Genomic DNA, 56,773 nt, shown 5'->3' on the forward strand with positions numbered 1-56,773 from the left:
ACGTCGACTTCGCCCGCCGCGCCAACGGCACGCTCAACTATGGGCTTGCCGGCACCCCGGGCTTCGCCTTCTCGGCGCCGCGCGCCTACGTGGCGACCAGCGGCAACGGCCTGGATTACTTCGGCACGGCCCGCGGCCGCCTCGGCTACGCCTTCGACCGCACCCTCGTGTACGGCACCGGCGGCTACGCCTACGGCTCCGGTCAGGACGACCAGAACTTCGCCGGCCGCAACTTCCGCAGCAGCTTCCGCAACGGCTACGCGGTCGGCGGCGGCGTCGAGTACGCCCTGCCCACCGACTCGTTCCTGAACTTCTTCCGCTCCTCGGCCGTCACCCTGAAGGTCGAAGGCCTGTACGTGAACCTCGATCGCCAGAAGAACACCGCCAGCGGCGTCTTCATCCCGAACCTGCTGCCGCCGCGCGGTGTCGCCTACCTCAACGGTGCGGCCGCCAACACCGAGTTCGCCGTCGTCCGCGCCGGCCTGAACTACAAGTTCGGCTCGTACTGAGCCGAACCCGCGCCTCGAGGGTCGCATCGGCCCGCGCGACGATCCGGCATGGGACTGGTCCTCTGCATGTCGGTCGCCGCGCGGCGGCGATGCCCTTCGTTCGATCCTTGCATCCCCAGCCCGATCAAACTGGCCGCGAGGTCGACAGAGCCCCGGGAGCTGACCGCTCCCGGGGCTTTCGCGTGGACGGGCCCTCCGCCTCCGGCCGACCCGGCCTCGGCACCATCGGCCGCGCAGCATCCATCCCCGTCCTCGTCCGGCCCTGCTCCTCCCGCTCCGCCTCCCGCCGTCGGTCCGCGCCGCGGCGCTGGTCGGGGGAGCCCTCTCGGGGCGCGGACCGAGCAGGACCCCGACGGAGCGTCGCGCCGGCGGACTTCGGTGGGACCGCCGCGCGGCACCCCGCGCGCGCGGCCGACGCCGCCGGAACCCCACCGCATCGACCTCCAGGAGCAACGATGTGTGGAGCCGTCTGAGCGGGATCGAGCAGCCCTTGTTCTCGACGCGGCTCACCGTGCACGGGTCGAGCGCGCTCGGTGCCCTGTTCCTCCGGCTGTATCGCGTGGGCGCCCGATGACAGGGCCGAGATGCCTATCGACTGGCGGGTCGACAGCGCCTGCGAGTTCGCCGCCTCCTGGCTCAGGTCGGCGCCGGTCAGGTTGCCCCGCTCGCGACCCGCGCGAGGGCAGCATCGCATCACCGAAGCGCTCAGCATCCCGCTGAACTTTCGCAGAGACCGCCGTCAACACGGTGGTTGAAGGCGACCATTTGCATGGCTTCGAGAACAGGGAAAGCGGAATTGATCAGGTTTACTGCGGGTATACAAATCGTGAGTCTCACTGACGCGTAAGTTGCGAAATCAGTTCTCGGGCGCGGCCGTAACAGGGCCGAAGAATCTGGCCGCCGAGAGTCAACTGAGCTCGCCGGGTCGGATCTCGCCCGTGAGAACCGTCGCAGGGGCCCGGTCTCGATCGATCATCGGCCGAGCCTCGTCGGTCCGGCCCACTTCAGCACGCGACGTCGTTTGCACGATCGTCCGCGTTGTCGGAACCGCCCACGAGGTCCGGATGGATGATCCGCAGACCAGGTGTGTTGCACGCGTGATGCGCGCGACGGAGCCCCTTTCTGGTTGAGAAATCGCTCAGTCATTGTCTCTGTAAGTAGAATATCGTCTGCGCCAGCATTTTTTCAAGTCAAATCAAGGCAAAGGATTGACAGGTGAAAATTGATATACAACTCTCATAGAGCGCGTTTAGAGGGGGAATTTAAGGTATGCTACCTGAGGTTGGTACTGACGGCAGGAAAGCATGCGACCCGGCGTTGCAGAATTCAATCAAGATCGTCTGCGCCTACGTGACCCGGAATTCGATCTCGCCAGTCCAACTCTGTGAGATGATAGCCAGGACGTACGAGATGCTGTGCCAGATCAGCGTGGGACCGGTGCGCGCAATCGCGACGCCCGAAACCGCGACGGCGCGGGAGGTCCGCACGTCCATCCAGGCCGAGGGCCTGATCAGCTTCATCGACGGCAGGTCGTACAAGACGCTCAAGCGTCATCTGACGGCCCACGGACTGACACCGCAGGATTACCGCACCAAGTACGGGTTACCGCGCGACTACCCCATGGTCGCCCCGGGTTACGCGGCCAAGCGCTCCGCGATCGCGCGATCGCTGCAACTGCGTCACAAGGCGGGGTAGGCATCCGCGGCCGCGCGCTCGGTCCGCCGGAGCACGTCCGACGCCTCTGCCGGCAGCTGCCGCGATCAGGCGGGGATCGGGGGCCCCGGATCGATCGCGGCCTCCGGCCAGGGATTGTGCCCGTTGCCCAACCAGCGCAGCGTGTCGGTCCAGAAACGGCCGCTCCTGCGCGCGTTGAACAGGCCAAAGTGGCCGGGCGCCTCCGCGCCGATCGCGGATGGGGTCAGCTGAACCTTCTTGCGCGGGCTCGACACGTAGTAGCCCTGGCCCCGGCGGATCGCCGCCGGCGTTCCGAACGGGTCGTCCGGCACGCCGACCGCCAGGATCGGGGCGCGCACGGCGGCGAAGCGGGCGAGGAGCGCCGGGCGGTCGGCGGCCGGGTAGCTCGCCTCCATGCGCCGCCCGCGGAATGCCCACTCGTAGACGACCCCGGCCGGGAGATCCTCGATCCACCCGAGCCGATGGCCGGGAAAGTAGCCCATGGCGGCGGTCACAGACGGCATCAGCAGGTGCCACTTGGCGATCATCTCCAGCCTGTCGATGGCCCGGTAATCGTGGCGACAGGCGAATTGCGTGCCGACAGTGAGGATGCGGTCCACCGCGCCGGCGGCCTCGGCGAAGTCCGGGAGGAAGCCCCCGAAGCTGTGGCCGACCACCATCAGCGGTCCCGCCTCGCGGTCGCGGATCCACCGGACAGCGGCGTCGAAGTCGAGCTCGCCCCAGTCCCGCCAGCGGATGCCGCATCCCCTCAGGCGCGCGGGCCGCGAATCGCCGATCCCGCGGTAATCGTAGGTGAGCACCGCGAAGCCCCGCTCGGCCAGGAACCGCGCGTAGGCGCGGTTGTAGCGCGCGCGGACACCGGTCGCCGGATTGACGACGACGGAGCCCCGCACCGGCGCGCGGCACGTGTCCGGGCGCCAGAGACGGCCGTTGAGCCGGTAGCCGTCGCGACAGGTGATCGCCATGGCGCGCGGGCCGGCCCCCTCGGTCGCGGCCGGCGCACCGGTGACGTGCGTCACCGGACCCCCTCGGCAGAGGACGCTGCGACCGGACGATCGTCGATCGGGGCGTGGAGGAGCGCCGCGCTCAGGCCCGCGACCGCGCTGATCGACTGCGCGACCGGGACGAGCAGCACTTGGCCGAGCGAGCCGCCGGCGCTCGCGAGGCCCAGGGCCGCGCTGCGCCGTTCCGGGGCGGCGCCGCGCCCGACCGCCGTCAGGACGACGCCGAAGCTGGTGCAGCTGATCCCGATGCCGACCAGCAGCCCGAGGCCCACCAGCAGCGTCGGTGCCGCCGGCACCAGCGCCGTCAGGACGAGACCGCCCGCGTAGACCAGCGCGCCGAGGGCGACGACCGGCGCGGCCCCGGAGCGGTCCGCCGCCGCGCCCCCAAGGCGCTGCGCGATCGCGGAGGGTCAGATCAGCCGCAGGGTCACCTGTCCGGTGGCGGTCTCGAGCACGATCAGGCGACCCCGCTCGTCGAAGACGGCCGCGGCGCCGCCCTCGTGAGCGAAGCGCGTGCGCAGGGTCCGGCTGCCCTGCCAAAGCACGGCCGGTCCGCGGACGCGGTTCGGGCCGGGCACTTCGGCCCAGAGCGTCCCCTCCTCGGCGGCGGTCGCGGCCCAGAGGCGGCCGTTCTCCGCCGCGACCACGCGCGGCGGATCGCCGGCCCTCACGCGGGCGGCCTCGATCGCCGCGCGTTCCTGGTCCCGCGTGGCCGTCGTCAGGGCGTGCGGGTGCGCCCGCAGGTGCGGATGCGCGCCGGACCCCTCCAGGGACCACGCCACGGCCTCGGTCAGGCCGAGCACGCCGACGCCGCGGTCGGGCGGTGTCCAGAACCGGCACGCCACCGCCAGGGAGCGTGCGGAGAGGCTCCACCACTCGATCAGGCCGTCATCCCGGGCATAGATCAGGGCGCTCGCGTCCGCGAAAGCGGCGAGCAGCAGCGGCCGCCCCGGCTCGGTCACGGGCAGGCGCCAATGGTGCGCCAGGGCGCCGTCGGGGCCGGGCTCGCGACCGAGGAGCGAGGCGGTGTCCAGCCGGACGAGCGCCTCCCCGTCGAAGACGAGCCAGCCGGTCTCGTCCGCCTGGCGATGCCAATGCGTGATCGGCAGGGTGCCGAGCGGCGCGAGCCGTCCGGTGGGGGCGTCGAAGAGCTGGGCGTCAGGGCCGTCGAGCGTCTCGCGCAGCACGATGGCCCGATCGCCGGCCCCGAGGCGGGCGAACCCGGTCAGGCCATCGACCTGCCCGCGCCAGCGCTCGCGGCCGCTCCGGCCGAGGAGGCGCACGAGACCGGAGCGATAGCCCAGAAGCAGCCGTCCGCCCGACAGGAGCGCGGCGTCGGCGATCTCTGCCAGGGCCGGACCGTCCGGGACGATGAGCGGACCGGTCACGCGCGGAACGGACGGCGCGGACCGTGTCCTGAGCTGCCGGAGATGCTGGCGCAGGGCGACCTGTCCGCCGGCTTCCGCGAGGCGCGCGGCGAGCCGGGCGCGCTCCGCATCGTGGCCGAGAACGCCGTCATCCGAGGCGAGGCGCCGCGCGAGGCCGCGGCACAGGAGGGCGAAGGCGGGGGTCGGCGGCCGTTGCGGGCCGCCCTCGAAGCGCGCGTCGAGCAGGAGCGCGGCCACCGCGGTCCGGCGCGTCGCCGCTTCCGGCCCGGTCGCGTCCAGCAGATCCGCGAAGGCGGCGCGCAGCCGGTCGCCGTCCCGGCCCTCCCAGGGCAGGGTTCGCAGGGCCCGGGCGAGGGATTCGGCCCGCACCGGCGCTTCGGCGTCGAGGGCCTGCCGGATCCAGCCGAGTCGCCGCTCGGCGAGGTCTGGCAGACCGAAGGTGACCGCGGCGGCGCGATCGAGGGCGCCGATCCCGACGAGGCGCGCGGCCCAGGCCTCGGCCAGGACCGGCCGGAACGGATCGTCGGCCGTCAGCTCCGTCCAGAGCTCCGCGTGGGCATCGTGGCGGGCGGCGAGGGCCAGGGCCCGCGCGACCTGTCCCGCGCGGAACCAGAGCGGGACGGTCTGGGCGGGCGGCAGGTGGCGCGCCTCGGCCAGACGGGCGGCGGTCTTCAGGCGTCCGGCATCCGCGAGGAGGCGCACCGCCTCGTGCGGGTTCCCGACCAGGCTGTCGAGCACGAAGGCCGCGCGTTCGGTGTCGCCGCGCCCGGCCATCGCCACCGCCTGCGCGCGGTAGAGCGCCTTGAGCCGGATCTCGTCCGCGGGCGCGAGGCTCAGCCCGCTCGAACGCTGCGGTCCGAGATCGAGGTCGAGGCTCCTGCGCAGCCCGGGACCGGTCAGGGGCAGATCGGCGAAGGCGCTCCCGCGCCGCGCCGCGCCGCCGAGGCCGATCGCCCGATACAGCGCCTCGTCGATGCGTCCCGCCGCGAACAGCCGGTCGACCTCGACGAGCCGTCGGGCATACAGGCGGCGAAGATGGCTCGCGTAGGGCGAACGCCACGCGAGCCAGGCCGCCGCGCGGCGCCAGATGGGCGTGCGCCCGGTGCCGGTCGCGGCGGACGCGTCGGATGAGGAGGCGGGCTGTCCAGGCACGGCCCGCGCTCCGCGGGGCCGGAACGCGAACCACACGAGGGCCAGCAGGACCAGCAGGGGCAGCACGAGGCTCCCCCAGTGGGCCTCGGCGACCCCGCGCTCCGCCGTCGTGTGGACGTTCTCGACGAAGCCGAGCACCATGGCGCCGACCATCGTGGATGCCAGCAGGACGACGTACGCGGTCCAGAGAAGCCCGAAGGCTCCGCCGATCAGGCGCCGGCTCCCGGCCACGAGATCGCCGAGGAAGTGCTCGGGACGGCGCCGCGGCCGTCTGGTCGCGGCGTCGCGGACCGGCGCGAGGGGATCGCCACCGGCGACGAGGGCTGGGGCGCTGGCGAGCCGGCGGGCCGGCGCGGCCGGTCGCAGGACGGGCAGGCGTTCGGCCGGAAGCACCGCGATCGCGTCGAGATCCCACCAATCGGCGACATCGACACTGGGGAAGGCCGTGAGCGGCTCGGCGGCGAGGCGCCCGCCCGCCATGTGGACGAGGTGATCGCGCAGGGCCGCGGCGACCGGCGGCTCCGGCTCGGCGAACGGGACGGCGGTGAGGATCCCGCAGCGCCGCACGACCGGCAGGACCGGTCCCAGGGCCGCGCAATCCCGCGTGACGGGCGCGGCGAACAGCACGAGCACGCGATCGCCGCGCGCGCGCACCTCCGTGGCGTCCGCGAGCCAGGGCACGAGCCGGGCGCGCCAGTCCGGCCCGGCGGAGCCGCGCGCCATCAGGATCCCGTCGAGGGCGATCGTGCCGGCATGCACCCAGCCGCGCAGGCGCAGGGCCGCGAGCGGCTCCCGCGCGTCGGGGACCGGTGGCGGCCTCAGGCGCCGAGGCACGGGACGGTTTCCGCGAACGCGCGGAGATCGGTCAGGTGGGACCATCCGCAGTCGAGCTGGCCGAAGACCAGCGCGTCGACGAAGCCCGCGGCGTCGCACCGCGCGGCGGCGATGCGCGGGACCGCATCGGCATCGACGCCGACGCGCACCGCGTCGAGCGTCGCGTCCGGCAGCGTGACGGGATTGCCCACCGCCGCGCCGTCCGGTGTCCGCAACGTCAGGCGCGCCGAGCCCGCATCGTCGCGGTCGAGGTGGAGCGCGAGGAGGCCTTCAATGACCTGGCCGCGTCCCGCGTCGTGCCGGGGCACGACGCCGACGATCCGGCCCTGCGGCCGGAGGCGCGCGACCGTCCCGTCGGCCGCGCACACCAAGTCCCAATGGCCGCCGTCCTGCTCGAGCGCCAGGACGGGGCGCCCGCGGACCGCGCAGAGATAGAGGCCGCCGCGCGGCCGCCGGGACCCGGCCCGGCGGGGAAACCGCGCGAGGACCTGTCCGTCGGACCGCCGCCGCGCCGTCACCCCGTCGGCGCGGTCGCGCATCAGCAGACCGGCGGGCGTGACCGCGAGGGGGATCTCGCCCCCGAGCGACGCGTAGTCGATCAGCTGCGTGTCCGAGACCAGGAGGGCCGTGCCGTCGGCCGCCAGGAGCCAGAACCGGTTGCGGCGCTTCAGTGCCCCGAGGGGCGGAAGGGCCGCCGTCGGCAGGCGCCGGCCCGCGAGGGGATGGTCCCGCGGGATCCGCCGGTCGAGCGTCGCTCCGGCTTCGGTGCGGTCGAAGGCCCAGCTGCGGAGCGTCAGGCGCGCGTCGTCCGCGTAGACGTTGAGGCAGGCGGCCCGGATCCGCGACCGGCCGACGGCGAGCCCCACGAGGCGCTCGTAGGGCGCGACCGGCAGGCGCAGCGTCGCGGTCGCGCCGGACACAGGGACGATGAGGATGCCGTCGGGTCGCGCCACCAGGAGGTGCTCGCCGTCGGGCGTGAAGGCCAGTCCGCGGGGTACCCAATCCGAAGGCGCCGCGCCCCTGTCGGGCTCGGACCGCCGAGGCTGCGGGCGGCCGGGTGCCGGACGGGGCCGGAACGGGTCGCGCAACAGCGCCACCGCCTCCCGCTCCGGCGGGAGGTCGAGGCGCGCGGCGGCGCCTCGGCCAGCGGCGTCCAGGACCGTGACCTCGGCGGCCACGGTGATGCCCTCCGGTCCGAGACTCGGCCGCTCCACGACCGTGATCCTCCGGCACGGTCGCGCCGGTTCGGGCAGGTCGCGCCCGCCGATCAGCCAGAGGCTGGCGCCGGGCCGTGCGGCCGCGCGGGCCGCGACCGGCTCGGCCAGGACCTGGTCGAGCTCGACGGCGTCGAGGGATGTGGCGGCGCTCTCGCGGAGCAGGGTCGCGGCGTCGGACCGCTTCATCGCTTCGTGCCACCGCCGGTCGCGCGTGGCGGTGGAGGCCCAGAGGAGGCGCGCCCCGCGCCGTCGGGCAAGGCCGGACAGGCACAGCAGCGCCGCGAACGCGACGAGGCGCGGAGCGCCGAGCAGGTCCGGCCCGGCATCGACCACCGCCAGCACGGCACCCGCATCCGCCGCCTGACGATAGACCGGCTCCAGGGTCAGCAGGTCGCGCTCGGCCGCGCGCTGCAGGAAGGCGTCCGGATCGAGGTCGCGCCAGAGCCATTCCGAGGCAACGAGGCGCTCGATCCCACCGCGCGGCCCGAGGCCGCCCAGCCCGTCGATCTCGCCCTCCGGCTGACCGCCCGCGCCCTCGGCCCGCTCGACGAGGGGCCGCAGCGCCTCGACCAGCGCGGCGAGGATCCGCAGATCCGGTTCCGCCATGTCGGAGAAGAGCGCGGTCCAGGGTGCGAGCGCCGGCGGCAGCGTCGGCTGCGGCCCGGTCGACGCGGCGCTCAAGCCATCGTTCCCAGGCGCCCGGCATCGATGTCCGGCAGGGCGCGCGCGCCGGCGAGGTCGAGCAGGCGCAGGGTTTCATCCGCGGGAAGCAGCAGGGCCGGTCCGTTCAGCCCGTGCCGGTCGAGCAGGCGGCGGGCGATCTCGGCGCGCCAGGGCGCCGGCACGGCGAGGCTGCTGCCGAGCGGCAGGAGCAGCGGCCCGTCGGCCGCCAGCCACCCGATCGGCGTCGCGCACCAGGGCAGCGCCGGCCGACCGGCGCCCGTTTCGGGGGCGAACAGGACGGCCTCGCCGCCCGCCAGCGCGAGGCGCAGGGCGGCGTAGTGGCCGATCCGCGGGGCGATCCGCGCCAGGAGGCCGGCCGCGTCGGCGCGGGTGAGGCGCAGGCCGGCCGGCGAGCCGCCGGGCGCTGGGATCAGCCGGAGGGGAAGACGCGCCGGATCCGGGATCACGCCTGGGCCACGCGCGCGTCCGGTGTCCGGCAGCGCGCCAGCAGCGCGTCCCGCGCCGCGGCGAGGGTCGGCGGGCGGTCCTCTGCCCCGAACGCCGCGTCGATCTGCACGAGGAAGGACTCGGCGCGGACCAGCCAGGCCTCGAAGGCGGGGGCGGCCCGGTCGTCCGGAGCGGCGGCGGCCAGAGCTTCTCCCTCCCTGGCGAGGTCCGCGGCCCGGGCGGCCGGACCGTAGCCCGCCGCCTTGGCGGCCGCGGGCAGGACGGGGCTCGCCGCGGCGCCGAGTTCGACGCGCAGCAGGTCGCGGGCTTCGTCCTGCGCGATCCGGTCCTGGACGAGGTGAATCACGGGCCACAGGTCGGCTTCCTCCGCCGCCGTGCGGCCCGCGATGAGCGCCGCCGCCGCGACGAGCGCCTGTCCCCGGACCACGCGCCGGTCGCTGAGGCGCACGCCGCGGGCGCGCAGCTTGCGCACGACCTGCGCGTAGGACGGCCGGATCCGGCCCAGGTCGATCCGCGCCGCGGCCCCGGCGAGGGCGTCGATCTCGGCGAGCGTCAGCGGCGCTTCCCCGGCGTCGGCTTCGACTGACGCGGTCGCGTCACCGGCGAGCAGGGCCTCCAGATCGGCATCGGCCAGGGGATCGACGAAGGCCGTGACGAGGAAGCGATCGGCGAAGGCCGCGAGGCCGGGATCCTCGGGCAGGGCGTTGCTGGCGCCGACGCAGCAGCGCAGCGGGACGGCGGTGTCGAAATGCCCACGCCGGTAGCGGCGCTCGTTCAGCACGCCGAGGAGCGCGTTCAGGATCGCGGTCGAGCCGAGGAAAACCTCGTCGAGGAAGGCGAACTCGGCCTCCGGCAGCATGCCGGAGACGTCCGGCCGCAGCTTGCCCGCGCGCAGGGCTTCGAGATCCAGCGGGCCGAACAGCTCGGCCGGTTCGGTGAAGCGCCCGATCAGGTACTCGAAGCAGCGCGCCCCGGTCCCGGCGGCGCAGGCCCGCACCACGGCCGACTTGCCGGTGCCGGGCGGTCCGATCAGCAGGAGATGCTCGCGGGCCACGAGGGCGAGGTGGACCAGTTCCACCACCTGGCGACGCCCGACGAGCCCGCTGGCGGCGCGGTCGATGGCGCGCTCCAGGCGTGCGATCGCGGTCTCGATACGGCCCTCCCGTCAGATTGAGCCCGCTCGCCGAGGCAGGCCGACGGGTCGCGGTGTCGGCGTCCCCGTGCGTCGCGCCCTCTGGTCAGCGGCAGGTCCCTCACAGGCCCCGTGTCGCGACGTGGACGGCGTCCGGTCCGGAGAATGACCCGTGCAACCTCCCGCGCGGCTCGGCGCATCGTCTGCCACCATCCGCGTGGGTGCCGAGGCGGCGCGCGTACGTGGCCCGCATGCGTCGCGCAGCCACGTCATCTGAACGATCGGTTGAAGCACTGCGCCGGCGGGACATCTCGGAATACTCTGATTCCACGAGGCTAGCCCGGGCATCGACTTGCGGTCAACATGCTGCGGTCTCACGGGGCCCCGCTGCCGCGTGCGGGACATCCGGCGTTTGTCCGGCGTCGCCGCGTCGGGCGCGCGGCGCAGCGATGCGATCAGTCCCGCGATGGCGGACCGGAGGCGGGCGCTTTCGGGACCGCGAGGCGTCCCTCCTCGGCCTTGTTGATGTACTGGCTGGCGATGAAGAGGCCCTTCAGCGGCCGGATGATCGGCACGCAGGCCAGGAGGAGCAGCGGCAGCGTCACCACCGCGTGGACCCAGAGCGGCGGATCGTAGGTCAGCTCGAGCCAGATGCCGAACGCGGTGACGGGGAATGCCATCGTCATCATGATGAAGAAAGCGGGCCCGTCCGCCGGATCGGCGAAGCCGTAGTCGAGGCCGCACGCCTCGCAGCGCGGCCTGAGGGTGAGGAAGCCGTCGAACAGGCGTCCTTCCCCGCAGCGCGGACAGCGGCAGCGCAGGCCGACGGACATGAGCGAGTGATCGGTGGTCCTCTGCATCATCCACGTTCCTGAACCGCAGGTCGGCGCGTGAGCGGCCGGGCTTGTGTTCGCCGATTGTATGGCCTAATAAGCCATACAATCGCGGCGCGGACTCGCCGGCCTGGGCGGCGTCGGCGCTGCCGCAGGTCCCGCGACACGCTGCGGCCACATCGCGAATGTATGCATACGCGAGCGGGACAACAGAGGTCAACGATGGAATCCTGGATCCCGACAATCGCCGGCGATGCGGGACCGAAATACATGGCCATCGTCAGGGCGCTGGCCGAGGATATCCGTGCCGGGCGGCTCGCGCCGGGCGCGCGCCTGCCGCCGCAGCGCGCCCTGGCGAAGCGGCTCAACGTCGATCTCACGACGGTCACGCGAGCCTTCAACGAGGCGCGCAGAACCGGATTGATCGACGCGACGGCGGGCCGGGGGAGCTTCGTCCGGGCAGCCCGCGCGCCGGCCGCGGAGATGCGGCGGCCGGATCCGTCCGCCAGCGTCGATTTCAGCATGAACATGCCGCCACAGCCGGCGGCGGCGCGGCTGGCGGAGCGCCTCGAGACAGGTCTGGCGCGGCTCGCCGGTTCGTCCGGCTTCCTCGCCCGGATGCAGTACCAGGACAGCGCCGGGAACCTGGCCGACCGGGCGGCGGCGGCCCACTGGCTCGGTCGACGGCTCGGGCCACTTCCGGTGCAGCGCGTCCTCGTCGCGGGCGGTGCCCAGGTCGTGCTCGCCGCCGTGCTCGCCGCCCTCCTGAAGCCGGGCGACGCTCTCTGCGTGCCGGCACTCACCTATCCCGGGCTGCGCATGGCCGCGGAGCGCCGCGGCGTCCGCCTCGTGCCAGTGGCCGCCGACGCGGAGGGGCTCGATCCGGACGCCTTCCGCGAGCGCTGCGAATCCGAGCGGCCGCGGGCCCTGTACCTCGTTCCGACGCTCGACAACCCCACGACGGCGACCCTGCCGGCGATCCGTCGCCGGCAGATCGCCGGGATCGCCCGCACGCACGGCGTCGCCATCATCGAGGACGACGCGTACGGGGTCTTGCCCCTCGACGCGCCGGCTCCCCTCGCGGCGGAGGCGAGCGACCTCACTTGGCACATCGCGACGCTGTCCAAATGCGCGAGTCCCGGCCTGCGCATCGCCTACGTCGCGGTACCGGGAACGAACGAGGCGGTGCGGCTGGCGGCCGAGCTGCGCGCCATCAACATGATGGCCTCGCCCCTCACGGCCGCGCTCGCCTCGCACTGGATCGCCGAGGGCGTGCTCGACGCTGTCGTCGCGGCGATCCGGCAGGAGAACGAGCTCAGGCAGGCGGTAGCGCGCGAGACGCTCCGCGATCTCGACGTCCGGGCGCATCCGTGCGGGCACCATCTGTGGCTCCGCCTCCCCGATCCGTGGCGCCGCGGTGAGTTCGGCGCCCACGCGCGACAGCTCGGCGTGTCCGTTGTCCCGAGCGACCCCTTCGCGGTCGGGACCGCCCCGGAGGCCATCCGCGTCTCCCTGGGGGCCGCGCCGGACGCCGAGACGCTGCGATACGGCCTCAGCCTGCTCGCGACGTTGCTGGCGCATCCGCCCGGCGCGATCTCGACCGTCGTCTGAATCGGCCGAGGCGGCGCGCGCCTTCGGCCTGCCGTACCGGTCTCCTCCCCGCGCGAAGGGAATGCGATGCTGTGCTGCCCCCTGCGGGCGCGACCGCGGATCCTGTCTCGTCCCGCGCACGTCGCGCCGCTCGCGCTGATACTGCTGGCGACGGCCTGCTCGGACGACGGGCAGGAGCGCCGCCGGTCCCTGGGCGAGACACCGACGTTCGCCGACGTCATGCGGGTGGCCGACGCGGAGCGCGGCGGGCGGCTGTTCGGTCAGTGCGCCGCCTGTCACACGATCAGCCCGGGGGCGGGCGATCGGAACGGTCCCGGACTCTACGACGTGCTCGGCAAGCCCGTTGCCAGCAACAGCAGGCGCTACGGCTATACCGGTGCGCTCCGGTCGCTGGGCGGAACCTGGACCCCGGAGAGAATGGACCTCTGGCTCTCCGCCCCGGCGAAGCTGGCGCCCGGTACGAGCATGAGCTTCCGCGGCCTCCCCGATCCCCTCGACCGGGCGGACCTCATCGCGTATCTCCGGACGCAGTCCTCAGGGGGCGCCGAGGCGCACCCGTCCCGCCCCTGAGCGGGACCGCGAGGCCGCCGCTCATCTGCCGGCACGCGGCCGCGCATTCAGCCGGTCGCCTGCCGCGCGGGGTTCCGGTTCGATCCGTCGGAGTGACGGGCCGTCGGGAGGCGGGGGAGTTCCGGGCGCCGCGCGTCAGATCAGCCCGACGGAGTCTTCCGGGAAGCGGATCGCGAAGACTGCCCCCAGCCCTGGTCCGGCGCTCTCGGCCGTGGCGCGGCCTCCGTGGAGCTCGGCGATCCGACGGACGATCGAGAGCCCGAGCCCCGTCGAGTTCTCGCCGCCGGTGGGCTTGGCCGACAGGCGCTGGAATCGCCCGAAGACGCGGGCCAGATCCTCCGGCGACAGGCCGGGTCCGTGGTCGGCGACGGCGCAGATCAGCTCCGCGCCGCGCGGCCCGGGCTCGCGGCTGACCCGCACCGTGATCGCCCCGCCCGCCGGGCTGTACTTGATGGCGTTGGAGACGAGGTTGTCGAGCGCCTCCCGCAGGCGCTCCGCGTCGCCGCACAGGAACAGCTCGTCCGGGCCCGCGCAGACCAGGGTCTGGCCCTTGGCGTCAGCCAGCGGCCGGTCGGCCTCGCACACCTCCCGGGCGAGGCCCGCGAGGTCGACCGGTTCCCGGCGCAGGCTGATGTCGAGGGCGTCGGTCATCGCGTCCGCCATGAGGCTGTCGATCATGGTCGTCAGCCCCTTGGCGCTGGTGCGCACGTGCTGCAGCTGCGCGCGCATCTGCTCCCGGTCGCCCTGCATGTCGATCAGGTCGGACAGCATCTCGGCGCGGCCGAGGATGACCGCGAGCGGGTTCTTCAGGTCGTGCGCGATGGTGCCGAGGATCTCGGTCTTGAGGCTGTTGGCGCGGCGCAGGTCCGAGCGCTGCAGGTCCAGCCGCCGGTTCGCCCGGATCAGCTCCGCAGTCCTCTCGACGACCCGCCGCTCCAGGTCGGCGTTGGTCTGCTGCAGCCGCTCGTACAGGATGACGTTGTCGAAAGCGATGGAGAGCCGGCTCGTGAACAGGGCGATGAGCGACCGGTCCGTCTCGGAGAGCTGGCGGTCGGCCTCGATCAGCGCGACGATCTCGCTGCCGCTCGCCGTGTGCAGATACAGGGTCGACCAGTGCTCGCCGAAACTGTGGCGGCGCTCGGCGAAGGCCCGTTCGACGAGGGGTTGCACCCGTTCCTCCAGCGGCCAGGCCGGCTCGCGCCCGGCATAGTGGCCGTAGCAGCCGGATCCGGCCAGGACGCAGAAGCGCTCCTGCGGGGCCGCGGTCTCGCGCAGGACCAGGATGCCGGCGCAGGCGACGTTCAGGAGCGAGGCGACCTGGGTGAGGACGCCCTCGGCCAGCCGCTGCATCGATTTGTGATCGAGGAGCATCGGCGCGGCGTCGATGATGATCTCGAGTCCCCGCCGGGTCTCGTCGAGGCGCTTGAGCTGCTGATAGGCGCGCAGGGCCGCGGTGAGGCTGGTGAACAGCTTGTCGGCGGTCAGCTCGGTCTTCGCCTTGTAGTCGTTGATGTCGTAATCGACGATGATCCGGCGTTCAGGAGCCTGCCCGGGCTGGCCGGTCCGCAGGATGATGCGCACGGTCTCCTGCCGAAGGTCGCGCCGGATGTAGTCCACCAGCTCCAGCCCGGCATTGTCGGTCTCCATCACGACGTCGAGCAGCACCACCGCCACGTCGCCGCGCTCGGCGAGCAGCACCCGCGCCTCCGCGGCCGAACGGGCGGTGAGGATCTCCAGGCCGCGCCCGTCGAGGGTGTAGCTCGCCAGCGCGTAGCGCGTGCCGTCATGGACCGCCGGGTCGTCGTCGATGACGGCGATCACCCAGGCCCCGGCGGTCGGCCGCGCCTCCTCGAGATCGTCGGGGATCAGCGTAAGGGTATCATCGTCCATCGCTATGGCCCGGAATGCTGCTCGCAACCGGACGACTACGCTAGAAATCGTGTTGAAAACTTGTCACGCTAGGGTGAGCCGATACGATTCCTGAATTCGTTCCAGGGTGAACCCGGAAAGTGCGCACCGCTGCGATGACCATTCCAGACAACCCAGCCCCCGGGACCGCCCGCGGCGGCGCGGCGATCCCGTCGATCGCCGTCGTCGACGACGAGCCGGCGACCCGCGAGATGGTCGGGGATTACCTGAAGCTTCACGGGTTCTCGGTGGTCCTGTGCGACGGCGGGCGCGCCCTGCGGGAGCACCTCGCCCGTCACAGCCCCGACCTGATCGTGCTGGACCTGAACATGCCCGAGGAGGACGGGCTCTCGATCGTGCGCGACCTCAAGGCCCGGACGGCGATTCCGATCATCATGCTCACCGCGACGGCGAGCGCGATCGACCGCGTGGTCGGGCTGGAACTCGGGGCCGACGATTACTTGCCCAAGCCGTGCGAGTTGCGGGAACTGGTCGCCCGGGTGCGGTCGGTCCTGCGCCGGGTGCAGATACCGGGCGCCGCGCCGGCCCCGGTTCCCGCGCGCGGACGCCGGATCCGGTTCGGCACCAAGTGGCTGGAACTCGACGCCCTGCGCCTGAGCGACGATGCCGGTCTGGAGCAGGCGCTCACCCGCTCGGAATTCGACCTGCTGAAGGCGTTCGCCGACAACCCGAGGCGCGCCCTCTCCCGCGAGCGACTGCTCGACCTCGCCGATGCCCGCGACCCGGACGCGTTCGACCGCGCCATCGACGTTCGGATCAACCGCATCCGCAAGAAGGTCGAGCCGGATCCCGGTAATCCGCGCTACATCCGCACGGTGCGGGGGCTCGGGTACATTTTCAGGCCCGAGGGGGACTGATGCGCCGCGACTCGATGTTGCGTCGTGAGGCGACAACGCAACAATGCGGTCCCCGGAGCGTCCTGGAAGCAATATCGGCGGTACAGCGCAGCCCTATCAGCGCGGCAGGACCGAGGGCCGCGAGTGCCCGGAGGACGGGCCCTGCGACACCTGATCGGGACCTCGTCGGCCGCGGCGGCCGGCTCGCTGTGCATCCTGGCCTCCATCGGCTGGACCCCGGTTCCCGGCCCCGCGCCCGCGGCGGCCCGCGGCGGCGTTCGGGCCGCGTCGGCCCGTGACGGCGCGGCCTGTGCCGGCGCGGCCTGGCCCTACACGCCGAGCGCCTGCGCGGGAGCCGCCACCGCCGGGGCTCCAACTGGCCGCCGCGTTCGGCTCATCGCGGTCGATACCGCGCCCGGCACGCGGTAACGGGCGCGAACCGTCATGCCGCACTTCCGCGACGATCCCGGTGCCGACGAAGATCCCGACCTGCTCCTCCTTCTGCGCCGCATGCTGCGCGGCGGAGTTCCCGATCCGCGGCGCGAGCCAACCCGCGCGGAGCGCTTCAGCGTGCCGGCGCCCCGCGACGGTGCGCGTGTCCCGCAGGATGCGGTGCTGTCCGGCCCCGACCAGCGGCTGGCCGGATCCCGAACCCGCTGAGATTGCGCGTGGCGGGTGGCTGCGGCGGCGTCTTCGCGCGGGTGGCGACGCGATCCAGCGGAGCCGCGCCGACCGGGCGCGCGCGGAACCGCGTGATTGCGCCGGACTCCGGCGCCGACTTAAGTTGCTGCGGGACCCCAATGTCGGGACGCGGATGCGGGTTGGACCCAAGATCGCCCTGGTCGGTGGCGTGCCGATCCTCGCCGCCGGCGCGATCGCCGTGGCCGGCTGGCTCCTCCTGGCGCAGGAGGAGCGCGCCCGGCGCGGCGCGGTCCTCGTCGCCGACGTGTACCACGACATCGCCACCGCCCGCCTGATCCGCGACCAGTACGCCGCCGCGGACGCGCAGGACCGGTCCACCTATGCCGCGCGTTTCGCCGGCCTGACGGCGCGCGCCGAGTCCGGTCTCGGACGGCTCGCCGCCTTCGCCCGCATCGACGAGCAGCGCGCGCGCATCGCCTCCGTGGAGCGGGCCCTGGCGCGTTACCGGGGCGAGATGGACGCCTTCGTCCGGCGGACCCGGGAGAATGACGGCCTGATCCGCGAGATGACGCAGCGGGCCGACACCCTGATCGATCTCACCGACCGGGCGCGCCTGCGGCAGCAGGTCTCGAACGCCGACCTCGCGCGCTCGATGGCCGAGAAGGTCGAGGCGTTGCGGGTCGCGCGGGGCCTCGTCGCCCGCCTCAACACCCTGAGGGCCCGGAGCGCGGAGAGCGCCGCGATCGCCGCAAAGGGCGTGGTCCGGAGCGACGCCCCCGCGTCCGACCCCACCGAGGCGACCGGCGCGGACAGCGAGGGGCCGCGCGCGCAGAACCTCTTCCGCGCCGCCAGTCGCGACCTCGCGGCGGCGCTGCGGGCCGACGGCCGGGAGGCCGATGCGGAAACCCTCGACGCGCTCAGCGCCGGGGCGGCGGGGCGGAGCCCGGATGCCCGCGCGAAGCTCGACGGCTGGATCGAGCGCACCCTGAAGATCGAGACTTCCGGCCAGGAGAGCCGGCACGACGAGGTGGCGCAGCTGATGGCCTACTCCGTGGAGGCCAACGAGATCGAGCAGGCCACCCAGAACGTCGCGATCGGCACCCTCAAATTGGGGCCGCGGACCGCCGGGGCCCTCCTGCACCGCGACGCCGCCCTCGCCGAGCGGATGCGCGACGAGGGCGAGCGACTCGCCCGGAGCGCGGCCTCGCTGCCGATCTCGCCGCTGATTCAGGCCGAGATGGTCCAGGCCCTCGACGGCTGGCGCGCGCGTCTGACCACCACGATCGGGGGCCTGCGGCAGCAGAACGCGATGATCGGCGCGATGGACGGGCTCGCCGACACGATGATCGACAGTGCCAAGGCGCTCAACGACGCCTTCGTGGAGGACGCCGACCGGTTCGGCATCTTCATCCAGCGGATCCTGCTCGTCGGCGCGGCCGGGCTCCTGCTGTTCGGCGCCCTGGTGGTGATCTTCGTCGCCCGCTCGATCCTGGTGCCGCTGCGCGCCCTGCAGGGCGATATGGTCATGCTGACCGGGAACCCGGCGGGCGCGGCCGTGCGGGGCACGGCGCGCCGGGACGAGCTCGGCGACATCGCGCGCGCCACCGCGGTCTTCGTGTCCGAGATCACCCGCCGGGAAGGCGCGCTGCGCCGGGCGAAGGATCAGGCCGACGTCGCCCTGGTTGAGCTGCGCCGGACCCAGGACAACCTCGTCCGGGCCGAGAAGCTCGCCTCCCTCGGGCAGCTCGTGGCCGGTGTCGCCCACGAGATCAACACGCCGCTGGGCATCGCGCTCACCACCGGGACGCTGATGAGCGACGAGGCGCGGACCTTCCGGGCGGGCCTGTCGGCCGGCACGCTGTCGCGCTCCCGGCTGAACCGCTTCGTCGCCCGGGTCGAGGAGGGCGCCACCCTGCTCTGCACGAATCTCACCCGGGCCGCCGATCTCGTCCAGGGCTTCAAGCAGGTCGCGGTGGACCGCGTCAGCGACGAGAGCCGCAGCGTCGTGCTGGCGACCTGGCTCGACGACCTGCTGGCGAGCCTGCGGCCGATGCTGCGGAAAGGGGGCCACGTCGTGGAGCGTGCCTGCCCGGAGGACCTCGTCATCGCCACCAATCCCGGCGTGCTGGCTCAGATCGTGACCAACCTCATCGCCAACGCGGTCGTGCACGGATTCCGGGCGGGTGAGCCGGGACGGATCGGCGTGGACGTGTCTGTACGCCCCGACGGCCTCGTGCGGCTGGAGGTCCGCGACAGCGGCCAGGGCATCCCCCCGGAGCACCTCGACCGCATCTTCGATCCGTTCTTCACGACGGCCCGCAGCGCCGGCAGCACGGGGCTCGGCATGCACATCGTCCACAACCTCGTGACCGCCAAGCTCGGCGGTTGCATCGCGGTCAGCAGCGAGCGCGGTCGGGGGACCGTCGTGCAGGTCGATTTTCCCGCCGCGGGTACCGGCGCGGCCGCGCGGCCGCGGGCCGGCGCGATCCCGGCACCGTGAGGCCGGCCGCGGCATACCGGGCGGCGCTGCTCGCCCTGGCTGCCGGCCTGGTCTCCGCGCTGCTCGTCGGGCCCGGCCCGGCGATGGCGCGCACCTTCGTGTTCTGCTCGGAGGGCAGCCCCGAATCCTTCGATCCCGCCCGCGCCACGACCACCACCACGATGAACGCCGCGTGGCAGGTCTACAATACGCTCGTGGAGTTCGCGCCCGGCACCACGACGATCCGCCCGGCCCTCGCCGAATCCTGGACGGTCTCGGAGGACGGCCGGACCTACGTCTTCGCCCTGCGGGACGGCGTCCGCTTCCACGCCAACGCGCGCTTCACCCCCTCGCGGCCCCTGAACGCCGAGGACGTGGTGTTCTCCTTCGCCCGGCAGCGGCGCTCCGGGTCCGATGGCGCCGCGCAGGGCTTCACCTACTTCCACGACCTCGGCCTCGCCGACCTGATCGAGGCCGTCGACGCCCCGGATCCGCGCCACGTCCGCTTCCGGCTGCGCGAGGCCGACACCACCTTCCTCGCCAACATCGCGCAGGCTTTCGGCGCGATCCTGTCGGCCGAATACGCCGCGGCCCTCGCGGCCGACAACCTGCCGGACGAGATCGCCCGGGCGCCGATCGGGACCGGCCCCTACGTGTTCGAGGGGTACCGGCCGGATCAGGTCCTGCGCTTCCGCGCCTTCCCGGACTACTGGCGCCGCGCGGCGGACGACGGCGAACCGGGCGGGCGCCCCGACGGGCTCGTCTTCGCGATCACGCCCAACGCGGCGGTCCGGCTGACCAAGCTGCGGGCCGGGGAGTGCCACGCCATGGCATTTCCAGCGATCGGCGACCTCGATGCGATCCGGGCGGAGCCGGGCCTGACGCTGCTGTCGCTCGCCGAGCTGAACGTCGCCTACCTCGCCCTCAACACGACCCGCGCGCCCTTCGGCGACGCGAGGGTGCGGCGTGCGGTCAATCTCGCCATCGACCGGCGGGCGATCGTGGCGGGTGTGTACGGCGATGCCGGGATCCTGGCGCAGGGGCCGCTGCCGCCCGGGATCTGGGCCCACGACACGGACCTCCCGGACACCCCCTTCGACCGCGCGGAGGCGCTGCGCCTGCTGGCGGAAGCCGGCCTCGCCGGGGGCTTCGACGTCGAGCTGTGGTATCCGCCGGTCAGCCGGCCCTACAACCCGGACGGGCGGCGCGTCGCCGACATGATCCAGGCCGACCTCGCGCAGGTCGGCATCCGCGCGCGCCCGGTCACGCGTCCCTGGAACGCGTACCGCGCCGCGCTCTACGGCGGGGAGCCCAGCCTGATGCTCTACGGCTGGACGAGCGACAACGGCGACCCGGACAACTTCCTGAGCGTCCTGCTCGGCTGCAAGGCGGCCGAGACCGGCGGCGCCAACCTCGCCCGCTGGTGCGATCCGGCCTACGACCGGCTGGTCGAGGCCGCCCGCCGCACGGGCGACCGGGAGACGCGGCAGGCGCTGTACCGGCAGGCTCAGGCCATCGTCCGGCGCGCGATGCCCTGGGTGCCCCTGGCCCACACCAGGGTGCATCTGGCGCTGCGCAGCGACGTGCTCGGCCTGAGGATGGATCCCCTCGGCCGCCACCTGTTCGAGACGGTGCGGTTCCGCGCCTCTCGGTGACGGCAACGCCTGTGCCGTCCTTGCGAGCAGAGCGAACCAATCCAGCAGCGCCACGTCCACTAACGGCGCAAATCCCTGGGTCGCTTCGCGGCGCTCGCGATGACGGTATGGGCCGACCGACCAGTCGCGCTCACTTCTTGGTCCGCTGCTGGAAGACCCGCAGCACCTGATTGCCCCGCGCCACGGCGTCGTCGAGGGCCCGCTGCGGCGCCTTCGCACCGTCCAGCGCCGCCTCCAGCTCCTCGGCCCAGATGTCCCGGATCTGCAGCATGTTGCCCAGGCGCAGGCCGGCGGTGTTGCGCGTCGGGGGCCGCCGGGTCAGTTCCTGCACGGCCACGTGGAGCTGCGGGTGCCGCTCGAAGAAGCCCTCCGCCACCGCGTCGGCGTAGGCGCCGCGCGTGGTGGGGATGTAGCCGGTGTTCCGGTACAGCGCGGCCTGCTGCCGGCCGTCCATCAGGAAGGCCAGGAAGCCGGCGACGCCGCGGTACTCGTCCGGCGTCTTGCCCTGCATCACGTAGAGCGAGCCGCCGCCCAGGATCGCGTTCTGCGGCTCCGGCACGACGTCGGGATAGAAGGGCATCGGCGCGACCGTCCAGTCGAACCGCGCCGCGGTGGCGACCTTGCCGTACAGGCTCGACGAGGTGAGGAAGATCGCGCAGTCGCCCGACACGAACCGGCTCTCGCCGCGATTGACGCGGTCGTTGTACTCGAACGCGCCCGCGCGCTTCAGGTCGACCAGGTTCTGCAGGTGCCGGACCTGGAGCGGGCCGTTGAAAACGAGCTCGGCGTCGTAGCCGTCCAGGCCGTTGGAGCGGGTCGCGAGCGGGCGGTCGTGCCAGACCGACAGCTGCTCGAGATGCACCCAGGTCGGCCAGGCCGAGGACAGGGCGCACCGCTCGCCGTCCGCCGCCTTGAGCCGCCGCGCGGCCTCGAAGACCTCGGGCCAGGTCGCCGGAAGCTGCTTGGCGTCGAGGCCCGCCGAGCGGAACCGATCGCGGTTGATCCACATCACCGTCGAGGAGACGTTGAAGGGCAGGGACAGCATCCCGCCCTCGGCATCGAGGTAGTTGGTGGCGATGACCGGCAGGAAATCGTCCGGCGTCACCGAGAGCCCCGCCTCCCGCATCACGGTGGCGACCGGCCTGACGGCGCCGATGGCGGCCGCCATGGTCCCGTTGCCGACCTCGAAGACCTGCAGCAGGTGCGGCGCCGCGCCGGTGCGGTAAGCGGTGATGCCGCTGCTGATCGTCTCGGCGTAGCCGCCCTTGTAGACCGGAACGACCCTGTAGTCGGGCTGGGAGGCGTTGAACGTCTCGGCCAAGCGGGTCACCAGCTCGCCGTTCGGCCCGTCCAGGGCGTGCCAGAACTGGAGCTCGGTCAGGGCTGCGGCGGGCAGCGGGCGCAGGGCGGCGAGCAGCCCGACGAGCAGGATCATGAGCAGCGGGCAGCGGGCGCTCGGCAGCGGCAGGCGGCCGATTCCACGCCGGGTTGGTCTCGTCGCGCCGCTCATGCCAGCCGCTCCGGAAGCCACAGCCGCAGCACCGTGCCGGCGCCGGAGCTGCTCTGCAGTTCGACTCGCCCCTGGAGGCGGTTCACCACGAGGTTGTGGACGATGTGCAGGCCGAGGCCCGTGCCTCCCCGGGCGCGGGCTGTCGTGAAGAACGGGTCGAAGACGCGGCCGAGGTCGGCGCCGTCTATGCCGCGCCCGTCATCGGCGATCGCGAGGCCGATCCCGTCCCCGGTCCGGATCCCCGTGATGGTGATGCGACCGCCCTCACGCTCCTGGAATCCGTGCTCGATCGCGTTCTTGACGGCGTTCGAGACGACCTGTGCCAGGATCCCCGGCAGCGTGTCGACGACGAGGTCGGGTGGGCAGTCGACCACGAAGACGTGCCGGCCCGGCCGCGCCAGGGCGCGCAGGCTCTTCAGCAACTCGTCGATCCAGTCCCCGAGGTTGAGCGCGCGGCGGTCCTCGATGGCCTGATCGGCCGCCACCTGCTTGAAGCTGTAGAGCAGGTCGGCCGCGCGCATCAGGTTGCTGGTCAGGAGCTGCGCACCCTCCCGCATACGCCCGGCATACTGGGTCAGCCGCGAGCGGGAGAGCTGGTTCTCGCCCACCAGGCGCTCGAACGCGGCCGAGTCGGACTGGACCTGCGTCGCGGTGGTCAGGGCGATGCCGAGCGGGGTGCTGATCTCGTGGGAGACGCCGGCCACGAGCTGACCGAGCGAGGCGAGCCGCTCCGCGCGGATCAGGTCTTCCTGGGCCTGCCGGAGGGTCGTGAGCGCGTCGTCGGCCCGCTGGGAGGCGTTGCGCCGGTCCGCCTCGCGACGGCGGATCTGCTCCAGGAACGCGTTGGTCGCCCGGGCGATGTCGCCGAGCTCGTCGCGCCGCGTGAGCAGGTGGCCGTCACGGCCGATATCCTCGGGGGCGGGCGCGGCGGCGGCGGTGACGATGCTGTGCTGGAGCGCGTGCAGCGGCCGGGTGATCGAGCGTGCCACCGCGGCGGCGGCGCCGATCCCGAGGCACAGGGCGCCGACCGCCCCAACGACCAGCAACTGCCGGATCACGCTGCCGAACTGGTCGGCATCGTCGATGAAGGCCCGGCTCAGCGTCTGCGCGTTGGCGCTCATCGTGGCGGCGCGGCTGTCCATGTCGGCGATGGTCTCATTCTGATCACCGATCTTCTCGATCGTCGCGGCGAGCTGCGTGCGCCAGCCGTCGATCGCGTCCGCCATCTCGTCCCGGATGCTCACGGGGATGAGCAGAGTCCGGGACGTGCCCGACAGCTCGGCGCCCGCCGCCAGCACCCGCGACGCCTCCGCGGTGTCCCGGCGCGCGAGGGCCGCATCGGTCCGCCGGGCGAGACGCAGGGCCGTGAGGGCGACATCCTGGGCGGAGAGCTCGGCCTCGTTCGAGAGGACCGAGTGCCGGATGAGGAGGGCGACCTCCTCGTAGAGCCGGCTCTGGCGGGCGACGTTCAGCTGGACGAGCTGGTCGCACCACTCGACCAGGACGCGGCCCGCCTGGGTGGCCCGGGTCAGCTCGAAGCCCTCGGACAGGACCCGGTTGAGGTCGTCCTCGGTCCGGCTCCGGTCGCGGTAGGCCTTTAGCAGCTCCGTCGCCCGGTCGGCCGCCCCGGCCTCGCCGTCGACGCGCAGCACCCGGCGCAGCCGGTTGCCCACCGCATCGAGCTGCCGCAGGTCCGCGGCGAGTTCGTCGAACTCGATCGGGAAGACCGGACGGCCGATGCGCGCCCGGTTCAGCTCCGCCGTGCTGATCGCCTCGCGCAGCTCCCGCAGCGCGGTGACGACGCCCTGGTTCCGCTCCAGCTCGGCATCCTTCACGGCCAGGACGGCGATCAGCTGCGCGTTGTCCTGCTGCTGGCGCCGGCGGGCGACGTCGGTCAGGGCCACCAGGGCGTCCGCCCGCCGGGCCATGTCGGCGATCGTCGCGTTCGCGGTCCGCTCGGACAGCAGGAGCGAGCGCATCCGTGTGACCTGCGAGATCAGGTCCCCCGTGACGGTCGCCACGAGAGCCGACTGGCCGCGCGTCCGCGCGAGACCCTCCAGAAGCTCCAGCTGCCCGGCCGCCGTGGCGGCCCGCTCGTCGAAGCGGCGCTCGGCCTCGTCCCGCCGCGCGGTGCCGCCGCTGACGGCGTCCGCCCGCGCCCGGTTCATCGACGTGAGCGTCTGCGCCGTCTCCGTCGCCACCACGGCGCCGGTCCGTGCGCGCTCGGCCTCGTAGAGCAGGATCCAGGCGCCCAGCGCGATGGCGGCCGCGACGAGGATCGGAATGGCGCCGACCACGAGGACGCGGCGCGCGATCCCGGACCTCCCGAAACCGCGGATCATGGCGCCTCGCACCGTGTCCGGCAGCGTGTCCCGCACCGTCTCCCGCACCGTGTCCCGCGCCCCGTCACCCGTGCGGCCTCCCGATCGTCACCGATTCCGCGGCGACACCGTCCGTTATTGTGCCATCGGCCTGATGACTTCCCGAGAGCGCTGAAGCAACACGGGACGCAATATTCGCGCAGCACGACTTCCGTAGATACCGCCTCGCACAACGGTCCTCGAAGACCGGATGAGGGGAAACACCATGCTCGACGTCATCGCCCGCCTCCTGTTGTCGGCCGGTATCATGGTCGGTACGACCTACCTGCCCGCGCTGTCGCACGCCGTCACCGGCCAGCCGGCCGGCACCCGCGTCGCCGCCGCCGCGCCGGCCTGCCCCGCGAAGCCCGCGACGGCCGGGATCCGCGCCGTGGCCTGCCTGGGCTGACCGGCATGGAGACGCTGCCCCTGATCCTGCTGGTGAGCGGGAATGTCCTGCTCGCCATCCTGATCCCGCTCCTCGTCTGAACGCGCCGCGGCCATGCTCCGCGAGCCCCGCGGCAAGCCGGTCCACCGGGTCCGGCCCCGAACCGCCGCCGTGAGCGGCCGTTGCCCACCGGTAAGGCCTCGATTAGCCGGACTGTGCGGCCGGCTCGGGCCGCGCCCCGTGTCACGGTCCGCCGCCCATGCCCGAGTCTCCACGCCTCGCCCGGGACCGATCCCGATCCGCGGCCGTCGCTCTGGCGATGCTGATCGGCGTCGGCGATGCCCGCCCGGCCCGGTCCCTCGACGTGCCGGACAGCCCGCGCCCCGCGCGGCCGTCCCGGCCGGTGGCGCCGGACCTCGCCGCGGCCCTCGCGGCCTACAGGACCTACGTCGTGGCCCAGGCCGACGCCTTCGTGCGCGAGACCGCGCGCTTCGTCGCGGCGATCCAGGCCGGGCAGCTCGCCGAGGCGCGCCGGCTCTACGCCCCGGCGCGCGCGCCCTACGAGCGCATCGAGCCGGTGGCGGCCCTGTTCCCCGACCTGATCAAGCGCCTCGACGTGCGCAACGACGAGTTCGAGCTGCGCGAGCGCGATCCCGCCTTCGTCGGCTTCCATCGCCTGGAGATGGCGCTCTTCACCCTCGGCACGACGGAGGGGCTCGGCGAGATCGCGGATCGGCTCGCCGCCGAGACCGTGACCCTGCGCGACCGCGTCGCGGCGCTCGCCATCCCGCCCGCCAAGGCGGTCGGGGCCGCCTCGGCCCTGATCGAGGGGATCGCCGCCACCAAGATCAGCGGCGAGGAGGAGCGGTACAGCCGCACCGACCTGTGGGACTTCCAGGCCAATATCGAGGGCTCGAAGGCGGTGTTCACGCTCCTGCGCCCGCTGCTGACGGACGGGGACTTCGTGGCCCGGGTCGAGCGCAGCTACAAGCGGGTCGAGGACCTGCTCGCCCGCTACCGCAGCCCGGACGGCGGCTTCCAGAGCTACGACAACCTCACGGCCCGCGACCGCAACGCCCTGAAGGGGCCGATCACGCTCCTGGCCGAAGATCTGTCGACGCTGCGTGGCCGGCTCGGTCTAGACTGATATCATTGCCGAGGTGCCGCCCTGTGGCCTCTCTTCGTGGCTAAAGGCGGTAGCGCGACCTGATCTTGCCGAGCGACGATGCGCCTTCCTTCACCGGTCATCACCCGCCGCCGGCTTCTCGGCGGCCTCGGCGCCGCCGCGCTCCTCGGGCCCGCACGGGCCGAGGACGCGACGCCGACCACCGCCACGGAGGGGACGCTCGTCGCCCAGCCCTTCTACGGTCCCCACCAAGCCGGCATCGTCACGCCGCAGCCGGCCGCCGCCCTCTACGTCGCCTTCGACGTGCTCGCCGAGCGGCGCGGCGAGCTGCCCCACCTGTTCCGGACGCTCACCGAGCGACTCGCCTTCCTGACGCGGGGCGGTGCCGTGCCCGATCTCCACCCGCAGATGCCGCCGCGCAATTCCGGCATCCTCGGGCCGACCATCCTCCCGGACAATCTCACCGCCACGGTGTCGGTCGGCGCGAGCCTGTTCGACTACCGGTTCGGCCTGGGGCGCGCCCGCCCGCGCCATCTCGGCCTCATGGAGCGCTTCCCCAACGACGCCCTCGACCCGGCGCAGTGCCACGGCGACCTGCTGATCCAGCTCTGCTCCAACACCGCCGAGACCAACATCCACGCCCTGCGCGACGTCATCAAGGCGACGCCCGGCCTCCTGACGCCGCGCTGGAAGATGGAGGGCTTCCTCCCGCCCCACGTGGTGAAGACCATGGGGGCCGACACCGTGCGCAACATGCTCGGCTTCAAGGACGGCACCGCCAATCTCGACGTGCGGGATCCCGGGCTGATGGACCGTCACGTCTGGGTCGGGGCGGGGCAGCACGAGCCGGCCTGGACGGCGGGCGGGAGCTACCAGGTGGTGCGGATCATCCGCACCCTGGTCGAGCGCTGGGATCGCACGCCGCTCGGCGAGCAGGAGGCCATCATCGGCCGGCACAAGGGCAGCGGGGCGCCGCTCGGTCAGGGACACGAGCGGGACGTCCCCGGTTACGCCGCCGACCCGGACGGCGAGACCATCTCGCTCGCGGCCCATATCCGTCTGGCCAACCCGCGCCTGCCGGGTACCGAGGGCAGCCTGATCCTGCGCCGCAGCTACAACTATTCACGCGGGCTGACCGCCGCCGGCCAGCTCGACATGGGCCTGCTGTTCGTCTGCTACCAAGCGGACCTCGCTGCCGGGTTCATCACCGTGCAGAACCGTCTGTCCGGCGAGGGTCTCGAAGAGTACGTCCGCCCGATCGGCGGCGGCTACTTCTTCGCCCTGCCCGGCGTGTCCGGGCCCGGTTCCTTCCTCGGGGAAGGCATGCTGGCCGCGACCTGAAACTGCGTCGGCGCGGATCCAGACTCGGACATCCGTCTCCGGGATGCTGGCCTCGGGCGCCCGAGATACCGGCCGCCCGCGGGATCGGCTCCGCGCTCAGTCGACCTCCGCCCGTCCCGCGATCAGGGCCATGCGGACGAGTTCGGAGAGGCTGCCCGCCCGAAGCTTGGACATGACGTTCGCCCGGTAGATCTCCACCGTCCGCGGACTGATGCCGAGATCGAGGCCGATGACCTTGTTGGCCTTGCCGGCGACCAGGCCCTCCAACACCTGCCGCTCGCGCGCGGTCAGTTCGGCGAGGCGCGCCCGCACCGCGTCGCGCTCGGTCGCGCGCTTCACGGTCCGGTCCGCCTGCGCGAGGGCCGACCGGATGCTGGCGAGGAGCACCGCGTCGTCGAACGGCTTCTCGATGAAGTCGACCGCGCCGGCCTTCATGGCCTCGACCGCGAGGGCGACGTCCGCGTGGCCCGTCATGACGATCACCGGCGGCAGGCTGCCCCTTTGAAGGAGCCGGTGCAGGAGCTCGACGCCGTCGATGCCGGGCATGCGCACGTCGGTGACGACGCACCCGACGCGCCCGGTCTCCGCGGCCAGGAAGGCGGTCGCGGATTCGTGGACGCGGACGGCGAGCCCGTCGGTCGCCAGCAGGAAGGCCAGCGCCTGGCGCACCGCGAGATCGTCGTCCACGATATGCACGGGCGCGTCGCTCGACGCGTCACTCGACATGAGCCATCTCCTCGCGGTCGAAGGTGCGCAGGGTGAAGCGGAAGGTCGTTCCCCCGTCCGGGCCGGGGCCGGCCTGGATCTTGCCGCCGTGGGCCTCGACGATGGTCCGGCAGATCGACAGACCGACGCCCATCCCCCGCGCCTTCGTCGTCACGAACGGCTGGAAGAGCTGCGCGGCGATCTCGGGGGCGATGCCCGTCCCGGTATCCGACACGCGCACCTCGACCAGGCCCTCGGCGGGAAGCGCCCGCGTCGCGACGGTCAGGTCGCGCCGGGCGACGTCCTCCATGGCCTCGATCGCGTTGCGGATGAGGTTGAGCAGGACCTGCTGCACCTGGATCCGGACCGCGAGCACGAGGGGCGCGTCCGGGTCGAGATCGAAGCGGACGCGCACCCCCTTCTCCCTCGCGCCGACGAGGGCGAGGGCGCTCGCTTCCTCGATCAGCTTGGGCAAGCCCTCGATGTGCCGCTCGCTCTCGCCGCGCGACACGAAATCCCGCAGATGCCGGATGACCTGACCGGCTCTCAGGGCCTGGTCGGCCGCCTGGTTCACCGCGTCGGCGAGCAGCGGCACCTCGGGACCCTCCATGCGCCCGAGGAGGCGACGGCAGCCCTTCAGGTAGCTCGCGATCGCCGTCAGCGGCTGATTGATCTCGTGGGCCAGGGTCGACGCCATCTCGCCGAGGGCGGTGAAGCGCGACATGTGCACCAGTTCGGATTGCAGCTCCTGCAGGCGAGTCTCGGTCTCGTTCCGCTCGGTGAGGTCGCGGATGAAGCCGGTGAAGTAGCGCTCGCCGCCCGAGCGCATCTCGCCGACCGACAGTTCCATCGGAAAGGTCGAGCCGTCCTTGCGCTGGCCGACCACGACGCGGCCGATGCCGATGATCCGGCGCTCCCCCGTCCGAAGGTAGCGGCCCATGTAGGCGTCGTGCTGGCTGCGGTACGGTTCCGGCATCAGCAGGCTGACGTTCCGCCCGACCATCTCGTCCGAGCCGTAGCCGAACTGACGCACGGCGGCTGCGCTGAACGACTTGATCTGCGCCTGCTCGTCGATGACGATCATCGCGTCGGGCACCGTGTCGAGGATCGAGCGCAGGTGAGCCTCGCGCGCCCGCAGCTCCTCGTCGGCCTGCTTCTGTTCGTGGATGCTGTAGACCACGCCTCGGTGCCGGAAGGGCCGGCCGCCGGCGTCGACCTGCACGCGCCCGCGCGAGCGCAACCAGTGAACGCGCCCGTCGGGTTGAACGGCCCGGTAGTCGATCTCGTAGCTTCCGCCGTCCGTCAGCGCCCGCCCGATCACCGCCGCCCGGGCGGCGCGGTCGTCCGGATGCACGAGCGCCTGGATCTCGTCCAAGGTGGTGAGACGGTCCGGCGGAACGCCGAACAGGCGGATGCAGGACGGGAGGATCGTGACGCGCCCGGTCGGGATGTCGAGGGCCCAGCCGCAGATGCCGGCCTCGTCGAGTGTCTGCCGCAGCCCGTCCGCGTCGAACGGGTCGCCGTCGCCGGTGGCAGGCGCGTAGGGAACTTCAGGCGTCGTCATGTCGGCCGCGCGGGGAGACGGAACCGGCGTCCGTCCAGGTTGTCGGCTCCGGTTTTACACCGCCGGTTGCATCAGAAACCAGTCGGGCGCGAGGACGTCCCCGAACCGACGGAACGACCGCGCCGGTGGCCAGCCGGACGAGGCCGCCCGGCGGGGCAGCGCCGCGGAGGTGCCGAGATGCGCGTCGAAGGCCGCTGCGCCGTTTCCGCCGAAGGTCCGGGCGTCGTCCGGGATGGCGAGGCCGGCGCCCTCCCGTCGGACGAGGCCGCCGGCCAGGAGCTTCGGCAGGCGGGGCAGCGCGGCGAGGACCGAGTCCCGATCGCGCCCGCGCGCGCGGCACACGGCACCGACGTCGACGCGGAACGCGCACGTGACCCGCTCGATCAGATCGGCGCGCAGACGGTCTTCCGCCGTGAGCGCGTAGCCTCTCAGCGTCGCGAGCGCGTCGCTGGCGACGCGCTCCGCGCAGGCGCGGATCGCGGGTCGTTCCCCGCGAGCCCGCGGGCCGGCTTCCCGCGTCCCGACGTTTCCTCGCGGCGGTGAATCCGCTAGGCGTGGTGGCCGTCGAGAGCGCGCCTTCATTTTTCGGAGCGGCTCGCGCGCTCGCGCCGGATCGGGTTTCGTTCGCGCCGCGCAGAGGTCTCGAAGCATGCTCTCGGAGCGCCAGAACGCGATCATGGACATCGCGCGGGCCGACGGGCGCGTCTCGGTCGATGCCCTGTCCGGTCGCTTCGCGGTCAGCGTGCAGACCATCCGGAAGGATCTCAACGACCTGTGCGAGGCGCGCCTCCTGTCGCGCATCCACGGCGGTGCGGTGCTCGGCGCGGGAGCCGAGAACCTCGACTACGAGGCGCGCAACGCGCTCGCGGCGCCCGAGAAGGCGGCGATCGCGCGCGCGGCCGCCGACCTGATCCCGGACCGCTCCTCGCTGTTCATCAATATCGGGACCACGACCGAGGCCGTCGCCCGAGCGCTCCTCGGCCATTCCGGGCTCATGGTCATCACCAACAACCTGAATGTCGCGCTCGCGCTGCGGCCGAGTCCCGAGATCGAGTGCATCGTCGCCGGCGGCCTGATCCGCCGCTCGGACGGCGGGATCGTCGGGGAGGCCGCGGTGGACTTCATCCGCCAGTTCAAGGTCGATTTCGCGGTGATCGGGGCCTCGGCGATCGACGAGGACGGGGCGCTCCTCGATTTCGACTATCGCGAGGTCCGGGTCGCGCAGGCGATCATCGCCAACGCCCGCCACGTCGTGCTGGTCGCGGATTCCACCAAGTTCGAGCGGAGCGCGCCGGTGCGGCTCGCCCAGCTCAGTCAGGTCGGCACCTTCGTGACCGATCGCTGCCCGAGCGAGACGCTGCGTGACCTCTGCCGCGCCTCCGGAGTCCGCTTGGTCGAAACCGGGCGCTGAGTGCTCAGCTTTCGATTGAATTTCGTTTGATTTCGTATTACGGTCCACTGCTTTCGCAGTCGCGCGTCCGACGCCGCGGCACGGGAGGGGGAGGACCATGCGCACGTTCGACGTTGCCGTCATCGGCGGGGGGATCAACGGCTGCGGGATCGCGCGCGACGCGGCCGGCCGCGGGTACTCGGTCTCGCTGACCGAGCAGAACGACCTCGGCAGCGGCACCTCGTCATGGTCGACGAAGCTGATCCACGGCGGCCTGCGCTACCTCGAGCACTACGAGTTCCGCCTCGTGCGCGAGGCGCTGGCCGAGCGCGAGGTGCTCTGGGGGATCGCGCCCCACATCGTGCGCCCGCTGCGCTTCGTCCTGCCGCTGCATGCCGGCCTGCGTCCGGCCTGGCTCCTGCGGATCGGGCTGTTCCTCTACGACCATCTCGGCGGCCGCAAGCGCCTGCCCGGCACGCGCTCCGTGGACCTCTCCGGCCCCATCGGCGCCCCGCTCAAATCCGAGTTCCGGCGCGGCTTCGAGTACTCGGACGCCCGCGTCGACGACACGCGCCTCGTGGTGCTCAACGCGCGCGACGCCGAGGCGCGGGGCGCCGAGATCGCGGTCGGCACCCGCGTCGTCTCGGTCCGGCGCGAGGGCGACCTGTGGCGCATCGTCCGGCGCGAGCTCAGGACCGGCCGCGAGGAGGAGATCGCCGCGCGCTTCCTCGTCAACGCGGCCGGCCCCTGGGTCGACCGGGTGATCCAGGGTCCGCTCGGCCGGAGCGAGGCCAAGCACGTGCGCCTCGTGCAGGGCTCGCACATCGTGATGCGCAAGCTCTACGACCACGACCGGGCCTTCATCTTCCAGAACGCGGACGGGCGGATCATCTTCGCGATCCCCTACGCGAACGACACGACGCTCGTCGGCACGACGGACCGCGACTTCTCCGGCGATCCCGCCGACGCGGCGATCACCGAGGAGGAGACCGCGTATCTCCTGAGCGCCGCCAGCGAGTACTTCGCGACGCCGCTTCGCCGGGAGGACATCGTCTGGTCCTTCTCGGGCGTGCGCCCCCTCTACGACGATCACGCCTCCGCGGCGCAGGAGGCGACGCGGGACTACGTGCTGAAGACGGACGGCGCGGCCGGCGAGGCGGCGGTGCTGAACATCTTCGGCGGCAAGATCACCACCTATCGCAAGCTGGCCGAGGACGCCCTGAAGGAGATCGATCGGCGCCTCGGCGCGCGCGGCCGCTCCTGGACCGGTAGCGCCGCGCTGCCGGGCGGCGATTTCCCGGTCGACGGGGTGGCCGAGCTCGAGGCGCGCCTCGCCCGCGTCGCGCCCCAGCTCGCCGCGGCCACGGTCCGGCGCATGGTGGCCGCCTACGGGACGGACGCGCTGCGCATCGCCGCGAAACTCGGGCCCGACCTGGGGCACGGCCTTCACGAGGGCGAGCTGCGCTGGATGATCGACCGGGAATGGGCCCGCACCGCCGAGGACGTGCTCTGGCGCCGGTCCAAGCTCGGCCTCGCCTTCTCGGCCGACGAGGTCGCGGCGCTGCGGGCGCGGATCGCCGCCATGACCGACCGGCACGACGGCGCGATGGCCGTCGGCTGAGCCGGTCGCCGCCCGCGGGCACGGAACAATCGCGAGACGGCGACCCGGCCGAGCCGGAGATGCGCCGCATCACAGGGAGGAGACGATGTTGCGACCGGACCCCGCCGTCCACCATCGCCACGGGTCGAGACCGGCCGCGCGGATCGCGCGTCGGCACGCCGCGCCCGCCGCGGCATCCGCTTCGGCGCGACGCTGAGCGCGGCACGCCACCACCCCGTCCAATCCGAGACGCGCCCGGGATGAGCCCGGGTCCGTTCGCGGTCTCACGCACCAAGGCGCGCCATGATCGGCTTTCTCGCTCCCGCGGCCCATCGGCCACCGGTCCAGGCGGATCGCGTCGATCCGACCTACCGCAAGCTGCGGTGGCAGATCTTCGCGGGCATCTTCCTCGGCTACGCGGGCTATTACCTGCTCCGCAAGAACTTCTCGCTGGCCATGCCCTACCTGGTCGAGCAGGGCTACAGTCGCGGCGAGCTCGGCACCGCGCTCTCCGCGGTGGCGATCGCGTACGGCCTGTCCAAGTTCCTGATGGGCATGGTCTCGGACCGCTCCAACCCGCGCTACTTCCTGCCGATCGGCCTCGTGCTCTCGGCGCTGGTGATGTTCCTGTTCGGCTTCGTCCCCTGGGCGACGTCCAGCGTCGGCATCATGTTCGTGCTGCTGTTCCTCAACGGCTGGTTCCAGGGCATGGGCTGGCCGCCGAGCGGCCGCACCATGGTGCACTGGTGGTCGCAGAAGGAGCGCGGCGGCGTCGTCTCGGTCTGGAACGTGGCGCACAACGTCGGCGGCGGCCTGATCGGGCCGCTCTTCCTGCTCGGCCTGGCCTGGTTCAACGACTGGCACGCGGCCTTCTACGTGCCCGCCGCCGTGGCGCTCGGCGTCGCGATCTTCGCCTTCCTGACCATGCGGGACACGCCGCAATCCTGCGGCCTGCCGTCCGTGGAGACCTGGAAGGACGATTACCCGGAAGGCTACGACGCCAACCACGAGCGCGAGTTCTCGACGCGCGAGATCTTCGTCGAGCACGTGCTGAAGAACCGGATGCTCTGGTACATCGCCTTCGCCAACGTGTTCGTCTACCTGCTCCGCTACGGCGTGCTGGACTGGGCGCCGACCTACCTCAAGGAGGCCAAGCACTTCTCGGTCGACAAGACCTCGTGGGCCTACTTCCTCTACGAGTGGGCCGGCATCCCCGGCACCCTGCTCTGCGGCTGGCTGTCCGACAAGCTGTTCCGCGGCAATCGCGGCGCGACGGGCGTGGTGTTCATGTTCGGCGTCATGGCGGCGACGCTGGTCTACTGGCTCAATCCCGAGGGCAACCCGGGCATCGACCTCGCGGCCCTGATCTGCATCGGCTTCCTGATCTACGGACCGGTGATGCTGATCGGTCTCCAGGCCCTCGAGCTCGTGCCGAAGAAGGCGGCCGGGACGGCGGCGGGCTTCACGGGCCTGTTCGGGTATCTCGGCGGCTCGGTCGCGGCGAGCGCGCTGGTCGGCTACACGACGGACCATTACGGCTGGAACGGCTGCTTCGTCCTCCTGCTGGCGGCCTGCGTCCTCGCGATCGTCTGCCTGGCCCTGACGCTGCGGCACAGCGGCACCGCGGCGCCGCAATTCGCCTGAGGAGCGGTTCTCCCGGCGCGGCCGGGGGCTCACGCCCTCCGGCCGCGCCGCGTGCCGGCGCGATCAGGCCGGGGCGCCCAGAGCCGCCGGCTGGCTCGCGCGGCGGTAGATCAGGAGCGTGGCGACGAGGCCGCAGGCGCCCCCGAAGGCCATCCACAGGCCGGGCGCCGCGCGGTTGCCGGTGGCCTCGATGAGCCACGTGGAGACGAGGGGCGTGAAGCCGCCGAGCAGGGCGGTCGCCAGCGAGTAGGCGAGGGAGAAGCCGGCCGTGCGCACGCTCGCCGGGACCACCTCGGTCAGCGCCACCACCATCGCGCCGTTGTAGCTGCCGTACAGGAAGGACAGCCACAGGAGCGCGATCAGCATGTTGCCGAAGCTCGCGTTGCCGACGAGCCAGACCAGCACCGGGTAGGCGGTGAGCAGGGTGAGCGCCGAGAACACGAGCAGGATCGGCTTGCGCCCGATCCGGTCGGACAGCGCGCCCATGACCGGCAGCCAGAACAGGTTCGACAGGGCGGTGCAGAACGTGACCAGCAGGCTGTCGGTGTCGGACAGCTTGAGCACGGCCTTGCCGAAGGTCGGCGTGTAGACGGTGATCGTGTAGAACGAGATCGTGGTCATGCCGACCAGCAGCATGCCGAGCAGCACGATCTGCCAGTTGCGGGCGAGCGAGCCGAACACCTCGTTCATGGACGGCCGGTGCTTGCGCTTCAGGAACTCCTCCGTCTCCTCCAGCGAGCGCCGGATGTAGAACAGGAACGGCACGATCGCGCAGCCGATGAAGAACGGGATGCGCCAGCCCCAGGCATTCATGTCGGCGGGAGTCAGGGCGTTGTTGAGGATGTAGCCGATCACGGCCGCGAACATTACGGCGACCTGCTGGCTGCCGGACTGCCAGGACACGTAGAAGCCCTTGTTGCCGGGCGTGGCCATCTCGGACAGGTAGACGGACACGCCGCCGAGCTCGACGCCGGCCGAGAATCCCTGCAGCAACCGCCCGACGAGGACCAGGAAGGGCGCGAACAGGCCGATCGTGCCGTAGCCCGGGACGAAGGCGATCAGGATCGTGCCGGCCGCCATGATGCCGAGCGTCACGATCAGGCCCTTCCGGCGGCCGATGCTGTCCACGTAGGCGCCCAGGAAGATCGCGCCGAGCGGCCGCATCAGGAATCCGGCCCCGAACGTCATGAAGGTCAGCATCAGCGAGGCGAACTCATTGCCGACCGGGAAAAAGGTCTTGGAAATGTAGGTGGCGTAGAAACCGAACAGGAAGAAGTCGAACATCTCCAGGAAGTTGCCGCTGGTCACGCGCAGGACCGTAGCGGCTTTGGAACTCGACGGATGGGCCTGTATCATAGCTGTCTCCCTCAGGCGCCGGAGCGGTCGCAACCGCACGAGGGAAGCGTCGGTTCGGGTCGGCGCGCGATCGCCCCTGGCGACCGGGCCGCAGCCTTGAACCAATCCTCCCGTGTATTCGCGCCGACTCTGCGGCGCTTGCATCCGCTATACGCGCGTTAACCTGTCACGAAGCTGTCGCGGATTTCGGCTCAGCGGCCTTCCATCGCCCGCCGCCAGCGCCGCAGCATGCGGGCGCGCCGGATCTGATCGAGGTTGGCCAGCAGCTCCGGCCCCACCGCGACCGGCCGCAGGGCCGGCGCGCTCGCGACCGGATCGTCGGGCCGGCGGGCGTCGAGGCGGGCCGGCGTGAGGGACCGCGACGCGAGCCGCGCCTGGCCCTCGCGGGAGAGCATGTAATCGAGGAACAGGCGGGCGGCCGCGGGATGGCGCGCGTCCTTGGCGATGAAGGCGATCCGCGAGACGAGGAGCGTGTAGTCGGTGGGCAGCACGACGCCGATCACCGGGTCCTGCTTGGCCCGCTCGAGGGCGTAGGCGCCGAACACGCCGTAGGCGAGGAGGGCCTCGCCGTCGACGATCCGGTCGAGCATCGTCTCGGTGCGCGTGTAGAGCTTCACGCCGGCCTGTCCGAGGGCAGAGACGAGGTCCCAGGTCCGGGGCGTCACCTCGGCATCCTGCGCGAGGATCAGCGATCCGACGCCGCTCCGCTCGGGATCGTAGGCGGCGACCTTGCCTTTCCAGGCCTCCGGTTGCTCGGTCAGGGATCGGATCAGCTCGGCGCGGGTCGCGGGCACGCGCTCCCGCGGCAGGAGCGTCCTGTTGTAGGCGATGGCGATCGGCTCCGCCGTCACGCCGAAGGCCTCGTTGCGCCACACGGCCCAGGCCGGCAGCGCCGCGGCCTCGGGGGACACGTAGCGGGCGGCGTAGCCGTCGTTCACCAGCTTGATCTGGCGATCCATGGCCGAGCTCCAGACGATGTCGGCCGTGCCCGTCCCGGCCGCGGCCGCTTCCACGAAGCCGTCGTAGAGGCGCGCCGAGTTCATCTTCGTGTACGATACCGCCACGCCGGGATGGGCCGCGCGGAAGCCCGCGATGAGGTCGGCGACCTCGGCCTCGTCCGTCGTCGCCTCCACGACCACGACGGTCTCGCCCTTCGCCGCGGCGGGGCCCGTGTCCGCGGCCGCCAGCGGCAATTCGACCTGCGCCGCGGCTGGTCCGAGGCCTGCCGCCAGCAGCACGAGAAGCCCGACGGCGTGGCGAACGCTCAACGATGTCTCCCCTTCGTCGGCCCGGGATGCCCGGCGCCCTTGCTGTGCAGCGTCTGGACGGGAATGCTAGACCGGGCTCGCCGCCTGGGCCAGGACGATGGATGGCGGGAGGAGCATGCGCGTTCTGGTCGTCGAGGACGATGCCGCCCTGGCGCGCGGCCTGATCGCCGCCCTCCGGCAGGGCGGATACGCCGTCGACCACGAGGCGGACGGGGCCGACGCGGTCCGCCTCGCGACGAGCGAGCCCTACAGCCTCGTCGTCCTCGATCTCGGCCTGCCGGGCCTGCCGGGCTTCGAGGTGCTCAAGGCGGTCCGGGCGGCCGGCTCGACCGTTCCGGTGATGGTGCTGACCGCGCGGGACGCCATCACCGACCGGGTCCGCGGCCTCGATCTCGGGGCGGACGACTACCTACCGAAGCCCTTCGACCTCGCCGAATTCGAGGCGCGGGTCCGGGCCCTGGTCCGACGCGGGCAGGCCGTGCCGAACCCGGTCCTGCGCTGCGGCACGCTGGAGCTCGACCGGGCCGCCGGCACCGTCACCCTCGACGGGGCGCCGGTCGCCCTGCGGCGCCGGGAACTCGCCGTCCTGACCATCCTGATGACCCGCGCCGGGAAGCCCGTCCCGAAGGAGCGGCTGAGCGCGGAGATCTTCGGCTTCGACGAGGCGGTCGCGCCGAACGCCCTCGAGCTGTACGTCGCCCGTCTCCGGAAGAAGCTGCAGCCGCACGGGCCCGAGATCCGCACCATCCGCGGCCTCGGCTACCTCCTGATGCCGGTGTGACCCGTCCGCGCGCGCCCTCACTCCGGCGGCGCCTGCTAGTCCGCATGCTGCTCCCGGCCCTCGCGCTGGCGCTGGCGCTCGGCCTCGCCGGCGCGCTCGTGATCCGGAACGTGGTGGAGACGACGCACGACCGCCTGCTCGACGGTTCCGTCCTGGCGATCGCCGAGCGGCTGACCGTGGAGGACGGCGAGGTCTCGGTCGACCTGCCGCGCGTCGCCCTCGGGATGCTCGAGAGCCAGGCCCAGGACCGGATCTACTACAGTGTCACCTATTTCGGCGCGCTGGTGACCGGCTACCGGGACCTCCCGATCCCGGATGTCGGCGCCCTCCAGCTCGGGGTGACGACCCACCGCGACGGCGTCGTCCGCGGGGCGAGCGTGCGGATCGCCGCACAGGCGCGTCGGGTCTACGGGAAGCCGAGCCCGGTGCTCGTTCAGGTCGCGGAGACACGCGAGGCCCGCCAGACCCTGGAGCAGCGCCTGCTCGCCGGGCTCGCCCTCGCCGAGCTCGGGTTGCTGGGCCTGATCGGGGCCCTGTCGTGGTACAGCATCGACAGCAGCCTCAGGCCGCTGACCCGGCTGAGCGACGCGATCGACCGACGGGCGGTGCCGGGCGCGATCAACCTGCAGCCGCTCGACGTGGCCGGGGTGCCCCGCGAGGCGCTGGCACCGGTGCTCGCCCTCAACACGCTGCTCCGCCGTCTGGAGCAGGCGATCGCGGGCGAGCGCAGCTTCACGTCGGACGCCTCGCACCAGCTGCGGACCCCGCTCGCTGTCCTGCGGATGCACGTCGAACTGCTCCGCCGGATAACGCCCGGCGACGCCGCCCAGGCCGCGACGATCGACGACATCGACGGCGCGGCACGGCGCCTGGAACGGCTCCTGTCCCAGCTCATCGCCCTGGCCCGCGCCGACGAGGGGGCCGCCCAGGCGGGGGCACCGGCCGCGATCGCCGACCTGAACGACGTCGCGACCCGCGTGGTCACCGAGCAGGTGCCCCACGCGCTCGCGCGCGGCGCCGAGATCGCGCTCGATCGCCCCGACGGCGCGGTGCCGGTCGTCGGCGATCCGTTCATCGTCGGCGAGATCCTGACGAACCTCGTGGACAACGCGATCCGCTACAACCGGGCCGGGGGCACCACGACGGTCCGCCTTCGCCGCACGGAGATCGGGGCCTGCGCGGAGGTCGAGGACGAGGGGCCCGGCATCCCGCGCGAGGCGCGCGAGAAGGTCTTCGAGCGCTTCTACCGCGTCGCCTCCAGGGACGGGCCGGAGGGCAGCGGCCTCGGCCTCGCCATCGTCCGCGCGTTGGCGGACCGGATCGGCGGAGCGGTCACGCTCGCGTCTCCCGCCGAGGGGTCAGGGCTGGTGGCGCGCGTCGATTTCCGCGTGCCCCCGGACGCCGTCGCGCCCGCGTCGTCCGAAGCCTAGGCGCGCCGCGCGAGCGGTCCCGCTCCGTCACATCGCCCCGAGGGCCCGCGGCAGCCATAGGGACAGGGCGGGCCAGTAGGTCACCAGGATCAGGAAGGCCAGCATGGTCAGGAGCCAGGGCAGCACCGCGACCGTCAGCTCGGAGATGCCCATATGGGCGATGCCGCTCGCGACGTAGAGGTTGAGCCCGACCGGCGGGTGGCACAGGCCGACCTCCATGTTGACCGCCATGATGATCCCGAAATGGATCGGGTCGATCCCGAGCTTGACGGCGATCGGGAACAGGATCGGCGCCATGATCAGCAGGATCGAGGACGGCTCCATCACGTTGCCGGCGATCAGCAGGATGATGTTGACCACCAGCAGGAAGACCAGCGGGCTGAAGTTCATGGCGATCAGCCACGCCGCCATCGCCTGCGGGATGTTCTCCGAGGTCATCAGGAAGGAGAACAGCACCGCGTTGGTGATAATGTAGAGCAGCATCGCGCTCATGTTGGCCGAGGCGAGGAGCACCCGGGGCACGTCCGACAGCTTCAGGTCGCGGTAGACGAACACCGCGATGACGAAGGCGTAGACGGCCGCCGTCGCGGCCGCCTCGGTCGGGGTGAAGACGCCGGCGTAGATTCCGCCGATCACCATCACCACGAGGAACAGCCCCCAGGCGCTCTCGCGGAACGCGCGTAGGCGCTCGGCCCAGGAGGCCCTGGGCATGCGCGGATAGCCGCGGCGCTTGGCGATGACGAAGGTGACGCTGGCGAGCATCGCCGACAGGACGAGGCCGGGCATGACGCCGGCCAGGAACAGGTTGCCGATCGAGCTGTTCGTCGACACCCCGTAGAGCACGAGGATGATCGAGGGCGGCACGAGGATGCCGAGCGCCCCCGACGTGGTGATCACCCCGGCGCCGAAACGCTTCGGGTAGCCCTCCGCCACCATGGCCGGCAGGATGATCGAGCCGATCGCCACCACGGTCGCGACGCTCGACCCCGACACGGCGGCGAACAGCGCGCAGGCGACCACCCCGGCGAGGCCGAGGCCACCCGGCCAGTGCCCGACCAGCGAGGTCGTGAAGGCGATCATTCGCCGCGCCACGCCGCCATGGGCCAGGAAGTTGCCGGCGAGGATGAAGAACGGGATCGCCATGATCGAGAAGTTCTCGATCCCGGTGAACAGCTTGAGCGCGACGCTCTCGATCGGCACCTGCGTCAGGGTGAACAGGAAGGTCAGGACCGTCAGGCCGAGCGCGATCGAGATCGGCATGCCGGTGAGCATCAGGGAGATGAGCAGCCCGAAGATGATCAGGCCGCTCATGCCGGGCCTCCCTCGCGGCCGAGCTGGATCGGGTCGACACCCTCGACGGTCGGGACGCCGTCGACATGGGCGTGGTCGCGGGCCGGCAGGTGCCCGGTCCTCCAGTAGCCCCACGCCACCTGCAGGAAGCGGAAGCACATCAGGTAGGAGCCGAGCGGGATCGCGAGGTAGACGATCCAGACCGGGATCTCCATGTCGGGCGTGGTCTGGTCGGTGTGGCCGATGCGCCAGACGAAATTGGCGCCGAGCGTGCCCACGATCCCGGTGAACAGGGCGCCCGCCGCGAGGCTGACCAGGACCATGACCCGGCGCGCGCCCGGCGGCAGGCGGTTGACCAGCACGTCGACGCCGACGTGGATGCCGGTGCGCACCCCGTAGGCCGCGCCGAACTTCGCGACCCAGATGAACATGTAGATGCACAGTTCCTGCGACCAGCCGAAGTCGATCCGGTCGGTGTAGTCCTGCAGCGCCGGGATGCCGGAGAGGAACCGGTGCACCACCGTGGCGAAGGTGATGACGGTCGCGGCCGCCATCAGCGTTCCGATCAGCACCTCTTCGAGCCGATCAAGGAGTTTCAGCAACATGGTCGGTCCGGGCGCAGCTGCGGCGTGATCAGTTGTTCGGCGCCGCCTCGGCCTCCTTGTTGAGCGCCGCGACCAGGTCCTTGCCGACGCGGGAGGCCATCTCGCGCTGGACCGGCGCCAGGGCCTTGCGCCACGCGGCGTTCTCGGCCTCGGTCGGCGTGTAGACCGCGGTCTTGCCGGTGGCGCGGATCTCGGCGAGCGCCTGCTCGTTCTGCTTGTCGGCGATCTCGTGCTCGTAGGCGGTCGCGTCCTTGATGGCGCCCTCGAGCGTCGTGCGGATGTCGGCCGGCAGGCCGTCCCAGAAGCCCTTGTTCACGATCACCGCGTAGCCGATGTAGCCGTGATAGGTCAGCGTGGCGTGCTTCTGCACCTCGTTGAGCTTCTGGGTCGTCACGTTCGAGGGCGGGTTCTCCTGGCCGTCGACCACGCCGGTCTGCAGCGCTTGGTAGAGTTCGGAGAAGGCCAGCACCTGGGGCAGCGCGCCGAGCTGCTTGAACTGCGCCTCCAGCACCTTCGAGGACTGGATCCGGAACTTCAGGCCCTTCACGTCCTCGGGGGCGTGCATCGGCTTGTTGGCAGTGAGGATCTTGAAGCCGTTGTCCCAGTAGCCAAGGCCCTTGATCCCCTTCGATTCGAGCTTCTTGAACAGGCCCTGGCCGATCGGCCCGTCCTGCACGCGCCGCAGCACCTGCTCGTTCGGGAAGATGTAGGGCAGGTCGAAGGCCTCGAACTCCTTCACGCCGAGGGGGCCGAACTTGCTCGTGGACGGCGCCAGCATCTGCACGGCACCGAGCTGGAGCATCTCCACCTCTTCCTTGTCCTTGTAGAGCGTGCTGTTTGGGTAGATCTCGACCTTGACCGCGCCCTTGGTGCGCTCCTCGGCGAGCTGCTTGAACCGCTCGGCGCCCTGGCCCTTGGGCGTGTCGGTGGTGGTGACGTGGCTGAACTTGATGACGATCGGCGCCTGCGCCGCCGCCGGCGCGATGAAGGCGAGCGCACAGGCGAGCGCACCGAGAATCCGAGCCGTCATCGCGTCCTCCCAGACTTTGAGTCCGCGTCGTTGCGCGGATTGAATTTTGGATAGACTTGCAGGTAGGCGCGGTGGCGACAAGCGCGAAAGTGCGACGCCCGGGGGAAGATGTCGCGCGCGGCCGCGGTTCAGCCCTTGTCGCGCCCGCCGACGAAGGCCTGCACGGCCGCCCGATGCTCGGGCGTGGCGGTGACGACGGCGTAGTGCGAGGAGATCAGGTCGAGATTGGTGCGCAGGTCGTTGCGCATCCCCTGGTAGACTGCCCGCTTGATCAGGCTCAGTGTCAGCGGCGGCGCCTCGGCGATCTTCCGCGCGAGCGCCGCGACGGCCGGCATCAGGTCCGCGTCGGCGTGGACGCCGTTGACGAGGCCGATCCGGAGCGCCTCGTCGGCATCGACGAAATCGCCGGTGAAGAACAGCTCCAGCGCCTTCGCGGTCCCGACGAGGCGGGGCAGGAAATGGGCGCCGCCCGCGCCCGGCACCAGGCCGACCCGCACGTAGGTCTCGGCGAACCGGGCGCTCCGCGCGGCGTAGCGCAGGTCGCACATCAGGGCGAGGTCGAGGCCGGCGCCGGTGGCGACCCCGTTCAGGGCGGCGATCACCGGCTTGTCGAGATCCTCCAGCGTCAGCGGGATGCGCTGGATCCGCCCGTAGAGCTCCTCCTTGCGCCGGGCCGGCGGCTGGTCGAGGCGCTCGCCCATCTCGACGATGTCGCCGCCGCTGCAGAAGGCCGAGCCCGCGCCGGTCACCACCACGACGCGGATCGCCGCGTCGGTGCGGCAGCGCTGCAGGGCCGCCGTCCAGGCCGCGATCATCGGGAAGGTGAAGGCGTTCTTCCGCTCGGGCCGGTTCAGCGTGATGGTCGCCACGCCCTCCGCGACGGAGAACAGCAGGTCCTCGCCCGCGCCGCCTGTCTCGCCCGCGCTGCTCATTGGACGGTCTCCTCAAGGGTCAGCGCGGCGATTTCGGCCGGGTCGAGCCCGGCCTCGGCCAGGACCTCGGCGGTGTGCTCGCCGTGCCGGGGGGCGTGGCGGCGGATCGCGAAGCGGCTGCCGCTGAACGAGACCGGCCGGCGCATGGTGCGGTAGCGCCCCTCGCTCGGGTGCTCGGCGCTGCCGAAGAAGCCCACCGCCTTCAGGTGCGCGTCCTCCGGCAGGTCCTCCAGGCCGAGGACCGGCATGCATGGGATGCTCACCGAGTCGCAGAACGCCACCCATTCGGCGGTGGTCCGGCGCGGCGCCTCCTCCTCGACCAGGGCGTAGAGGATCTCGATGTTCTCCACCCGCACGGCGAGCGGCACGAAGCGGGGATCGTCCACGAATTCGAGTCGGCCGGTATGGATGAAGAAGTCGCGCCAGTTCCGGTCCGAGTAGGGCAGGATGCAGGCGTGGCCGTCCCGGGTCCGGTAGGGCTTGCGCCGCGGGCTCAGGACCCGGTTGAAGCCCGGCGGCCCGAGCGGCGGCTCGAAGGCGTAGCCGACCATGTGCTCGACGAAGTTGAACTCCACCATGGTCTCGAACATCGGCACCTCGACCGCCTGCCCGCCGCCGCCGGCCCGGCGCTCGTAGAGGGCGGCGAGGATCGCGCAGGCGATGGCCTGTCCGGCGATCTTGTCGCACAGCACCGTGGGCAGGTAGCCGGGCTGGCCATAGGCGGCGGTCTGGAGCGCCGCGAGGCCCGAGCCCGCCTGGATCAGGTCGTCGTAGGCCGCCTTGTGGGCGTAGGGGCCGTCGGCCCCGAACCCGTAGGCGCCGCAGTAGACGATGTCGGGCTTAAGCGCGCGCACCCGCGCGTAGCCGTAGCCCAGGCGCAGGATCGCGTCGGGCCGCATCGAGTGGACGAACACGTCGGCCGTGGCGATCAGCCGGTCCAGCGCCGCGCGCGCCGCCGCCCGCTTCAGGTCGAGGCGGACGCTGCGCTTGTTGCGGTTGAGGTGCAGGAAGTTGCCGCCCATCCCGGCGCCGCGCGCCGGCCGGTAGTGCCGGAAGGAATCGCCCTCCGGCGTCTCGACCTTGATCACGTCGGCGCCGAGATCGGCCAGGATATGCGTCGCCGAGGGCCCCATGATCACGCTGGTCAGGTCCACGACGCGCACGCCCGCGAGCGGCCCGGCCTCGTTCGTCTCTGCGGGATGAGTCTCGGCGGAGTGATCCGGCACGCACAGGTCTCCCATCTCAGCCGGCGCCGCCGCGCAGGCGGACCAGCATCGGCCAGAGGGCCGCACCGCCGCCCGCGCAGACCGCGCGCCCGATCCGCTCCTGCCAGAGGGCGTCGGATCCGAACTCGTCGCGCCAGGACCAGAGCCGCCGGGTCGCCCGGTGGAGCGGGTGCTCCTGGGTGAAGCCCATGGCCCCGTGGATCTGGTGGCCGATCGCCGCGACGTGGCCCGCCGCCTCGCCGCAGCGCGCCTTCGCGATGGCGGTGGCGAGGACGAAGCGCGGATCATTCCAGCAGGCGGCCGCGAGGTCGGCGGCCGCGCTCGCCGCCGCGACCTCACCCGCCGCCTCGGCGAGCATGTGCTGGATCGCCTGGAACTTGGCGAGCGGCCGGCCGAATTGCTGCCGCTCCTGCGCATGATCGAGGGCCGAGCCGAGGCAGGTCTCCAGGGCGCCCACCATCTGCTGCGCCCGGACCCAGGCGCCGACGGATTCGACGGACGACGCGCCCGCTCCGGCGGCCCAGCCCGGCGCGGCCCGGACGTCGGCGGCCGGGACGGCGCGCCCGGTCAGGTCGAGGGTGTCGCGGGGCTCGCCGGCGAGGTTGTGATGCGTGCCGCGGAGCGTCCCGGGCGCGGCGATCCGCACGAGGTGCGGGATGCCGGCCGCGTCGACGGCGTCGAGGAGGAGGGCGGACACCGAACCGCCCCACGGCACCTGCGCGACCCGGCCGTCCAGGACGAACCCCTCCGCGTGAGGCGCGATCCGCACGGGGCCGCCGCCCGGGACCAGCGACAGGGCGTCTTCGGCCACCTGTCCCCCCGCGGCAGCCCAGAGCGCCGCGCCCGCGACGGTCTCCGGCAGGGGCAGGGGGAGGGCGGCCCGGCCGCAGCGCCGGATCAGCCGGGCCGCGGTCGTGGCGGCGAGGCCGATCCCGCCCTCCGCCTCGGGCACCAGCGCCAGCGGCAGGCCGCTCTCGGCGAGCGCCGTCCAGAGATCCGCCGGCCAGTGAACCGCCGCCCTTGCGGCCGCGCCCGCGGTCCCGTCGCAGGCGGCCAGCAGCGCCGGCGTGAGGTGCTGGGCGAGCAGCCGCTCGACCTGATCGAGGACGATCCCGTCGATCCCGTCGCCGGCCTCTGCCGCGTGGTCCATCCGGCTCATCGCAGCCCCAGCCCCCGGGCGATGACGCCGCGCAGGACCTCGCGGGTGCCGCCGCGCAGGGTGAAGGACGGCGCCCGCAGGGTCACGCCGCCCAAAGCCTCGCGGAGGGCGTCGCCCTGCGCGGTGAGGCTCGGCTCGACCGGCACGAGCCGCCGGGCGATCTCCGGCACCGCGCGCTCGAAGCCGTTGCCGACATCCTTGACGAGCGCCGCCTCGACGCCCGGCACGACGCCCTGATCGAGGAGGCGGGCCACCGAGGCCGACATGCCCAGCAGCGCGGTGAGCTGGGCCACCATCCGCCCGGTCTCGACCGCCTGGAACCGGTCCGGCTCCGGCCCGATCCGGTCGACGAGTTCGACGAGCAGCCGGTAATCCGACAGGAACCGGTCGGGCCCCGAGCGCTCGAAGGCGAGCTCCTCCGTGACGAGGCCCCAGCCCGCGCCCTCCGCGCCGACCCGCATCGCGTCGGCGACGCGGTAATCGGTGAAGAACACCTCGTTGAACTCGTGATGGCCCGACAGGTCGAGGATCGGCCGCACCGTCACCCCGGGAGCCGCCATGTCGATGATGAACTGCGTCAGCCCGCCGTGCCGGTCCGGCCCGGGCTCGCCGGTCCGGACCAGGGCCAGCAGGTAGTCGACCTGATGGGCGTTCGTCGTCCAGATCTTGGAGCCGTTGATCACCCAATCGTCGCCGTCGCGCACCGCGCGGGTCCGGACGGCGGCGAGGTCCGAGCCGGAATTCGGCTCGCTCATGCCGATGCCGAAGGCGCAGTCGCCCCGGCAGATCCGCGGCAGGATCGCCCGCTTGGCCGCCTCGGTGCCGTGCCGCAGGATCTGCGGGCCCGACTGTCGGTCGGCGATCCAGTGGGCGCCGCAGGGCGCACCGGCCGCCAGCATCTCCTCGGTGACGACGAAGCGGACGAGGCCGGAACGGGCGTGGCCGCCATAGGCTTCCGGCAGGGTCAGGCCGATGAAGCCCGCCGCCCCGGCGCGCCGGCTGAAGGCGGCGTCGAAGGTCGTCCACGAGGTCCGGTGCGGCACGAAATGACCGGCTGCCAGCTCCGCGTCGAGGAAGGCGCGGACGGAGGCGCGGGCGGCCTCGGCCTCGGGCGGGAGCGGCTCGGCGCTGAAGCGGAAACTGTGCATCGAGGCTCCGTGAGGGCTCCGTGAGCGGCGGGACGTGCGGACTGCGCGCCGCTCAGCTGCCGTCGCGGCCCTCGAGGCCGGGGAAGAAGATCTCCTGCCAATCGGTCGGGACCTTCCGCAGGAAGCCCTGCGTCGCCATCGCCTTGGCGAGGTTGACCATGCCCTTCGGCGCCACGTCGTAGACGATGGACCCGTCGGTCAGGATCGTCTCGACCTGCGCACGGTCGATCTGCACCTGCTCGGAGGCGAGGTAGATGGTCGCCGCGCGCTGGGGGTCGCTGCGGATCAGCGCCACCGCGTCCTCCATCCCGGCGCGGATCGCCTGCGCGACCTTCGGGTTCGCGTCGACGAAGCCCTGCTTGGCGTTCAGGGTGGCGGCGGTGATGTCGCCGCTGCCGATCAGGCCGGTCGAGGTCATGACCGTCCGGATCTTGGGATCCGCCTTCAGGACCTGCGTGAACGGTGGCGTCGCGAAGTAGCCGGCGATGCCCTGTCCGGCGCGCATCGCCGCGGTCGCGTCCGGATGGGGCAGGCTGACCATCAGCGCATCGGCCTTGGCGGACTCGCCGAGCTGCTGCGCCGCCGCGACCCGCAGCAGGATCGCCTGGGGCGAGTTGAAGGCCGGGACCGCGATCTTGTCGCCGAAGGAGAAGTCCTTCAGCGCGGCGACGCCGGGCTTGCCGGTGAACAGCGTGTAGACGACCGAACTCAGGGCGGTGAGGCTCTTGATCTGCTGACGCCCGCGGGTCTTGTCCCACGCGATCAGGGCGCCGGCCGAGCCGAGGGTGCCGAGCTCGACACTGTCGGAGAGCAGCGCGTCGTTCATCGCGGTGGAGCCGCTGAAGCGGGTCAGCGTCACGGTCAGCCCGTCGAGCCCGGCTTCCTTGGCGCGCTTGTCGAACAGGCCCTCGCTTTGGGCGATCATCACCGGCAGGTAGACGAGGCCGTATTGCAGGCCGATGCGGACGGAGGTCGTCTCGGCCCGCGCTATCCCGCCGAGGGCCGGAAGTATCAGCGCGGCGACGAGGAGGCGCGCGGCGACGGCCGCGTGGCGGATCGACATCGACATCCCTCCCGAACAGGGCCGCACTTGCCGCGCGGTCTCCCGGTGCCGGTCGGTCAGACGGGTCCGACACCGCTGACGAATAGGGCAGAGCGCGCACCCGGCTTCAACCGCCATCGCCCATCTGCTGAAGAATATCACATGTGTGATGGAGCGCGCCGTTGACGCGGGCGCTATACTGCTGTCGGACGGCACGCGGGCTCGCGCTGCCTCAGGGGGACGCGCCGGCGATGCGCCGTGAGCACCACGGATCCGTGCGAGGGCGATCAGGGGCGGTACGACCCGTGCGGCCTCCGCGGGGGCCGGCCCGCAGGTGCCCGCATGGGTGCCCGCATGGGTACCCGCATGGGTGAGCGCACCGGTGATCGGGGCGGAGCGTCCACGGACCTGACGGTGGGGGCCGATCCCGCCGGCTCGGATCTGAGCCTGGTTAAGTCCGCCGGACGGGTGCTCCAGATCCTGGAGCTGTTCGACGAGATCCAGCGCGAGGCCCGGGTCTCCGAGATCGCCGAGCGGCTGAGCGTTCCGCAATCCTCGACCTCGGTGCTCCTGAAGAGCCTCGTGCGCCTCGGATACCTCGACTACGACCCGGCGCGCCGCAGCTTCCTGCCGTCGCCCCGGGTCGCGCTCCTCGGCGCGTGGCTCGACAAGGGGCCGGTGCGCGACGGCAGCCTCGTGCGCATGCTCGAGCACCTGTCGGAGCGCACGGGCGGTACGGTGATCCTCGCCGCGCGCAACGCGATCTTCTCGCAGTACGTCCACGTCCTGCAGGCGCGCACCGCCATGCGCTTCCACGTCCCGCCCGGGACGCGCCGCCTCGTCGTCTGGTCGGCGACCGGCACGGCGCTCCTCGCCGGGAGCCCGGAGGCCGAGGTCGGCCCGCTGGTCCGCCGCACCAACGCCGAGGCGCCAGCCGAGCAGCCGCCGATCGCGCTCGCGGCCGTCCTGGCCAACCTGGCGCGGCTGCGGCGGGATGGGCACTTCTTCTCCCGCGGCCTCGTCACGCCGGGCGCCGGCTCGATCGCGGTCCCGTTGCCCAGGCGCGTCGACAGCCGGGGCCGCCCGCTGGCGATCGCGGTGTCAGGCCTTCTCGACGCGTTCGAGCGTCGGGAAGCGGAGATCGCCGCGACGATCCACGACGCGGTCGCGCGATTCCTGCCGGAGGATCCGTCCCGGCCCTGAGGCCGGTCGTGCCCGGGAGCGCCGCGACGTCCGAAGCCGGTGCGCGGCTGAAGGTCGCGGATCGCGGAGCTGCCGGGCGCGGCGGCGCGCTAATGAGGTTCGAGGCCCTGCGGCCTCGAACACGACCCAGCGGAGACCACATCATCGTGCCCGGCGCCCCAACCACGCGCGGCTCCGAGCCGCCCGGTACGCCGCCGCGTCCGACCCTCGCCGGTAACATCGCCCTCGGCGTCACGCAGATCGTCCTGTGGGGCGGCACGTTCTTCCTCACCGCGGTCGTCTCGGACCCGATCGTCGCCGAGACCGGCTGGCCGCAGGCGATGGTGGTGGGCGCGCTCTCGCTCGCGATCTTCGTGTCGGGCCTGCCGGCGCCGTTCGTCGGCCGAACGATCCGGCGTCACGGCGGGCGGCCGGTCCTGGTCACCGGCGCCACGATCATCGCGGCCGGCCTCGTGCTGATGGCGCTCGCGCAATCCCTGCCAGTCTTCCTGCTCGCCTGGGTGGTCGCCGGTCTCGGCATGTCGGCCGCGCTCTACGACCCGCTCTTCGCCGCGATCGGCCAGGCCTACGGCTCCAACGCGCGGGGGGCGATGACCCAGATCGCGATCTCGTCGGGCTTCGCGGTCTCGCTCTGCTGGCCGGCCACGCGGTTCCTGGTCGACCATGTCGGCTGGCGCGGGGCCTGCCTCACCTACGCGATCCTGTCGGTCGCCCTCGTGGTCCCGCTCTTCGCCTGGGCGCTGCCGGCGCGGAGCCGGCCCGCGGTCGAGCCGGCGGCGACGCCCCGGCCCCGCGCGCTGGCCGACTCGACCGAGGCGACGCGTCTGCCTGCGGAGCGCCTGCTGGCCGTGACCTTCACGATGGCGGCGATGATCATGACCGCCGCCTCGGTGCAACTGCTCAACCTGCTGCAGACGCTGGGCGTCGGCGCGACCGCCGCGGTGGCCCTGACCGGCCTGATCGGTCCTGCCCAGGTCGGCGTGCGCGTCGTCGAACTCGCCCTCGGGCGGCACGCCCATCCGGCCTGGTCCCTGCTGCTGTCGAGCGCCAGCGTCGGGCTCGGGCTGCTGCTGCTGGCGACGATGCCGTCCCTGGCGTGGCTCGCGATGCTGCTCTACGGCGCCGGCAACGGCATGCGCACGGTCGTGCGGGGCACGCTGCCGCTGGCGCTCTACGGACAGCGCGACTACGCGGCGGCGATGGGCCGGCTCGCCCGCCTCCCGCTCCTCGGGCAGGCCATCACGCCCCTGGCCTGCGGCTACGTCGCCGAATGGTTCGGTCTCCTGACGCTGCTGGAGGTGATGCTGACCGTGGCGGCGATCAATCTGGGGCTGTCCCTCTGGGTGTTCGGCTTCGCCATGCGCCGCCGGAACGCCCAGGCCTGATCGAACGGCGGACGGGCCGCGCCGGTCACGCCGCCGCCGGACGCGGCCGACGCTCGGCGCCGCCGATCCGCGCGTTGCCTGATTGACAGATTGTCTGACGACGTGCTCAATTCGCTCCGCGGATGAGACGCGTCCGCGAGGGAGAGCCGGATCAACCGGCCGCCTGAAGGAAACGCCCGCATGGACGCAGAGATCTACGAGATCTACGCGATCAAGTACGCGCATCATCACCGTATGGCCCGCGAGAATTTCATCGGCGGGGATATCCACGACGGTCCGATGCCGATCGATTACTTCGTCTGGGTCGTCATCGGCGGCGGCCGGACGATCGTCGTCGATACGGGCTTCGACCGGGCGATGGCGACGAAGCGGGGCCGCAGCATCGTGCGGCCGGTCGAGGACGGCCTGGCGCGGATCGGCGTCGACCCGCTGGGGGTCGAGGACGTCGTCCTGACCCATCTGCACTACGACCATGCCGGCAACCACGATCTGTTTCCGAAGGCCCGCTTCCATGTCCAGGAGCGCGAGATGGCGTTCTGCACCGGCCGGTGCATGTGCCACCCGGAGGTCCGCCACCCCTTCGCCGCCGAGGACGTGAAGGCGATGGTGGATCGCCTCTTCGAGGACCGCGTCCGCTTCCGCGAGGCGACCGACACGCTGTATCCGGGGATCACCCTCCATAGGGTCGGCGGGCATTCGGACGGCCTGCAGATCGTCCGGGTCCGGACCGCGCGGGGCTGGGTCGTGCTGGCCTCCGACGCCGCGCACTTCTTCGCCAATATCGGACGTCGGCTCGCCTACCCGATCGTCTACAATGTCGGCGACATGTTCGAGGGCTACCGGACGGTCCGGCGCCTGGCCGAGTCCGAGGATCACATCGTCCCGGGCCACGATCCGCAGGTTCTCGCGATCTACCCGCCGGCGGCCGAGGATCTCGCCGGCTGGATCGCGCGCGTCGATCTGCCCCCGACCGCTTCACCGACCTACTGACCGGAGGATTCCATGATCGTCGAGATGCGCGTCTACTACTGCGCCCCGACCCGGCTGCCGGCCCTGCTGGAGCGGTTCCGCTCCACGACGCTCGGCTTCTTCCAGAAATACGGCATCGAGCAGGTCGGCTTCTGGACCACCCTCGTCGGTCCCGACAACCACGCGCTCACCTACCTGCTCAAGTGGGACGACATGGCCCAGCGCGAGGCGCGCTGGAACGCCTTCCAGGCCGATCCGGACTGGATCGCCGCCCGTGCCGCGACCGAGAAGGACCGGCCGATCGTCGCCCGGATCGAGAATACCTTCCTCGCTCCCACCGACTTCTCCGCCCTGCGCTGACGGGGACACGCGCCGCCGGTCCACTCCGGTCGTCGCCCACAGGGACATTCACGGCATGGAACAGAGAACCATCGGCGTCATCGGCCTCGGCATGATGGGCGACCCCATGAGCCGGTGCCTCGCCAGGGCGGGGCACGCGCTCCGCCTGCTCGACGCGGATACGGCTCGGACCGACGCGCTCGCCCGGGATCTCGGTGCGACGGCGCTCACGCGGGAGAACGCGTCCGAACTCGATCTGCTGATCACGATGCTGCCGAACTCGGCCATCGTCGAGGCGGTGCTGCTCGACGAGGGCTGGGCCGACGCGCTCCCGGCCGGCGCTACCGTGATCGACATGAGCTCGTCGGAGCCGGTGCGCTCCCGCGCCCTCGGCGAGACGCTCGCTGGGAAGGGGCTCGGCTATCTCGACGCGCCGGTCTCGGGCGGCGTGCGGCGGGCGGTGGACGGCACGCTCGCGATCCTCGTCGGTGGCGAGGCGGATCTCCTCGCCCGCTGGCGGCCGGTGCTGGAGGCGATGGGCTCATCCGTCCTGCATATCGGCCCGGCGGGCTCGGGCCATGCCGCCAAGGCGCTGAACAACTTCGTGTCCGCCGCGGGCCTGCTCGCCACCGTCGAGGCGCTCCACGTAGCGCAGCGCTTCGGCATCGCGCCGGAGGCCATGACCGACGTGCTCAACGCCTCGTCCGGGCGCAGCAACACCTCCGAGAACAAGGTCAAGCAGTTCATGCTCAGCGGCAGCTTCGCCTCGGGCTTCTCGCTGAAGCTGATGGACAAGGATCTCGGCATCGCCGGGGCCCTGGCGGATTCGGTCGATTACCCGCTCGGGTTCGGCCGGCACTGCATCGAGACCTGGCATGCGGTCGCCGATGCAGTCGGGCACGCGGCCGACCACACCGAGATGTACCGCCTGCTGGCCGAGGGAGCCTGAGACCATGGCGCTCCCGGACCTGAGCCGCTTCTACATGGACGGCGCCTGGGTCGAGCCGGTCGCGGCCCGCCCGTTCCCGCTGATCGATCCCGCCACGGAGACGGCGTTCGGCACCCTCGCGCTCGGCGATGCCGAGGATGTCGACCGGGCCGTGCGCGCCGCCCGCGCCGCCTTCCCGGCCTTCTCGGAGACGGCGCCCGCCGCGCGCGTCGCGATCCTGCGGCGGGTCCTCGCGCTGTTCGAGGAGCGGTTCGAGACCTTCGCGGAGACGATCCGGCAGGAGATGGGCTCGCCCATCGGCTTCGCCCGCAAGGGGCAGGCGGCGCGGGGACCTGCGCACCTCAACGCGCTCATCGAGGTGATGGAGCGCTTCGCGTTCGAGGAGGATCGCGGCACCACCCGGATCCGGCGCGAGCCGATCGGCGTCTGCGGCCTGATCACCCCCTGGAACTGGCCGATCAACCAGATCGTCGTGAAGATCGCCCCGGCGCTCGCGGCCGGCTGCACGATGGTTCTGAAGCCCAGCGAGTTCTCGGCCGTGAGCGCGATGCTGTTCGCGCAGGTCCTCCACGACGCGGGCGTCCCGCCGGGCGTGTTCAACCTCGTAAACGGGGACGGCCCCGGCGTCGGCGCCGCGATCGCCGCCCATCCGGGGATCGACATGGTCTCGTTCACCGGGTCGACCCGCGCCGGGATCGAGATCGCCCGGGCGGCGGCCCCGACCATCAAGCGCGTCGCGCAGGAACTCGGCGGCAAGTCGGCCAACATCCTGCTCCCGGATGTCGACTTCGATCAGGCGGTCCGGCGCGGCGTCGCGGCCTGCTGCACCAATTCCGGCCAGTCCTGCTCCATCCCGACGCGGATGCTCGTGCCCAGGGACCGGATGGACGAGGCGGCCGCGATCGCGGCCGAGGCGGCGTCGGGCTTCCGGCTCGGCCCGACCGCGGATCCCGAGACGGATCTCGGCCCGGTGGTCAACCGCGCCCAGTACGAGCGCGTCGTCGGGCTGATCCGCACCGGCATCGCCGAGGGCGCGCGGCTCGTCGCCGGCGGCCCGGAGCGGCCGGACCACCTCGATCGCGGCTTCTACGTCCGCCCGACGGTGTTCGCCGACGTGACTTCGGACATGACCATCGCGCGGGAGGAGATCTTCGGGCCGGTCCTGTCGATCCTCGCCTACGACAGCGAGGACGAGGCGATCGCGATCGCCAACGGCTCGCGCTACGGGCTCGCCGCCTACGTGCAGGGTCGGGACCGCGACCGGGCGCGCGCCGTGGCGCGGCGGCTCATCGGCGGGCAGGTCCACATCAACTATCCGCCTCCGGACGTGCACGCCCCGTTCGGCGGCTACCGCCAGTCCGGCAACGGCCGGGAATGGGGCGAGGCCGGTCTCCAGGAATACCTCGAGACCAAGGCAATGATCGGCTTCGGCCTCGACTGATCCGTCCCGCGCGATGCGGCCGGCGCCCGCGCGCGTCGGCCCCGACCAGGAGAACCAGATGTCCGATGAGAGCGAGCTGTTCGGCAGAGGCTTCGAGAACCGCAAGACCGTCCTCGGCGCCGCCCATGTCGAGAAGTCCTGGGCCAATGCCGACGCGTTCAATCGCCCGGTCCAGCGGCTCGTGACCGAGTATTGCTGGGGCGCGGTCTGGGGCGACGAGACGCTGCCGTTCAAGACCCGGAGCATGCTCAATATCGCGATGCTGACCGCGATGAACCAGCACCACGAACTCGGCGTCCACGTCAAAGGCGCGCTCAACAACGGCGTGACCAAGGACGAGATCCAGGCGGTGCTGATGCAGGCGCTCGTCTATTGCGGCGCTCCGTCGGCCCTGGCCGCCTTCCGGACCGCCTCCGCGGCGATCGCCGCGTGGGACGCGGAGCAGGCCGGCGGGCGCTGATCCCGCGAACCAATGCGCGGGCGCGAGCCCGCGCCGCGCGGGTACGGACCCGCACCTGAGTCCGACGCAGTCAAGAAACTGCGCGGCAGACGAGCAGGGAGGGAGACGCCATGTCGGTCACGTCGGCAGCTTTGGCAACGGACGGAGCGGGCGCGCGCCCGGCCGCGTCCCAGTCGATCGAGGAGAAGCGCAGGAGCGCGATCCGCGGCGCGTTCTTCTCCGAATACATCGACATGTTCGACATCTACCTGCCGGTGGTCGCGCTGGCACCGGTGATGTTCATGTTCCAGCCGAAGAACCTGTCTCCCCAGATGGAGACGGTGCTGGCCTCGCTCGTCTTCATCACCACGCTCCTCGGCCGCCCGATCGGCGCGCTCATCTTCGGTCTGATCGCCGACAAGGTCGGGCGCCGGGCAGCCTCGATCTACTCGGTGGCCGGCTTCGGCGTGATCACGCTGCTGATCGGCCTGCTGCCCGGCTACGAGACGCTCGGCCTCGCCTCGTACATCCTGCTGGTGCTGCTGCGCTTCCTCGACGGGATCTTCCTCGGGGGCGGCTACACGGGCGCGATGCCGCTCGCCATCGAGTATTCCAAGAAGGACAAGCGCGGCTTCGTCGGCGGGCTGATCATCGCCGGCTTCCCGGCCGCCTATGTCAGCATCAATCTCATCACGATGCTGATGTTCTACCTGTTCCCGCTCGACGGGCCCGGGTCGCCCTACACGGTCTGGGGCTGGCGCATCCCCTTCATCGTCGGCGCGGCGCTGGCCGGCCTGCTCGCCCTCTACTACGTCCACAAGGTCTCGGAATCGGAGGTCTGGAAGAAGGAGGCCGCCGCCGGGGCCGAACAGGCCGAGACGTCGCCCATGGCGGGACTGCTCTCCGGGAAGGGCGGGCGCGACCTCCTGCAGGTCCTGCTGCTGATGACCGGCTTCTGGATGACGCAGAACATCATCACGATCTACATGCCGACCGGTCTGCTGGTGAAGACCCTGCACCTCAACGGCTTCGCGCTGACCGCGACGCTGATGATCTGCTACACGATCCTGTTCTTCAGCTACATCGGCTCCGGCCTGCTGGGGCAGGTCATCGGCCGCCGGCGGTTCTTCGTGATCGTCGGCCCGCTGATCGCCACCGTCGGCGCGTACATCCTCTACACGCTGACCGTCACGCCCGACATGGCGTTCGGAACCCGCGTGCTGCTGGTCAGCCTCCTCGCGGTGATCGTGACCTCGCCCTGGGGTGTCATCGTCACCTACATCAACGAGCGCTTCGCCACGGATGTCCGCGCCACCGGCTTCGGCATCGGGTTCAGCCTCTCGGTGGTGATCCCGTCCTTCTACGCCTTCTACATGGACTGGCTGAGCGCGCTGATGCCCCTCGCGCTGACGCCCGTGGCCCTGCTGATCGCCGGCGGCCTGATCGGCACCGTCGGCGCGCTCATCGGGCCGGAGACCAAGGACGTCGATTTCGGCACCGGCCACTGAGCCGGACGCCGCGCGGAGGACGCAGCATGAACGGGAACCGGATCGGCTTCATCGGGCTCGGCAACATGGGCGGCCGCATGACGCGCCGCCTGACCGGGGCGGGGATCGATGTCGTCGGCTACGACACCGACCGGGAGGCCGCTTCGCGCTGGGGCGCGACGGAAGCGGCCTCGATCGCCGCGGTCGTCGGTGCGGCGGACGTGGTCCTGATGTCCCTGCCCGACAGCAAGGTGGTCGAGCGCGTCGTGCTCGGCGCGGGCGGCGTCCTCGCGGGCTGCCGGGACGGGCAGATCGTCGTCGACCTCAGCACCGCCTCGGCCAGCTCGACGCGCCGCCTCGCCGCGGCGCTTACCGAGCGCGGCGTCGCCTACGTCGACGCCGGCATCTCCGGCGGCGCCGCCGCGGCCGAGAGAGGCACGCTGACCCTGATGGTCGGCGGCGACCCCGCAATCATCGACCGGCTGGGCTGGGTGTTCGCGCCGATCGCCCGAAAGGTCGTCGTGATGGGCGGCTCGGGCGCCGGCCACACGACCAAGCTGCTCAACAACTTCCTGAACGCGGTCAGCCTCGCCGCCACCGCGGAGGTCATGGTCGCGGGGCGGAAGGCCGGGCTCGACCTGCACCGGCTCCTGGAGGTGCTGAACGCCTCCAGCGGCGTCAACTTCGCGACGCTGAACCGTTTCCCGAAGATCGTCGACGGCGACTACCTGGAAGGCGGCCTGACCGGCAAGCTGATGACCAAGGATGTCGTCCTCTACACCGATCTCCTGCACGAACTCGGCGTCGCCTCCCTCAACGCGGCGGGTCCGATGGCGAGCTTCGGCCTCGCCACGGCGCTCGGCTACGGCGACGTCATCTCCAACCGCGTCGTCGACGCCATCGGCGACGTCTCCGGCGGCGTCCGGCTCCACGGCAACCGACACGAGAACTGAGAGGATACGATGCAGATCTTCCACGGTCGCGAGAACAGCGCCAAGTCCGAGAGCCGCGGGCCGACCTTCACCGGGCAGGTCTGGGCCGACCCGGTG

The 56,773-nt window shown here is 72.0% G+C and carries 49 protein-coding genes (1 of these 49 cut by a window edge); 27 read left to right on the forward strand and 22 right to left on the reverse strand.

Translation table 11 applies throughout. The annotated features are described in order from the left end of the window. Both ACLBXO_RS23225 and ACLBXO_RS23230 read left to right on the forward strand, forming a co-directional pair. The coding region (locus tag ACLBXO_RS23225; protein WP_447686837.1) for an outer membrane protein at positions 1–509 on the forward strand (509 nt) is incomplete at its 5' end. A 1,269-nt stretch (positions 510–1,778) separates the two neighbouring features. Then, positions 1,779–2,204 (forward strand): MucR family transcriptional regulator, encoded by a 426-nt coding sequence (locus tag ACLBXO_RS23230; protein ID WP_331317211.1) that lies wholly within the window; start codon positions 1,779–1,781, stop codon positions 2,202–2,204. 65 nt (positions 2,205–2,269) lie between these two features. Here the strand turns inward: ACLBXO_RS23230 and ACLBXO_RS23235 are convergent, their stop codons facing one another. The 7 genes from ACLBXO_RS23235 to ACLBXO_RS23265 all read right to left on the reverse strand — a co-directional run bounded on the left by ACLBXO_RS23235 (position 2,270) and on the right by ACLBXO_RS23265 (position 10,922). Beyond that, a complete protein-coding gene (locus ACLBXO_RS23235) occupies positions 2,270–3,223 on the reverse strand; it encodes an alpha/beta hydrolase family protein (protein WP_447686838.1) in 954 nt (317 codons plus the stop codon). After that, entirely contained in the window at positions 3,220–3,609 is a 390-nt protein-coding gene (locus ACLBXO_RS23240) for a hypothetical protein (protein WP_447686879.1), read from the reverse strand. Before ACLBXO_RS23240 ends, ACLBXO_RS23235 begins: the two co-directional genes overlap by 4 nt. A gap of 9 nt (positions 3,610–3,618) precedes the next feature. Beyond that, positions 3,619–6,582 (reverse strand): hypothetical protein, encoded by a 2,964-nt coding sequence (locus tag ACLBXO_RS23245; RefSeq protein WP_447686839.1) that lies wholly within the window; start codon positions 6,580–6,582, stop codon positions 3,619–3,621. Further along, on the reverse strand, positions 6,567–8,480 hold the full coding sequence (locus ACLBXO_RS23250) for a hypothetical protein (RefSeq protein ID WP_447686840.1): 1,914 nt from the start codon (positions 8,478–8,480) through the stop codon (positions 6,567–6,569). The genes ACLBXO_RS23245 and ACLBXO_RS23250 overlap by 16 nt, the downstream gene beginning before the upstream one ends. Continuing rightward, entirely contained in the window at positions 8,477–8,929 is a 453-nt protein-coding gene (locus ACLBXO_RS23255) for a hypothetical protein (protein ID WP_447686841.1), read from the reverse strand. The genes ACLBXO_RS23250 and ACLBXO_RS23255 overlap by 4 nt, the downstream gene beginning before the upstream one ends. After that, positions 8,926–10,083, reverse strand: a complete 1,158-nt coding sequence (locus ACLBXO_RS23260) for an AAA family ATPase (protein WP_447686880.1) — start codon at positions 10,081–10,083, stop codon at positions 8,926–8,928. Before ACLBXO_RS23260 ends, ACLBXO_RS23255 begins: the two co-directional genes overlap by 4 nt. A gap of 434 nt (positions 10,084–10,517) precedes the next feature. Further along, on the reverse strand, positions 10,518–10,922 hold the full coding sequence (locus ACLBXO_RS23265; protein WP_331318611.1) for a DUF983 domain-containing protein: 405 nt from the start codon (positions 10,920–10,922) through the stop codon (positions 10,518–10,520). Between the two features lie 195 nt (positions 10,923–11,117). Here ACLBXO_RS23265 and ACLBXO_RS23270 point away from each other — a divergent pair, with 195 nt between their 5' ends. Continuing rightward, entirely contained in the window at positions 11,118–12,506 is a 1,389-nt protein-coding gene (locus ACLBXO_RS23270) for an aminotransferase-like domain-containing protein (RefSeq protein WP_447686842.1), read from the forward strand. A 66-nt stretch (positions 12,507–12,572) separates the two neighbouring features. Beyond that, a complete protein-coding gene (locus tag ACLBXO_RS23275) occupies positions 12,573–13,076 on the forward strand; it encodes a c-type cytochrome (RefSeq protein WP_447686843.1) in 504 nt (167 codons plus the stop codon). 135 nt (positions 13,077–13,211) lie between these two features. Here ACLBXO_RS23275 and ACLBXO_RS23280 read toward each other — a convergent pair whose 3' ends face one another. Further along, the gene (locus ACLBXO_RS23280) at positions 13,212–14,966 is read right to left on the reverse strand and encodes a DUF3369 domain-containing protein (protein WP_447686844.1); all 1,755 of its coding nucleotides are present in this window, start codon (positions 14,964–14,966) and stop codon (positions 13,212–13,214) included. A gap of 134 nt (positions 14,967–15,100) precedes the next feature. On the opposite strand from ACLBXO_RS23280, the gene ACLBXO_RS23285 reads away from it, so the two are divergent. From ACLBXO_RS23285 to ACLBXO_RS23300, 4 genes are all read left to right on the forward strand, one after another. Then, a complete protein-coding gene (locus ACLBXO_RS23285) occupies positions 15,101–15,862 on the forward strand; it encodes a response regulator (protein ID WP_447686845.1) in 762 nt (253 codons plus the stop codon). A 423-nt stretch (positions 15,863–16,285) separates the two neighbouring features. Beyond that, complete coding sequence (locus ACLBXO_RS23290; RefSeq protein WP_447686846.1) at positions 16,286–16,501, forward strand: hypothetical protein; 216 nt, start codon at positions 16,286–16,288, stop codon at positions 16,499–16,501. 154 nt (positions 16,502–16,655) lie between these two features. Beyond that, positions 16,656–18,983, forward strand: coding sequence for an ATP-binding protein (locus ACLBXO_RS23295; RefSeq protein WP_447686847.1), 2,328 nt, complete (start codon positions 16,656–16,658; stop codon positions 18,981–18,983). Beyond that, complete coding sequence (locus tag ACLBXO_RS23300) at positions 18,980–20,617, forward strand: ABC transporter substrate-binding protein (protein ID WP_447686848.1); 1,638 nt, start codon at positions 18,980–18,982, stop codon at positions 20,615–20,617. Before ACLBXO_RS23295 ends, ACLBXO_RS23300 begins: the two co-directional genes overlap by 4 nt. 130 nt (positions 20,618–20,747) lie before the next feature. On the opposite strand, the gene ugpB is transcribed toward ACLBXO_RS23300, so the two are convergent. Next, complete coding sequence (ugpB, locus tag ACLBXO_RS23305; protein WP_447686849.1) at positions 20,748–22,127, reverse strand: sn-glycerol-3-phosphate ABC transporter substrate-binding protein UgpB; 1,380 nt, start codon at positions 22,125–22,127, stop codon at positions 20,748–20,750. Then, the gene (locus tag ACLBXO_RS23310) at positions 22,124–24,469 is read right to left on the reverse strand and encodes an ATP-binding protein (protein ID WP_447686850.1); all 2,346 of its coding nucleotides are present in this window, start codon (positions 24,467–24,469) and stop codon (positions 22,124–22,126) included. The genes ugpB and ACLBXO_RS23310 overlap by 4 nt, the downstream gene beginning before the upstream one ends. Positions 24,470–24,713: 244 nt before the next feature. Between ACLBXO_RS23310 and ACLBXO_RS23315 the strand changes: the two genes are divergently transcribed. From ACLBXO_RS23315 to efeB, 3 genes are all read left to right on the forward strand, one after another. Next, complete coding sequence (locus tag ACLBXO_RS23315) at positions 24,714–24,896, forward strand: hypothetical protein (RefSeq protein WP_331317227.1); 183 nt, start codon at positions 24,714–24,716, stop codon at positions 24,894–24,896. A gap of 238 nt (positions 24,897–25,134) precedes the next feature. After that, positions 25,135–26,022: an iron uptake system protein EfeO gene (gene efeO / locus ACLBXO_RS23320; protein WP_447686851.1), complete on the forward strand. Its 888-nt coding sequence runs from the start codon at positions 25,135–25,137 to the stop codon at positions 26,020–26,022. Between the two features lie 78 nt (positions 26,023–26,100). Continuing rightward, positions 26,101–27,342: an iron uptake transporter deferrochelatase/peroxidase subunit gene (gene efeB / locus ACLBXO_RS23325; protein ID WP_331317230.1), complete on the forward strand. Its 1,242-nt coding sequence runs from the start codon at positions 26,101–26,103 to the stop codon at positions 27,340–27,342. A 96-nt stretch (positions 27,343–27,438) separates the two neighbouring features. Here efeB and fixJ read toward each other — a convergent pair whose 3' ends face one another. Both fixJ and ACLBXO_RS23335 read right to left on the reverse strand, forming a co-directional pair. Next, entirely contained in the window at positions 27,439–28,068 is a 630-nt protein-coding gene (gene fixJ, locus ACLBXO_RS23330; protein ID WP_447686852.1) for a response regulator FixJ, read from the reverse strand. After that, positions 28,058–29,611, reverse strand: coding sequence for a PAS domain S-box protein (locus ACLBXO_RS23335; RefSeq protein ID WP_331317234.1), 1,554 nt, complete (start codon positions 29,609–29,611; stop codon positions 28,058–28,060). The genes fixJ and ACLBXO_RS23335 overlap by 11 nt, the downstream gene beginning before the upstream one ends. Before the next feature lie 177 nt (positions 29,612–29,788). Between ACLBXO_RS23335 and ACLBXO_RS23340 the strand changes: the two genes are divergently transcribed. The 4 genes from ACLBXO_RS23340 (at position 29,789) to glpT (ending at position 34,245) form a co-directional block, all read left to right on the forward strand. Further along, positions 29,789–30,154 (forward strand): hypothetical protein, encoded by a 366-nt coding sequence (locus ACLBXO_RS23340; protein ID WP_447686853.1) that lies wholly within the window; start codon positions 29,789–29,791, stop codon positions 30,152–30,154. A gap of 106 nt (positions 30,155–30,260) precedes the next feature. After that, positions 30,261–31,022: a DeoR/GlpR family DNA-binding transcription regulator gene (locus ACLBXO_RS23345; protein WP_447686854.1), complete on the forward strand. Its 762-nt coding sequence runs from the start codon at positions 30,261–30,263 to the stop codon at positions 31,020–31,022. A gap of 97 nt (positions 31,023–31,119) precedes the next feature. Continuing rightward, positions 31,120–32,622 carry a glycerol-3-phosphate dehydrogenase gene (gene glpD / locus ACLBXO_RS23350; protein WP_331317239.1) on the forward strand — a complete coding sequence of 501 codons (1,503 nt, stop codon included), beginning with the start codon at positions 31,120–31,122 and terminating at the stop codon, positions 32,620–32,622. Positions 32,623–32,904: 282 nt separating this feature from the next. Further along, a complete protein-coding gene (gene glpT / locus ACLBXO_RS23355; protein ID WP_447686855.1) occupies positions 32,905–34,245 on the forward strand; it encodes a glycerol-3-phosphate transporter in 1,341 nt (446 codons plus the stop codon). 63 nt (positions 34,246–34,308) lie between these two features. Here glpT and tcuC read toward each other — a convergent pair whose 3' ends face one another. Together tcuC and ACLBXO_RS23365 are read right to left on the reverse strand one after the other, a co-directional pair. After that, on the reverse strand, positions 34,309–35,601 hold the full coding sequence (gene tcuC, locus ACLBXO_RS23360) for a tricarballylate/proton symporter TcuC (protein WP_447686856.1): 1,293 nt from the start codon (positions 35,599–35,601) through the stop codon (positions 34,309–34,311). Between the two features lie 191 nt (positions 35,602–35,792). Continuing rightward, positions 35,793–36,869, reverse strand: coding sequence for an ABC transporter substrate-binding protein (locus tag ACLBXO_RS23365; protein WP_447686857.1), 1,077 nt, complete (start codon positions 36,867–36,869; stop codon positions 35,793–35,795). A 115-nt stretch (positions 36,870–36,984) separates the two neighbouring features. Here ACLBXO_RS23365 and ACLBXO_RS23370 point away from each other — a divergent pair, with 115 nt between their 5' ends. Together ACLBXO_RS23370 and ACLBXO_RS23375 are read left to right on the forward strand one after the other, a co-directional pair. Further along, positions 36,985–37,650 (forward strand): response regulator, encoded by a 666-nt coding sequence (locus ACLBXO_RS23370; protein WP_447686858.1) that lies wholly within the window; start codon positions 36,985–36,987, stop codon positions 37,648–37,650. A 44-nt stretch (positions 37,651–37,694) separates the two neighbouring features. Further along, positions 37,695–39,080 carry a sensor histidine kinase gene (locus ACLBXO_RS23375; protein WP_447686859.1) on the forward strand — a complete coding sequence of 462 codons (1,386 nt, stop codon included), beginning with the start codon at positions 37,695–37,697 and terminating at the stop codon, positions 39,078–39,080. Positions 39,081–39,107: 27 nt separating this feature from the next. Here the strand turns inward: ACLBXO_RS23375 and ACLBXO_RS23380 are convergent, their stop codons facing one another. The 8 genes from ACLBXO_RS23380 to ACLBXO_RS23415 all read right to left on the reverse strand — a co-directional run bounded on the left by ACLBXO_RS23380 (position 39,108) and on the right by ACLBXO_RS23415 (position 47,533). Then, positions 39,108–40,391: a TRAP transporter large permease gene (locus ACLBXO_RS23380; RefSeq protein WP_447686860.1), complete on the reverse strand. Its 1,284-nt coding sequence runs from the start codon at positions 40,389–40,391 to the stop codon at positions 39,108–39,110. Further along, the gene (locus tag ACLBXO_RS23385) at positions 40,388–40,975 is read right to left on the reverse strand and encodes a TRAP transporter small permease (protein WP_331317251.1); all 588 of its coding nucleotides are present in this window, start codon (positions 40,973–40,975) and stop codon (positions 40,388–40,390) included. The genes ACLBXO_RS23380 and ACLBXO_RS23385 overlap by 4 nt, the downstream gene beginning before the upstream one ends. A gap of 28 nt (positions 40,976–41,003) precedes the next feature. Beyond that, on the reverse strand, positions 41,004–42,005 hold the full coding sequence (locus ACLBXO_RS23390) for a TRAP transporter substrate-binding protein (RefSeq protein ID WP_447686861.1): 1,002 nt from the start codon (positions 42,003–42,005) through the stop codon (positions 41,004–41,006). A gap of 128 nt (positions 42,006–42,133) precedes the next feature. Next, positions 42,134–42,937, reverse strand: a complete 804-nt coding sequence (locus ACLBXO_RS23395; protein ID WP_447686862.1) for an enoyl-CoA hydratase/isomerase family protein — start codon at positions 42,935–42,937, stop codon at positions 42,134–42,136. Further along, positions 42,934–44,163: a CaiB/BaiF CoA transferase family protein gene (locus ACLBXO_RS23400; protein WP_447686863.1), complete on the reverse strand. Its 1,230-nt coding sequence runs from the start codon at positions 44,161–44,163 to the stop codon at positions 42,934–42,936. The genes ACLBXO_RS23395 and ACLBXO_RS23400 overlap by 4 nt, the downstream gene beginning before the upstream one ends. A 16-nt stretch (positions 44,164–44,179) precedes the next feature. Then, entirely contained in the window at positions 44,180–45,313 is a 1,134-nt protein-coding gene (locus ACLBXO_RS23405; protein ID WP_447686864.1) for an acyl-CoA dehydrogenase family protein, read from the reverse strand. Between the two features lie 5 nt (positions 45,314–45,318). Continuing rightward, a complete protein-coding gene (locus ACLBXO_RS23410) occupies positions 45,319–46,470 on the reverse strand; it encodes an acyl-CoA dehydrogenase family protein (RefSeq protein ID WP_447686865.1) in 1,152 nt (383 codons plus the stop codon). A 52-nt stretch (positions 46,471–46,522) separates the two neighbouring features. After that, the gene (locus ACLBXO_RS23415; RefSeq protein WP_447686866.1) at positions 46,523–47,533 is read right to left on the reverse strand and encodes an ABC transporter substrate-binding protein; all 1,011 of its coding nucleotides are present in this window, start codon (positions 47,531–47,533) and stop codon (positions 46,523–46,525) included. 321 nt (positions 47,534–47,854) lie between these two features. Here ACLBXO_RS23415 and ACLBXO_RS23420 point away from each other — a divergent pair, with 321 nt between their 5' ends. The 10 genes from ACLBXO_RS23420 to ACLBXO_RS23465 all read left to right on the forward strand — a co-directional run. Beyond that, positions 47,855–48,715 carry an IclR family transcriptional regulator gene (locus ACLBXO_RS23420; RefSeq protein WP_447686867.1) on the forward strand — a complete coding sequence of 287 codons (861 nt, stop codon included), beginning with the start codon at positions 47,855–47,857 and terminating at the stop codon, positions 48,713–48,715. A gap of 146 nt (positions 48,716–48,861) precedes the next feature. Continuing rightward, complete coding sequence (locus ACLBXO_RS23425; protein ID WP_447686868.1) at positions 48,862–50,100, forward strand: MFS transporter; 1,239 nt, start codon at positions 48,862–48,864, stop codon at positions 50,098–50,100. A 180-nt stretch (positions 50,101–50,280) separates the two neighbouring features. Further along, a complete protein-coding gene (locus ACLBXO_RS23430) occupies positions 50,281–51,090 on the forward strand; it encodes an N-acyl homoserine lactonase family protein (RefSeq protein WP_447686869.1) in 810 nt (269 codons plus the stop codon). 12 nt (positions 51,091–51,102) lie between these two features. Then, a complete protein-coding gene (locus ACLBXO_RS23435; RefSeq protein ID WP_331317266.1) occupies positions 51,103–51,429 on the forward strand; it encodes an NIPSNAP family protein in 327 nt (108 codons plus the stop codon). A 55-nt stretch (positions 51,430–51,484) separates the two neighbouring features. Further along, positions 51,485–52,357: an NAD(P)-dependent oxidoreductase gene (locus ACLBXO_RS23440; protein WP_331317267.1), complete on the forward strand. Its 873-nt coding sequence runs from the start codon at positions 51,485–51,487 to the stop codon at positions 52,355–52,357. A 4-nt stretch (positions 52,358–52,361) separates the two neighbouring features. Continuing rightward, positions 52,362–53,798, forward strand: a complete 1,437-nt coding sequence (locus ACLBXO_RS23445; RefSeq protein ID WP_447686870.1) for an aldehyde dehydrogenase family protein — start codon at positions 52,362–52,364, stop codon at positions 53,796–53,798. 58 nt (positions 53,799–53,856) lie between these two features. Then, positions 53,857–54,258: a carboxymuconolactone decarboxylase family protein gene (locus ACLBXO_RS23450; RefSeq protein WP_331317270.1), complete on the forward strand. Its 402-nt coding sequence runs from the start codon at positions 53,857–53,859 to the stop codon at positions 54,256–54,258. A gap of 110 nt (positions 54,259–54,368) precedes the next feature. Continuing rightward, positions 54,369–55,745, forward strand: a complete 1,377-nt coding sequence (locus ACLBXO_RS23455) for an MFS transporter (RefSeq protein ID WP_331317272.1) — start codon at positions 54,369–54,371, stop codon at positions 55,743–55,745. Beyond that, the gene (locus tag ACLBXO_RS23460; protein ID WP_331318612.1) at positions 55,742–56,677 is read left to right on the forward strand and encodes an NAD(P)-dependent oxidoreductase; all 936 of its coding nucleotides are present in this window, start codon (positions 55,742–55,744) and stop codon (positions 56,675–56,677) included. The genes ACLBXO_RS23455 and ACLBXO_RS23460 overlap by 4 nt, the downstream gene beginning before the upstream one ends. A gap of 9 nt (positions 56,678–56,686) precedes the next feature. After that, a protein-coding gene (locus tag ACLBXO_RS23465) for a cupin domain-containing protein (RefSeq protein ID WP_331317273.1) crosses the window boundary here: on the forward strand, positions 56,687–56,773 show its start. Its footprint extends 303 nt past the window's final position; only the first 87 of its 390 coding nucleotides appear in the window; its start codon is at positions 56,687–56,689; its stop codon lies beyond the right edge, outside the window.

Source organism: Methylobacterium sp. C33D (assembly GCF_053345825.1).

Bases quoted from the DNA above. Each gene is read 5' to 3' on its own strand.
- efeB (WP_331317230.1), top strand. From the start codon at position 26,101: ATGCGCCTTCCTTCACCGGTCATCACCCGCCGCCGGCTTCTCGGCGGC.
- ACLBXO_RS23395 (WP_447686862.1), bottom strand. From the start codon at position 42,937: ATGAGCAGCGCGGGCGAGACAGGCGGCGCGGGCGAGGACCTGCTGTTC.
- ACLBXO_RS23410 (WP_447686865.1), bottom strand. From the start codon at position 46,470: ATGCACAGTTTCCGCTTCAGCGCCGAGCCGCTCCCGCCCGAGGCCGAG.
- ACLBXO_RS23420 (WP_447686867.1), top strand. From the start codon at position 47,855: ATGGGTGCCCGCATGGGTACCCGCATGGGTGAGCGCACCGGTGATCGG.
- tcuC (WP_447686856.1), bottom strand. From the start codon at position 35,601: ATGATACAGGCCCATCCGTCGAGTTCCAAAGCCGCTACGGTCCTGCGC.
- ACLBXO_RS23375 (WP_447686859.1), top strand. From the start codon at position 37,695: ATGCTGCTCCCGGCCCTCGCGCTGGCGCTGGCGCTCGGCCTCGCCGGC.
- ACLBXO_RS23295 (WP_447686847.1), top strand. From the start codon at position 16,656: ATGCGGGTTGGACCCAAGATCGCCCTGGTCGGTGGCGTGCCGATCCTC.
- ACLBXO_RS23265 (WP_331318611.1), bottom strand. From the start codon at position 10,922: ATGCAGAGGACCACCGATCACTCGCTCATGTCCGTCGGCCTGCGCTGC.
- ACLBXO_RS23275 (WP_447686843.1), top strand. From the start codon at position 12,573: ATGCTGTGCTGCCCCCTGCGGGCGCGACCGCGGATCCTGTCTCGTCCC.
- ACLBXO_RS23380 (WP_447686860.1), bottom strand. From the start codon at position 40,391: ATGAGCGGCCTGATCATCTTCGGGCTGCTCATCTCCCTGATGCTCACC.
- ACLBXO_RS23270 (WP_447686842.1), top strand. From the start codon at position 11,118: ATGGAATCCTGGATCCCGACAATCGCCGGCGATGCGGGACCGAAATAC.
- ACLBXO_RS23230 (WP_331317211.1), top strand. From the start codon at position 1,779: ATGCTACCTGAGGTTGGTACTGACGGCAGGAAAGCATGCGACCCGGCG.
- ACLBXO_RS23405 (WP_447686864.1), bottom strand. From the start codon at position 45,313: ATGGACCACGCGGCAGAGGCCGGCGACGGGATCGACGGGATCGTCCTC.
- ACLBXO_RS23315 (WP_331317227.1), top strand. From the start codon at position 24,714: ATGCTCGACGTCATCGCCCGCCTCCTGTTGTCGGCCGGTATCATGGTC.
- fixJ (WP_447686852.1), bottom strand. From the start codon at position 28,068: ATGTCGAGTGACGCGTCGAGCGACGCGCCCGTGCATATCGTGGACGAC.
- ACLBXO_RS23450 (WP_331317270.1), top strand. From the start codon at position 53,857: ATGTCCGATGAGAGCGAGCTGTTCGGCAGAGGCTTCGAGAACCGCAAG.
- ACLBXO_RS23285 (WP_447686845.1), top strand. From the start codon at position 15,101: ATGACCATTCCAGACAACCCAGCCCCCGGGACCGCCCGCGGCGGCGCG.
- efeO (WP_447686851.1), top strand. From the start codon at position 25,135: ATGCCCGAGTCTCCACGCCTCGCCCGGGACCGATCCCGATCCGCGGCC.
- ACLBXO_RS23280 (WP_447686844.1), bottom strand. From the start codon at position 14,966: ATGGACGATGATACCCTTACGCTGATCCCCGACGATCTCGAGGAGGCG.
- ACLBXO_RS23340 (WP_447686853.1), top strand. From the start codon at position 29,789: ATGCGCGTCGAAGGCCGCTGCGCCGTTTCCGCCGAAGGTCCGGGCGTC.
- ACLBXO_RS23390 (WP_447686861.1), bottom strand. From the start codon at position 42,005: ATGACGGCTCGGATTCTCGGTGCGCTCGCCTGTGCGCTCGCCTTCATC.
- ACLBXO_RS23385 (WP_331317251.1), bottom strand. From the start codon at position 40,975: ATGTTGCTGAAACTCCTTGATCGGCTCGAAGAGGTGCTGATCGGAACG.
- glpT (WP_447686855.1), top strand. From the start codon at position 32,905: ATGATCGGCTTTCTCGCTCCCGCGGCCCATCGGCCACCGGTCCAGGCG.
- ACLBXO_RS23455 (WP_331317272.1), top strand. From the start codon at position 54,369: ATGTCGGTCACGTCGGCAGCTTTGGCAACGGACGGAGCGGGCGCGCGC.
- glpD (WP_331317239.1), top strand. From the start codon at position 31,120: ATGCGCACGTTCGACGTTGCCGTCATCGGCGGGGGGATCAACGGCTGC.
- ACLBXO_RS23445 (WP_447686870.1), top strand. From the start codon at position 52,362: ATGGCGCTCCCGGACCTGAGCCGCTTCTACATGGACGGCGCCTGGGTC.
- ACLBXO_RS23370 (WP_447686858.1), top strand. From the start codon at position 36,985: ATGCGCGTTCTGGTCGTCGAGGACGATGCCGCCCTGGCGCGCGGCCTG.
- ACLBXO_RS23435 (WP_331317266.1), top strand. From the start codon at position 51,103: ATGATCGTCGAGATGCGCGTCTACTACTGCGCCCCGACCCGGCTGCCG.
- ACLBXO_RS23440 (WP_331317267.1), top strand. From the start codon at position 51,485: ATGGAACAGAGAACCATCGGCGTCATCGGCCTCGGCATGATGGGCGAC.
- ACLBXO_RS23290 (WP_447686846.1), top strand. From the start codon at position 16,286: ATGCCGCACTTCCGCGACGATCCCGGTGCCGACGAAGATCCCGACCTG.
- ACLBXO_RS23310 (WP_447686850.1), bottom strand. From the start codon at position 24,469: ATGATCCGCGGTTTCGGGAGGTCCGGGATCGCGCGCCGCGTCCTCGTG.
- ACLBXO_RS23415 (WP_447686866.1), bottom strand. From the start codon at position 47,533: ATGTCGATCCGCCACGCGGCCGTCGCCGCGCGCCTCCTCGTCGCCGCG.
- ugpB (WP_447686849.1), bottom strand. From the start codon at position 22,127: ATGAGCGGCGCGACGAGACCAACCCGGCGTGGAATCGGCCGCCTGCCG.
- ACLBXO_RS23345 (WP_447686854.1), top strand. From the start codon at position 30,261: ATGCTCTCGGAGCGCCAGAACGCGATCATGGACATCGCGCGGGCCGAC.
- ACLBXO_RS23430 (WP_447686869.1), top strand. From the start codon at position 50,281: ATGGACGCAGAGATCTACGAGATCTACGCGATCAAGTACGCGCATCAT.
- ACLBXO_RS23335 (WP_331317234.1), bottom strand. From the start codon at position 29,611: ATGACGACGCCTGAAGTTCCCTACGCGCCTGCCACCGGCGACGGCGAC.